This window comes from Streptomyces wedmorensis (genome assembly GCF_000716445.1).
In the GTDB taxonomy this organism is placed as follows: domain Bacteria; phylum Actinomycetota; class Actinomycetes; order Streptomycetales; family Streptomycetaceae; genus Streptomyces; species Streptomyces wedmorensis.
The window spans coordinates 113,726-171,396 of sequence record NZ_JNWK01000023.1 but is presented as its reverse complement, the minus strand read 5'-3'; the positions used below and the strand labels follow the sequence as shown (position 1 = coordinate 171,396).

The following is a 57,671-nucleotide window of genomic DNA, read 5'->3' as shown; positions in this document are numbered from 1 at the left end:
TTCGCACTGCCGTGCCCCCAGCGGTCACTTTATCCATTGACGGCGGCAGTTCCAACTGCAAAGGAAGGTCCGGATACTTGGCCGTGAGCCTGCTCATCGGACCCCCCTCCTGCGGCGGCTGTCGCGGATCACGACGGCCGTTCCGGCGACCACGGCCACCAGGACGGCGCCGATCCCCAACGCGTAGGTGGCGAGTCGTTCGGAGCGTTCCTGGGGCGTCTCCGTCAGCGCCAGACGGGCCGCCTCGGGCGCCGGCGGCCTGGGCGGGCCCGGGTCGGGCGTGGGCGAGGCGGGCGGCGTACCGGGGCCGATGTCGGCGAGTGCCCGTACGGGGTCGACGACGCCCCAACCGACGTGGGCGTCCCGGCCGTTGACCGAGCGGACGGCGGTCTGCTCGATGCGGGCGACGATCTGGGCCGCGCTCCACTCCGGGTACTTGGCGCGGAGCAGCACGGCGACACCGGCGACGTACGGGGCGGAGAAGCTGGTGCCGTTGTCGACGCACTGGCCGCCGCCGGGGACGGTGGAGACGATGTCGACGCCGGGGGCGGCGACGCCCACGAAGTCGCCGGACTGGGAGAAGGCGGCCCGTTCGTTGTTCCGGTCGGAGGAGGCGACGGCGAGGACCCCGGGGAAGGCGGCGGGGTAGGTGTTCTTCTTGGTGCCGTCCATGCCGTCGTTGCCGGCGGAGGCGACGACGACGACGTCCTTCGCGATCGCCCGGGCGACCGCCTTGGCCATCGGCGAGTCGGGGCCGAGCGGCTGGGTGGTGTCCTGCGAGATGTTGATGACCTGCGCGCCCTTGAGGACGGCGTGGTCGATCGCGAGGGCCATCGTGTCGGACTTGCCGCTGTTCTTCTCGTCGTTCTGCCGGATCGGGATGACGGTCGACTCGGGGGCCAGGCCCACGAAGCCGGTGCCCTTGCGGGAGCGGGCGGCGATGATGCCGGCGACCTTGGTGCCGTGGCCGACGTCGTCGACGGTGCCGTCGGTCTTGCCGCGCTTCTCGTCGCCGAAGCCGGGGTTCTCCTTGTCGGGCTTGAGGTAGTCCTTGCCCGCCTTGGCGTCGACGGCTTCGCGCAGCTGCGGGTTGACGTCGTCGACGCCGGTGTCGATGACCGCGACGCGGACGCCCTTGCCCTTGGTGTCCTGCCACAGCTCGTCGAGGAGGACCCGCTGGAGCGGCCAGGGAATGCCCTCGATCTGCTTCTTCATGGGGAAGGTGCACTCGCCGCTGCCGTCGAGGGCGGGGCCGTCGGGCCGCGGCGCGGCGGCCGCGGCGGGGGCCGCGAGCAGGGCGGTGAGGGTGCCCGCGGCGAGCAGGGCGGCCGTGCGGTACGTCGTCGTCACCGGTGCCACCCCCTCAGGAACCCTGCGGCTGACGCGCGCTGTTGGTGTCGAGTCGCGGACCCTTCGACAGGAACTCCGACCATTCGATCGGGACGAGGGCCGGCTTGACCTTCTCGTAGCCGAGACGCTTCTGGGCGTCGCTGGGTTCCGGGCGTCTGTCGGTCTGATTCTGTTCGCCGGCGCCGATCTCGGAGCGGTCGGAGTCGCTGTCGCCGTTGGCCTGGACGGCGTACCGCAGGCCGGTGTCGGTGACGAGGAAGAGCGAACCGTAGGGCGTCTTCTGCTTGCCCTGGAACTGGGTGTAGAGCAGGCCGCTGCCCGGGGTGACGTACGTGCTGGTGCCGCCGGCGGTGATGTCGGCGGGGTACTGGGGGCCGGCCCAGGTGGTGAGGGTGGTGTTGCCCGCGTCGTCGACGCCGGTGAGGACGCTGCAGACGGTGTCGCGGGCACCGGCGCCGCCGGTGACGTCGTTGGCCTGCTTGGACTGCTTCCGCGGCCAGTGCGCGCGCGGCTGGAAGACGGTGGAGTCCGGTTCGAAGTCGGAGGCGTTGACGCTGGTCGCCTTGCCGTCCATGTCGAGCGGGCCGGTCTGCGGGGAGTTGATGAGCAGCCAGGCGGTGAAGTCGCTGACGGGCTGGACCTTGCCGGGCAGCACGACGTACTGCTGGGGGCCCGAGCCGGTCTGGGCGAGGAGGACCATGCCGACGCGGTTCTCGGTGGCGGTCAGACCCCCGCCGGGGACCCCGGCGGGGGAACCGGCCTCGCCCTCGATGCGCGGGAAGTCGATCTCGTCGCCGGTCTTCAGGGTGGCGAGCCAGTCGTCGGTGACGGGCTGCGGCTCCTTGTTGAGGCCGACGAGCGCGGTGAGGAGTCCGGTGGAGTCGGCCTTCACCGGGTACTTGGTGCCGGTGTGGTCGACGAGGAACCGGGCCTTGCCGGTCTGGCCCTGGACGTAGAGGACGTCGCCGTCCTTCAGCTGCCCGCTTCCCTCGGTGCGCTTCAGGTCCCGCTGGGCGAAGAGGAAGGTCGCCTTCTGGACGCTGGCTCCCTTGCCGCCGCCGGGTTGTTCGCAGACGGCCCAGCGCTTGGGCGTGCCCGCGTCGCCCGCGGCGGGCAGCCGGTCGGGGGCGTACGGGATGCCGAGGATGGGGCCGCGCGGAGGCTTGCCGAGGTCGAGCGTCTTGTCGTCGACCTGGACGACCTGGAACTGGTCGGGGTTGAGCAGGAGTCGGGCCGAGGCCAGGTTGAGGACGGGGTGGAGCAGGGTCTTGGCGTCCTTGCCCTTGCCGGTCTGCAGGACGACGTACCGGGTCGTCGACTGCTTGCCGACGATCACCCGGGTCCCGGGGGTGTCCCAGCCCTTGGGCGCGACGGGGCTGAACATGCCCCACGCGCCGAACCCGGCGACGACGAGGGCGGCGACGATCAGACCGGGGACGATCGCGCGCAGCGGCTTCGGCGCCCCCTCCTCCGTGCCGGAGGGCGAGGGTTGGAGGAATGCCGCCACCGTGCGCTTCTTCGCAAAGGTGTACGCGTTGAGCTCGTCCCGGCGCGATGCCATGAGTCCCCATTCTCGTCAGGCGCAGTCTTCGCGCGGGGATCGGGGAGGTGGCACCCGGGCCCCGGCTGTCGGACCGGACCCCTACTATGCCTGCTGTCCCGTGGGGTTCGTGGGGCGGGTAGGGTGATCCGGCCGCCAAAGCCCTGGCGGGCCAGCGTGATCGGGACGAATTGAGGGGGATTCTCCATCATGGCTTCCGCGACGCGGACGCGGCCCGCCGCGGCCACCGCCTCCGCGCCCCCGTCCGCCGGACCCGGCGCCTCGGTCTCCCCGAGGCTCCAGGCGCGTCCCGGACACTTCGGTTCGTTCCGATTGCAACAGCTCGTCCTGATCGAGGTCGCGGCCGCGCTGCTCGCCGTCGCCTGGGTCGTGGAGCCGATGCTGCTCGTGCCCGCGGGCGTGGTGGCGGTGGTGCTCGTCCTCCTCGCCGTGGTGCGCCGGCACCGGCGTTCCCTGCCGGAGTGGCTGGGCACCTTCCTGGCGCTGCGCGCCCGGTCGCGCCGGGCGTCCTCCTTCACGGTGCCGTCCGGCACCGAGCCGGGGCTCGCGCCGGTCGTGGAGTGCGATCCGGCGCTGCGGACCTACGCGTACAGCGACCGCGACCGCCGGCCGGTCGGGATGATCGGCGACGGCACCTTCCTCACCGCCGTCCTGCGGGTCGAGTCGGAGGGCACCGCGCTGCGGCCGGACCGCGCGGCGCGGCCGCTGCCCGTCGGGCTCGTCCGGGACGTCCTCACGGTGGACGGCATCCGGCTGGAGTCGGCACAGATCGTGCAGCACACGCAGCCGGCGCCCGCGCCGCACCTGCCCCCGCAGTCGATGGCCGCGCGCAACTACGGGCCGCTCCAGGCGCAGACGGGTTCGCCCGCGGTGCGGATCACCTGGATCGCCCTCAAGCTCGACCCCGAACTCTGCCCGGAGGCGGTCGCCGCGCGCGGCGGCGGCATGACGGGCGCGCAGAAGTGCGTGGTGCGGGCGGCCGACCAGCTGGCGAGCCGGCTCGCGGGCGCAGGCTTCCGGGCGGACGTGCTGACCGAGCAGGAGCTCACGTCGGCCCTCGCCACCTCGACCTGCGCGAGCCCGATGGCGATCGCGCAGGCGGGCCGGGGCCAGGCCCAGACGCGGCGGACGCAGGAGACGGCGCGGACCTGGCGGGTGGACGACCGGCGGCACACGACGTACTGGGTGGGGCGCTGGCCCCAGCTCGGCGGCCGGAGCGGTGGCGCGGGAGCGTCGATGCCGCAGCTGGTGGCCCTGCTGACCTCGCTGCCCGCGCTCGCGACGACGTTCAGCCTGACGCTGAGCGGCGGGGACCGGCAGGAGGTGACGGTGACCGGCCACGTACGGATCACCGGGCGCAGCGACGAGGAGCTCGTGGCGGCGCGGCACGAACTGGAGCGCGCGGCGCGCGGGGTGAGGACGGGTCTGGTGCGTCTCGACCGGGAACAGGTGCCGGGCATGCTCGCGACGCTGCCGCTGGGGGGTGCGCGCTGATGTCCACCGCCTCTTTCGGTACGCAGTCGGGCTCCGGTTCCTTCGGTACGCAGCCGGGTTCCGGTTCCACCGGGTCCCTCACCGCGCAGTCCGGGTCCGCCGGCTCCCCTTCCCCGCGTGCGGGCCGGGGGACGCGGCCCCGGTTCGGTTTCGGGCTCGTCGGGCCGCGCCGCGACCGGCACTCCGTACCCCTGGAGCAGCTGGACGCGCTGGCCCTGCCGGTCGGCGACGACGGCATGGTGATCGGGGTGGACGCCGAGAACCGGCCCGCGGTGCTCGGCATCAACCGGCCCGTGCCGTACGACGTCACCCTCATCGGCGGTCTGTGGACCGCTCAGGTGCTCGCGCTGCGGGCGGCCGCCACGGGTGCCCGGGTGGCCGTCGAGACCGGCCGCGCGCAGGCGTGGACGGCCCTCGCGCAGGCCGCCGGCGGCGGGCAGCCGTGCATCGCTCTGCACGACGTGGGGCGGGTGCCGCCACAGGGCGCGTCGGCGGGCAGTCCGGTGGTCGTGGTCCGGGACTGCGGCATGCGGCCGCCGCGCGGCCGTGTGGTGTCGGCGCCCTGGCAGTCGGTGGTGACGCTGCTCCCCTATCTGAGCCCCGTCGCGCCCCGGCTCCTGGAGAAGTCCTCCCTGGTCGGCGTCCAGCGGGTGTCCCCCGACGAGGCGGCGCAGATCGGCCGGATCATGAGTCTCCCGCGTCACGAGTACGAGGCGCTGTCCACGCTCGCGGACGGGGTGACCCTCTGGTGCACGCCGAACGACCGCCAGTTCGTGATGACGCAGGCGACGGACGCCGAGACCGGATTGTTGGGCGGCGCGCGGCGCATGGACTGAAGGCGACGGAAGCGCACGAAGTCGCTCAAGTACGTCCGTTTTCGCATCGTTTTGACATTGTTTTGAACGGTCGGGGTTCTCACTCTGCGGCGCTGCCGGGTCACTTGGGGGCGTGGCCGGACCGCCGGGACCTGCGGGGAGGGCCCGCCGGGCCTGCCCGGCGGTTGCCCGCGCCGATTAGGCTGGAAGAGCCCCGCCCACCACGGCACAAGGGTGCTCGACCACACCAGGAGGCAAAGTGAACGGCGATCGCGACGAGGTCCACGGGGGTTGGAATCCGCCCGCCGACGATCAGTCCGACGCGGATCCCGCCGAGATGACGGGTGAGTTCACCATCGACTACACCCCGCCGGCCTGGTACACGCAGAACGCGTCGGGCGGTGCGGGGATGGGCGGTGCCACTCCCCCGCCGCCGAGCGGCGCCCCGGTCCCGGTGCCCGGCCTTCCCGTCCCCGGCCTTCCGGCGGGCAGTGGTTTCGAGCCCGGATGGAACCAGGCCCCGCCCACCCCGCCGGTCGCCGCGCCGCCGGTCGCCCCCGCGGCCCCGGTGCCGCCCGTCGCTCCCGCCGCTTCGATGCCTCCCGCCGCTCCGACCGCGTCGGCCGCTCCCCTCACTCCCACCGCTCCCGTCGCCCCGGCGGCTCCCTATGTCCCGGCCGCTCCCGTCGCCCCGGCCGCGCCCTTCGCCGCTCAGCCCGGTGACGCGCCCGCCGCGCCGTTCGGCGGCGGCGACGTCGAGAGCGGCGCGACCATGCGCTTCTCCCCCGCCGCCCTGAAGCGCGAGATGGCCGAGCGCGCGGCGGAGGCCTCCGCCGGCGACACCGACGGCGCGGGTGTGCCCGCGGGCACGGGCCCCGTCCCGCTCACCGGAGCGCCGGGCGCCGCCGAACCCGTGGTGGTCGCCGCCGAGGTCGCGTCGCCGTCCGGAGCCGACACCGAGGACGCCGATGTCACGTCGGCGCGGACCGGCTCGGGCGAGGCTGCCACCGGACCGTCCGGCGAGGACACCGTCGCGGAGTCCGTGACGGAGGCCGTGGCGGACGGCGCAGCGGAGGCGGACCAGGACGCCGCCGACCCGGCCGCGGCGACGGACGCGCCGGGCGACGGCGGCGACGTGGCCGAGGTGCCCGAGGGCTCCGTCGTCGACGCCGACCCGGAGCCCGGGATCGGCTCCGACGCGGAGGGCTCCGCGGCCCCCGGTCCTCTCGCGGACGCGCCCGGCACGGAGGACGTGCCGACGCCGGAGGCGGGAGCCGACGCGTCGGCCCCCCAGCCGCTCCCTGCGGCCGAACCGGCCGACGGCGTCCCGGCCGCGCCCGGCGCGTACCCGGTCGCCGCACCGCAGGCCGGCGACGCCGGTACGGCCCCGGCCGCCGCACCCCACGACACACCCCCTCCGCAGGGCTTCGGCCCCGGTGCCGGTCCCGCGCCCTACCCGGCGGCCGCGTCCGCCGACGCCCCGTACCCGGGCGGTGCGGCGCCGCGGGGATTCGGTCCCGAGGCGGGCTCCTCGCCGTACCCGGCAGCCGGCGCGCAGCCGGGGCAGCCCGGTGGTCCCGGGGCGATGCCGGGGCCGTTCCCGGCGCCCGGGTACCCGGCCACGCCGCCCGCCGACGGCGGGATGCCCGGGGCGTTCCCGGGTTCCGGTCCGCAGGGCGGGGCGGGGCTTCCGCCGCTGCCGCCGTCGTTCCAGCCCGCGGCTCCCGGGCCCGCGCAGCAGTGGCCGGCGCAGCCGGCTCCGGGCGGGCAGCCCGTCGCGGGCGATCAGCCGGCTCCGGGCGGGCAGCCGGTGCCGCCGACCGCCGGATGGCCGGCACCCGCGGGGCCCGGCGTTCCGGCTGCGCCTGCGGCCGTACCGCCGCAGGCGCAGCCCCAGCCGGAGGCGCAGGGGGGTTACGGCTATCCGCAGGCGCAGCAGGGCGGTTACGGCTTCCCGCACCCGGGGACTCCCCCGCAGCAGGGCGGTTACGGCTTCCCGCACCCGGGGACCCCGCCGCAGCAGGGCGGTTACGGCTATCCGCAGCAGGCCGGGACTCCGGGAGGTGTGCCTCCGCAGGCGCAGGCGCAGGCGCCGGGCGGGTACGGGTACCCGCAGCCCGGTGCCGTACCGCCGGGGGCACCGCAGGCGCCGCTGCCGCCGCAGGACGGTCAGCCGGCCGTCGATCCGCGGACGGGTGCCGCCTGGCCCTCGCCGGTGACGCACGACCAGCGCGAGCGGTCCGTGCCGGGTGCGCCCCTCGGGTACAACGCGGCCGTCGAGCTGTCGTCGGACCGTCTGCTCCGGAACAACAAGCAGAAGCCGAAGTCGAGCCGGAACCCGGGCGGCTCGGCCCGTTTCAAGCTCGGCGGCAAGAAGGAGGAGGCGGAGCGGCAGCGGAAGCTGGACCTGATCCGGACGCCGGTCCTCTCCTGCTACCGGATCGCGGTCATCTCGCTGAAGGGCGGTGTCGGCAAGACCACGACGACGACCGCGCTCGGCGCGACCCTGGCGACCGAGCGGCAGGACAAGATCCTGGCGATCGACGCCAACCCGGACGCCGGCACGCTCGGCCGCCGGGTGCGGCGCGAGACCGGGGCGACCATCCGCGACCTGGTGCAGGCGATCCCGTACCTGAACTCGTACATGGACATCCGCCGGTTCACCTCGCAGGCGCCGTCCGGTCTCGAGATCCTCGCCAACGACGTGGACCCGGCCGTCTCGACGACCTTCAACGACGAGGACTACCGGCGGGCGATCGACGTCCTGGGCAAGCAGTACCCGATCATCCTCACCGACTCGGGTACGGGTCTGCTGTACAGCGCCATGCGCGGGGTGCTCGACCTGGCCGACCAGCTGATCATCATCTCGACGCCGTCCGTGGACGGCGCGTCGAGCGCCTCGACGACGCTGGACTGGCTCTCCGCGCACGGCTACGCGGACCTGGTGCAGCGGTCCATCACGGTCATCTCCGGTGTCCGCGAGACCGGCAAGATGATCAAGGTCGAGGACATCGTGCAGCACTTCCAGACCCGCTGCCGCGGTGTCGTGGTCGTGCCGTTCGACGAGCACCTGTCCGCGGGTGCCGAGGTGGACCTCGACATGATGCGGCCGAAGACCCGGGAGGCGTACTTCCACCTCTCGGCGATGGTGGCCGAGGACTTCGTACGGGCGCAGCAGGCGCAGGGCCTGTGGACCGGTGACGGCCAGGGGGCGGTGCCCCCGCACATGGCCCCGCCGATGCCCGGGCAGCCGATGCCCGGGCAGTACGCGCCCGGGCAGTACGCGCCTGCCGGGCAGCCCGTTCCCGGTCAGCCGTACGCGCCCCAGGCCCCGCAGCCCGGGCAGCCGTACCCGCCGCAGCCGGGTCAGCCCTATCCGCCGCAGGCGTACCCCCAGCCGGGTCAGCCGATGCCGGGTCAGGTGATGCCCGGTCAGCCGATGCCGGGTCAGGTGATGCCCGGTCAGCCGATGCCGGGTCAGTACGCACCCGGCCAGCCCGCTCCGGGGCAGCCCTATCCGGCTCAGGCGCCCCAGCCCTACCCGCAGCAGCCGGGTCAGCCGGGTGTGCCGCAGGCCTGGCAGCAGCACCCGCCGGCACCGCCGCAGCCGGGGCAGCCGCTGCCCCCGCAGACGGACGGCGAGGCGCCCCCGCAGGCGCCGCCAGCCCCTCAGCAGTAAGGCGTCACAGGCTTAGACCAATGAGGCTCCGTATCGGCTCTCCGATACGGAGCCTCATTGCGTTCCCGCAGCCCACACGGGGTTTGAGGGATCGTTGACGACGGCAGACCACCGCTGATACACCTTCGCTTCACCCATCGTCAGCCCAAGATCCACGACAGTAACTCCGACGCGAGGTCACGTCCCATGGTCATGGTCACGAAGGTTCCACCCCGTCCCGCCCCCGCCCGCAGAGCCCTCCGACTGCTGCTCGCCACCGGTGTCGCCGCCGGCTCCCTCGCCGCCGTCCCCGGCACCGCGCAGGCGGAGGACGAGAAGTCCGGCGGCACCACGCTCACGGTGGCCGTCTCGCAGAGCATCGACTCGCTGAGCCCGTTCCTCGCCCAGAAGCTCACCTCGACCAGCATCCACCGGCTGGCCTATGAGTACCTCACCAACTACGACCCGAAGGACGCGCGTACGGTCCCGGGTCTGGCGACCGCCTGGACGCCGTCGGCGGACAAGCTGACGTGGACGTACACCATCCGCAAGGACTCGACCTGGTCCGACGGGAAGCCGGTCACCGCCGAGGACGCGGCCTGGACGTTCCGGAAGATGATGACCGACCCGAACGCCGCCACGGCGAACGGCAGCTTCACGGCCAACTTCGCGGAGGTCACCGCGAGCGACCCGCAGACACTGGTGATCCGCCTGAAGAAGCCGCAGGCCACGATGACGGCACTCGACGTGCCGATCGTGCCCAAGCACGTCTGGGAGAAGGTCGGCGACTTCTCGAAGTTCAACAACGACAAGCAGTTCCCCATCGTGGGCAACGGTCCGTTCGTCATCACCGACTTCAAGGTCGACCAGTACATCAAGCTCAAGCCGAACAAGAAGTTCTGGCGGGGCGCACCCAAGTTCGACGAACTGGTCTTCAAGTACTACAAGGACGGTGACGCGGCCGTCGCCGCCCTGCAGAAGGGCGAGGTGTCCTTCGTCCCGAACCTGACGCCCGCCCAGGCCGACGCCCTGAAGACCCAGAAGGACATCAAGGTCAACGACGCCCCCGGCCGCCGCTTCTACGCCCTGGCCACCAACCCGGGCGCGAAGGCCAGGGACGGCAAGACCTTCGGCAACGGCCACCCGGCGCTCCTCGACCCCGCCGTGCGCAAGGCGCTCTTCCTCGCGGTCGACCGCACCACCATCGTCGACAAGGTCTTCCAGGGCCACGCCGTCGAGGGCCAGGGCTACATCCCGCCGCGCTTCGGCTCGTACTTCTGGGAGCCGCCGGCCGCGCAGAAGCGGACGTACGACCCGGCCACGGCCGAGAAGGTCCTCGACGCCGCCGGCTACCGGAAGAACGCGGACGGCAAGCGCGTCGGCAAGGACGGCAGGCCGCTCGACTTCCGGATCCTCTGTCACGCCACCGACCCCAACGACAAGGCGGTCGGCAAGTACCTCCAGGAGTGGTGGGGCAAGCTCGGCATCGGCCTGAAGGTCGAATGCCTGGACAGCGTCTCCGACCCGTGGGCCAAGGGCGACTACGACCTCGCCTTCGACGGCTGGTCCGTCAACCCCGACCCGGACTACGTCCTGTCGATCCACACCTGCGGCACGCTCCCGGCGACGCCGAAGGACACCGGCGCCACCGACAACTTCATCTGCGACCCGCAGTTCGACGGGCTGTACGCGCAGCAGGCGGTGGAGTACGACGCCGCCAAGCGGGCGGATCTGGTGAAGCGGATGCAGTCCCGGCTGTACGACACGGGGTACATGAACGTCATGGCCTACCCGAACGCCCTGGAGGCGTACCGCACCGACCAGATCCGGTCCATCACGACCATGCCGGAGGCCGCCGGCAACCTGTGGGGGCAGGACGGCTACTGGAGCTGGTGGTCGGCCGTGCCCACCGCCCAGGCCGAGGACGACCAGGGCGGCTCGTCCACCGGGGTGATCGTCGGCATCGCCGCGGCCGTGGTGGTCGTGGTCGGCGCCGGTCTCTTCCTCGGGCTGCGCCGCCGCTCCACCGCCGACGACCGCGAGTAGTACGTGACGACGGCAAGCACCCCCGCCGACGTGGCGCGGGCCCCGGAGGCCCGCGCCGCGGACGGCGCACCCCGCACCGGTTCCTCCGCCGGCTACCTCCGCCACGCGGCGGGGAAGCTGGGCGGCGCGCTCGTCTCGCTCTTCGCCGTACTGGTCACCAGCTTCTTCCTCTTCCGGATCATCCCAGGCGACCCGGTCAAGGCGATGACCCACGGCGTGCCCACCTCTGCCGAACAACTCGCCACACTGAGGCGCCAGTTCGGCCTCGACCTGCCGCTGTGGCAGCAGTTCACCGACTACTGCGCCCACGCGCTGAGCGGTGATCTCGGCATCTCGTTCCAGTTCCGCGCCCCGGTCGGCGACCTGATCGCCGAGAAGCTGCCCGCGACGCTGCTGCTGACCGGCGTCGCCGTGGTGATCTACTCGGCGCTCGGGCTGTGGCTCGGCACCCGCTCGGCCTGGCGCCACGGCGGTCTCGGCGACAAGCTGAACACCGGGATCGCGCTGACCCTGTGGTCGGTGCCCTCCTTCTGGCTCGGTCTGCTGCTCATCATCGTCTTCTCGGTCGGCATGGGGCCGATCCCGGGACTGTTCCCGACCGGCGGCATGGAGTCCGGGACCGGCGAGACCGGCTTCGGCTACGTCCTCGACGTCGCCCACCACCTGGTCCTGCCGGTGGTCACCCTGGTGGCCGTCGGCTACGCGCAGACACTGCTCGTGATGCGCTCCTCGCTGCTCGACGAGATGGGCGGCGACTACCTGACGACGGCACGGGCGAAGGGGCTGCGCGACGACGTGGTGCGCCGGCGGCACGCGGTGCCGAACGCGCTGCTCCCGACCGTCACGATGATCTTCATCAACCTGGGCCATGTGGCGGCCGGTTCGATCCTGGTGGAGACGGTGTTCTCCTGGCCCGGGCTCGGCGGGCTGTTCTACCAGGCGCTGAGCGTGCCCGACCTGCCGCTCGTGCAGGGCCTGTTCGTGGTCTTCGCCGCGGCGATGATCCTGATGAACCTGATCGCCGACCTGCTCTATCCGCTGCTCGATCCCCGGGTGGGCCGATGACCTCGAAGGAAACGACGACGCCGACGGAGAGCGGGACGACGGCCGGGCAGGCGACGGCCCCGGCGGCCCCGGCCGCCCCGAAGGGGGCGACGCCGCCCACGAAGGCCTCCCTCACGTGGGCGCGCCGCCGCCGTACGGTCGCCCGCTTCTGGCAGCGGTACCGCACCCACCGCGCCGGGCTGTTCGGCCTCGCCGGGCTCACGCTGATCGCGCTGATCGCCCTCGCCGCCCCGCTGCTCGTCGGCGCGGACGTGCAGTCGGTGACGGAGGCGCCGGGCGAAGCCCTTGAACCACCGAGCGCCGAATTCCCCCTCGGCACGGATCAGTTCGGCCGTTCGCTGCTCGGGCTGCTGATCTGGGGGGCGCGGATCTCGCTGCTCGTGGGCCTGCTCGCGGCGGCCCTCTCGGTCGCCATCGGCACGCTGGTCGGGATCATCGCCGGGCACTACGGCGGCTGGTTCTCGACCGTCGTCATGCGGATCACCGACTGGTTCCTGGTGATGCCGACGCTGGTCCTGGCGATCGTGCTCGCGACCGTCATGTCCCGGTCGATGTGGACGGTGGTCCTGGCCATCGGGGTGACCTCCTGGCCGACCACCGCCCGCCTGGTGCGGGCCCAGACGATCGCCGTGGAGTCCCGCCCGTACATCGAGCGGGCGACCGCGCTCGGCGGGGGCCACGGCCACATCATGAGCCGGCACGTGCTGCCGAACGTGATGCCGCTGGTGCTCGCGCAGACCACGCTCGGCATCTCGACCGCCATCCTCACGGAGGCGACGCTCGCGTTCCTCGGACTCGGCGATCCGACGGTGGTCTCCTGGGGCGGGATGCTCCAGGACGCCCGCGAGGCGGGCGCGGTCTCCTCCGGGCACTGGTGGTACCTGGCCCCGCCGGGGATCGCGATCGCCCTGGTCGCCCTCGCGTTCACGCTGTGCGGCCGGGCCGTCGAGTCCGTGCTCAACCCGAAGCTGGGGGTGGGGCGTTGAGCCTGCTCGAAGTACGGAATCTGAAGGTGACGTACGGCTCGGGCGCGGACGCCGTGCCCGCCGTGCGCGGGGTCGACCTGTCCCTGGAGGCGGGGCGCAAGCTGGGCGTGGCGGGCGAGTCCGGCTGCGGCAAGTCCACTCTCGCGCTGGCGCTGCTGCGCCTGCTGCCGGCCTCGGCGCGGATCGAGGGCCAGGTCCTGCTCGACGGCGAGGACGTCCTCGCCATGAAGTGGGGCCGGCTCCGGGCCGTGCGCTGGGCGGGCGCGTCGATCGTCTTCCAGGGCGCGATGCACTCGCTGAACGCCGTGCAGCGGATCGGGGACCAGATCGCCGAGCCGCTGCTCGTGCACGGCAGGGCGACGCCGGCGGCGGCCCGCGCGCGGGTCGGCGAGCTGCTCGAACAGGTCGGCCTGCCCGCCGCGCGGGCCGCCGCGTATCCGCACGAACTCTCCGGCGGTCAGCGGCAGCGCGTGATGATCGCGATGGCGCTGGCCTGCGACCCCCTGCTGATCGTGGCCGACGAGCCGACGACGGCGCTGGACGTGATGATCCAGGCGCAGATCCTGCGGCTGATCGAGGGGCTCGTCGCCGAGCAGTCCATCAGCCTCCTGATGATCAGCCACGACCTGGCCGTCCTCGCCGACACCTGCGACCGGCTCGCCGTGATGTACGCGGGCCGGGTCGTCGAGGAGGGGCCGGCGCGGGCCGTGTACGAGGCCGCCGAGCACCCGTACGGGCGGGCACTGTCCTCGGCGTTCCCCCGCATCGGGGACCTCGCGTCCCGGCGGGCGCCGCGCGGCCTGCCGGGCGACCCGCCCGACCCGGCCGACCTGCCAGGCGGTTGCTCCTTCCGGCCGCGCTGCCCGATGGCCGTGGAGGCCTGCGCCGAGGAGGACCAGGAACTGCGGGAGGCGGGCGCTGGACGCCGGGCCGCCTGCGTACACGTGGGGAGTGCGACATGAGCGACACCGCGAGCGACGCCGTGGGCGCTGCCCTGGGCCTCGGCGACGCCGGCGCCGGGCGTACGGGGTCCGGGGCGGGTCCGCTGCTCTCGGCGCGCGGACTGCACGTCACCTTTCCCGGCCGGCGCGGCGCGGCGCCCGCCCGCGCGGTGGACGGGGTGGACCTGGACATCGGCCCGGGCGAGATCGTGGCCCTCGTCGGGGAGTCGGGCTGCGGCAAGACGACGCTGGCCCGCTCCCTCCTCGGCCTGGTGCGCCCCACGTCGGGCGCGGTCGCCTTCGAGGGCGAGCCGCTCTCGTACTCCGCCGGTGCCCTCAAGGCCTACCGTAAGCGGGCACAGCTGGTCCTCCAGGACCCGAGCGGATCGCTGAACCCCCGGCACACCGTGTACGACGCGGTCGCCGAGGGGCTGCGGATCCACGGCTACGCGGGGGACGAGCGGGCCGCGGTCGCCGGGGCCCTCGCGCGGGCGGGGCTGCGGCCCCCGGAACGCTTCTTCCTCCGCTACCCGCACGAGCTGTCCGGCGGGCAGCGCCAGCGGGTCGTCATCGCGGGCGCGCTGGTCCTGGAGCCCGAACTGATCGTCGCCGACGAGCCCGTGGCCTCCCTGGACGCGTCCGTACGCGGCGAGATCCTGGCGCTGCTGCTGCGCCTGCGCGACGAACTCGGGCTCTCCGCCCTGGTCGTGACGCACGACCTCGGACTGGCGTGGAACATCGCCGACCGGGTGGCGGTGATGTACCTCGGCCGGGTCGTGGAGACCGGCACCGTGGAGTCCGTCCTCACCCGCCCCCAGCACCCCTACACCCAGGCCCTGTTGTCGGTCCTGCCGGAGTCCGGCGACACCCCGGTCGTCCTGACCGGCGAGCCTCCGGACCCCTCCCGCATCCCCTCCGGCTGCCGCTTCCACGCCCGCTGCCAGATCCTCGCCTCGGGCGAGGCCGCACCCGTCGCACACCGCTGCCGCGACGAACTCCTGCCGATCCTGAGCGGCGGCGGGGAACAGGCGGTGGCCTGCCATTGGGCGACACGGGAGGGGGTACGGGGCTGAGGGCCCCGGCTGGGGCCCGGACGAGGGCCCCGGCCCCAGGTGCTCAGCCCCGCCGGCTCACGGCGCGGCGGGCCTGTTCCCGGGCGCCGCGGGCCTCCCGCCTCGTCGGCCGCGGCCGGCTGCGGTGATCGCCACGGAGGACGTCGAGGTCGGCGGGGTGGTCATCCGTGCGGGTGAGGCGGTGTACGCCTCCTACCTCGCCGCGAACCGGGACCCGGAGGTCTTCGCCGACCCGCACGCCCTCGACTTCGACCGGGAGGGCACCGGGCACGTGTCCTTCGGGCACGGGCCGCACCACTGCATGGGCGCGATGCCGACCCGGACGGAGTCCGAGGTGATGCTCTCCACGCTGCTGCGCCGCTGTCCGGACCTGCGGCTCGCGGGCGGCCCCGAGGACGTCGTGTGCCAGTCGAAGGGGCTGATCCGCCGGACAGGCCCTAAGGGGCGGGGTGCTCCCGGTCGTAGGTCTCCGTCAGCTCGCGGCAGCGCTTCACGTCGCCGGCCATCGCCTGGAGCAGGTCGTCCAGGGTGTCGAACTTGAGCATGCCGCGCACGTACGCCAGGAAGTCCACGGCCACGTGCAGGCCGTACAGGTCGAGCCCCTCGCGGTCGATCGCGTACGCCTCGACCGTCCGCTCCGTGCCGTCGAACTGCGGGTTCGTGCCGACCGAGATGGCCGCCGGCATCCGCTCTCCCGCCGCCGTGAGCCAGCCGGCGTAGACGCCGTCCGCGGGGATCGCGGTGTGCGGGAGCGTCTCGACGTTGGCCGTCGGGAAGCCGAGTTCGCGGCCGCGCTGCGCACCGCGCACCACGATGCCCTCGACCCGGTGCGGGCGTCCGAGGATCTCGGCCGCTCCTGCCATGTCGCCCTCGGCGACGAGGCTCCGGGTGAGGGTGGACGAGAAGGGCCGGCCGCCGCCCGCCGCCCCGCTGACGTACAGGTCGATGACCTCGACCTCGTAGTCGTACGTCTCGCCGAGCTCGGCGAGGAACGCGACGTCGCCGGCGGCCCGGTGCCCGAAGCGGAAGTTGGGGCCCTCGATGACGGCCTTGGCGTGCAGCTTGTCGACCAGCACCTTGACGATGAAGTCCGCCGGGGACAGCTGGGAGAACTCGGCGGTGAACGGCAGCACCAGCACCGCGTCGACGCCGAGTTCCCCGATCAGCTCGGCACGCCGGTGGTGCGGGGCGAGCAGCGGCGGGTGGCTGCCGGGCCGCACGACCTCGGAGGGGTGCGGGTCGAACGTCACGACGACGGTGGGGACGCCGAGCTCCCGGGCGCGCTCGACGGCCCGCCCGATGATCAGCTGGTGTCCGCGGTGCACCCCGTCGTAGGAGCCGATGGTGACGACGCTGCGCCCCCAGTCCTGGGGAATGTCCTCCAAGCCACGCCAGCGCTGCACTGTGACCGCTCCTCGTCCGCCTGTTCGCCGATTACGCCGGTCTAAGACTGCCATGCCCACGGCCATCGGTTGGCATCGGCATGGAGGTGCCGCGGCTCCGCAGCGTCCGGAGGATCTCCGGGCCGAGCAGCGGTGCCCAGTCGCCGGGGGCGGCGTCCGTCCAGCCGGCGAGCAGCGCGGCGACCGCGGGCAGCTCGCGACAGTGGCGGGCGAGGGCCTGGTCGAAGCGCCGGGCGCCTTCGGGCGTACGGGCGCACAGGAGGCCGACCCGGTGCGTGAGGTCCCGGGTACGGGGCTCGCTGCGGCCGCCCGCACCCTCGGCTGCGGCGGCCAGGAGGGCCTCCAGGACGGTGAACTCCCCCGCCTCGGCCTCGTACCGCTCGTGTTCCAGGAGTACGTCGAGCAGCTCGGCCCGCAGATGCCGGGAGGCGCCGCTGCCGGGTGCCGCGAGCACCGGCGCCAGGGCACGGCGTACGGGCGCGGGGCGGCCCCTGATCAGACCGGCGACCAGTGGGTGCAGGACGGCCCTGGCCGCCGGGCCGTCCTCGAACCGGCGGTCGACGAAGGCGGCCACGTGCCCGGCGCCCTCGGGGTGGCGGCCCGCGTAGTCGCGCACGAGGGCCGCGATCCTGCGGGCGAGTGCGGGGGTGTCGATCTCCGCGAGCGCCCGCAGCGCGGCGGCCGGTTCCTCGCCGGCTCCCCGCAGCCGGGTGCGGAACACGCCGAGGACCTGCTCGGGGTGGCTGCCCAGCGCCTCGGCGAGGGCGGTCGCCGGCACCTGGGGTTCGGCGAGGGCCCGCGGCAGATGACGGGCCCTGGTGTGCGGGTCGCGGATCAGCAGGCCCAGGGCGGCGCCGTGGAGGGCCCGGTCGCCGGGGCGGGCCAGCAGGGCGAGCGCCGCGTAGCGGAGCAGTTCCCGGTCGGCCGAGGTGTCGGCGCGTCCCGCGACGATCTGCCCGTACGCGGCGGCCGCGACCCTCCGCTCCGGTCGCCCGTCGTCGTGGGCCCAGCGGTCCACCGCCCGGCAGACCGCCGACGGCTCGTCCTCGGCGAGCGCCGCCAGCAGCCCGTCGGCCAGCGGATGCGCCGTGGCCACCAGCGCCTCGCACAGATCGTCGACGGCCGACCCCCTGCGGGTGTGCAGCAGTGCCTGCGCCGCCGTCGCCACGGTCGCCCCCGGCGGGCCCGGCAGCGGCCGCTCGTCCCCGAACCACCGGCACAGCAGCGGCTGCACCCCGCGCGGGTCGGCCACGAGCATCCCGGCCACCACCTCAAGGGCCCGCTCCTCGCCGCGCGTCGTGCCGGCCGGCGGGTCCGCGGCGGTGCGCTCGCGCGTCGGGGCGGCGTCGACACGGTCCCGCGGCGCGTCGGCACGGTCCCGCGGCGCGTCGGCCGGGACGAGGCGTCGCAGCAGGTCGATGCGCTCGTCGTCGCCGAGCGGCAGGCCCTGCCAGAACCCCGGGCCGAAGGGGGCGAAGGCCGCCCGCCGTCCCGGCCCGGCTCCGATCCGGTCGGCGAGCAGCCGCAGGACGGGCAGGTACGGCCGGAGGTCCGGCAGCCGCCGCACGCTCTCCCCGAGCAGCCGGGCGGCCCACCAGGGCCCGTCCCCGCCGGGGTCCTCGTCCGGTCCCGCGTCGGCGAACCGCGCCAGCGACTCGACGAGCGCGGCCAGCCTGGGAGCGAGCCCGGCCGGTCCACGCTCCCGGTGGAGCAGCAGCAGGGCCTGGAGGACCGGTCCGATGCGGTGCGGCGGGACGGGCGGGCACCCGGCCGCCCCCGCCGGTGGCACGCCGTCCCGCTGCCGGGGCACGACGGCGGGCGGGGGCGGAGGCCCGGCGGGCGCGGACGTGCCGGGCTGGGGCGGGGGTCCGGCGAGGGCGGCGGACGCGGTGGGCGGGGCCTGCGCGGCCGGCCGGGTGCGCGCGGCGGAGGTGGCCGGCACGACGGGCGGGCCCGGAGTGGTCGCCGGGCCCGGCGCGGCCGACGCGCCCGCCGCCGTGAAGGCCGGCGCGGCCCGTCGGCCGGGGTGGGCGGCCGCGGGGCCGGGTGGTGCGTCGTGGTGGCGGTGGACGAGGGAGTGGAGGGCGGCGTCGAGGTCGAGGTGGGCGGCCTGGACCCAGTCGGCGAGTTCCTCGTGGGCGAAGCGGTAGCCGGAGCCGGCGGGGACGAGGAGGCCTTCGGTGAGGACGGCGGAGGCCCAGCCCTCCCGCCAGGGGAAGAGCTCCTCGAAGGAGGCGCGGTCGAGGAGCCCGTGTCCGGGGCCGAGGCAGCGGCGGGCCGCCTCGTGGACCTGGCCGGTGACGCGCGCGGCGAGCCGGCGTACGGCCGTGCCGCGCAGGAGGGGCGAGCCCGCGGCGATCCGGACGGCCACGCGGAGGCACTGCAGGTCCAGGTAGGCGGTGAAGATCTCCTCGCGTCCGGGCCGCCCGGGTGCCCCGCCGGGCAGGGCCGCACGGACCTCGGCGAGCAGCCGGAGGGCCAGCGGGTGCCGGGCGTCCGCCTCGGCGAGGTCCGTCTCGTCGAGTCCGTACCCCCGGCGTACGGCCCTGGCCTCCGTCTCGGAGTACGCGCCGAGGGCGACGGCGGCGGGCAGTCCGTCGCCCGGGTCTCCCGACGGCCGGTGGAGGGCGTCGGGGCCGTAGAGGGCTCCTGCCTGTTCCCAGTGCTCCGGGCGGCAGGCGGTGACGAGCCGGGTGCGGTGGGCGCGGAGCCACTGCTCGGTGGCCGCGGTCCAGTCGGCGAGGCGGTGGGCGAGGCGCGGGGGCATCTCCTCGGGGCCGTCGAGGACGACGAGGAGGGGGCGGCCGGCGTCCCGGGCGAGGGCGGCGGCCCGCTCGGGGGTCGCGGTCGTGGTGTCGCCGAGGGCCCCGGAGGCGGCGACGATGCGGCCCGCCTGGTGGAGGGCGCGGCCGACGGCGTCGGCGAGGGAGTGGTCGTCGGCGCGGAGGTCGGCGCCGCGCAGCCGGACGGTGGGGGCGGGCGCCTCGCCGCGGGCCCGGTGGGCGCAGAGCGAGGCGAGGGCAGTGGTGCGGCCGGTGCCGGGGCCGCCGACCAGGGCGAGCACGGGTGCGCCACCGGCCGTGAAGCGGGCGAACTCGCGGGCGCAGTCGGGGCGTTCGACGGGTTCGGGCCAGGGCCCGGTCTCGCCGACGGGGCCGGTGGAAGTGGCGGTGAGTTCGAGGATGCCGGCGAGGTTGAGGTCGGGCCCGTAGGCGGGGACGGTGGCGGCGTTGCGGCGCAGCAGTGCGGTGAGGGGGCCCTCGGACCGGAGCGGCACGGCGTAACCGGCGGCCTGGCGGTCGCCGTGCAGGGCGGTGCCGAGGACGGCGAGGACGGTGCCGGTGACGGTGTCGAGGACGGGGCCGCCGGCGGCCTGGCCGCCGATCCTCAGCGCCTCCGCGCCCTCGGTGCCGATGGCGAGTTCGAGGGCGTCGTCGAGGGCGTGGAATCGGTCGGTGGCGGTGTACGTGACGGTGGCCGGGCCGAGGACGCGTGCCTCGCGCCAGCCGTGGGCGGCGATCCGCACGTACGTCCCGGGTTCGATCTCGGCGCGGGTCGCGAGCGGCAGGGGGCGCCCGCCGAGCCCTTCGGTGCGGACGAGGGCGAGGCCGCTCTCGGGCAGCGGGGTGACGGCCTCGGCCTCGGCCAGCCAGGTGCGGTCGCCCGGGGCGTGCAGGACGACACGGCTGAGCCCGTCGACGGCTTCGTGACTGGTGACGACCGTTCCGTGGTGGTCGGCGAGGAATCCGGTGCCGCGCGGCCGGCCCGCCAGATCGCAGATCCGCACCAGCGTCGCCAGGTCCCCGCGTCCCATGGTGACGACGGTAGGTCGCCGGTGATCACCGCACGGCGCTCGGCGGGAAACGCGCCCCCTGACACTCCCCCCTTCGCTCCGAGCGCCTCCCCGATGGGGTGAATTTCCCGCGCTCCGGCGGACAGAGTCCTCCCGGGGGAAGCCGGGGGGAACGACGTGGGGCGGGCACGCGCGCGTGCCCGCCCCACCAGGCGTCCGGGAAGTCCCGTGCGCCGAGGTCCTCAGCCGAAGACGGCCAGGCTCTTCGCCTTGCCCCGCTGGTCCTCGACCAGCGCGAGCAGCCCGCCGTCGGGCCCGTAGACCGCGACGGGCCCCTTCGGGTACTCCGGCATCTCCAGGCGGACGCCGTTGAGCAGCAGCTTGGCCCGCTTCTCGTCGACGTCCCAGCGGGGGAACGCCGCCGCGGCCGCGTCGGCGACCGGCATGACCGTGAGCTCCTCCTGGAGCTGGTCCAGGGTCCTGGCCGAGTCGAGCTTGTACGGCCCGACCCGGGTGCGGCGCAGCGCGGTCAGGTGGCCGCCCACGCCGAGTCCGGCACCGAGGTCCCGGGCGAGCGCCCGGATGTACGTGCCGGAGGAGCAGACGACCGAGACGACGAGGTCGACGACGGGCGTGCCGTCCTCGGCCACGGCCTCCCGCACGTCGTACACCCGGAAGGAGGAGACGGTGACCGGGCGGGCCGGGATCTCGAACTCCTCGCCGCCGCGCACGCGCGCGTACGACCGCTTGCCGTCGATCTTGATCGCGGAGACCTTCGACGGCACCTGCATGATGGCGCCGGTCAGCTCGGCGACGCCCGCGTCGATGCCCTCGCGGGTCACCTTGGAGGCGTCCACGGAGGCGGTGATCTCGCCCTCGGCGTCGTCGGTGATCGTCGTCTGGCCCAGGCGGATGGTGCCCAGGTACTCCTTCTCGGTCAGCGCGAGGTGACCGAGGAGCTTGGTCGCCCGCTCCACGCCGAGGACGAGGACGCCGGTGGCCATGGGGTCGAGCGTGCCGGCGTGGCCGACGCGGCGGGTCTTGGCGATCCCGCGCATCTTGGCCACGACGTCGTGCGAAGTGAAGCCCGACGGCTTGTCGACGATGACAAGGCCGTCGGGCGTCTTGGCTGCGGTGCTCATTCGGCGGCTTCGTCCTCGCCCGGCTTCTTGTAGGGGTCGGCTTCGCCCGCGAAGGCGGCGCCCGAGGACGCCTCCCGCACCTGGGCGTCCGAGGCCCGCGCCTTGTCGAGGAGGTCCTCGATCGTCTTGGCGTTCTCCGGGAGGGCGTCGGCCACGAAGGTCAGGGTCGGCGTGAACTTGGTCCCCGCCGCCCGGCCCACGGCCGAACGGAGGACGCCCTTGGCGCTCTCCAGACCGGCCGCGGCGCTCGCCCGCTCCTCGTCGTCGCCGTAGACCGTGTAGAAGACCGTGGCCTCCCGCAGGTCACCGGTGACGCGGGTGTCCGTGATGGTCACGTGCGTACCCAGGCGGGGGTCCTTGACGCCACGCTGCAGCTTCTCGGCGACCACCTCCCGGATGAGGTCTGCCAGCTTCTTCGCCCGCGCGTTGTCGGCCACTGGTCCTTCTCCTTCTTTGCCTTGCTCAATCAGTCTTCATCAGTGTGGAGCCTTCGGCGCACCGAAAGCAGCTCCACCTCGGGACGCGCGGCGACGAGCCGCTCGCAGCGGTCGAGCACGTCCGATACGAATCCGTGGTCCCCGGACACCAGCGCGACGCCCAGCCGGGCCCTGCGGTGGAGGTCCTGGTCGCCCACCTCGGCCGCGCTCACGGAGAACTTGCGCTGGAGCTCGGCGACGATGGGCCGGACGACGGAGCGTTTCTCCTTCAACGAATGAACGTCGCCGAGGAGCAGATCGAAGGACAGAGTCCCCACGTACATGTGGTGCCGGATGTCCCGCCGGTTCGGGTTCGGTGACCTGCCGGGCCGTCGCTCGGCAGGGACACCAGAACCGTACACGCAACGGCCGGGGCCGATCGACGGAATAACTTCCGCCGACCGGCCCCGACTCACTGCTGCGATCGGACGCGATCAGGCGCGCGGCTTCTCGCGCATCTCGTACGTCGCGATGACGTCGTCGATCTTGATGTCGTTGAAGTTTCCGAGGTTGATACCGCCCTCGAAGCCTTCGCGGATCTCGGTGACGTCGTCCTTGAAGCGGCGCAGACCGTGGATCGTGAGGTCCTCGGCGATGACCTTGCCGTCGCGGACGAGGCGCGCCTTGGTGTTGCGCTTGACCTCGCCGGAGCGGATGAGGACACCGGCGATGTTGCCCAGCTTGGACGAGCGGAAGACCTCGCGGATCTCCGCCGTACCGAGCTCGACCTCTTCGTACTCCGGCTTGAGGAGACCCTTCAGGGCCGCCTCGATCTCCTCGATGGCCTGGTAGATCACCGAGTAGTACCGGACGTCGACGCCCTCGCGCTCCGCCATCTGCGCGGCACGGCCGGCCGCACGGACGTTGTAGCCGATGACGATGGCGTCGGAGCCCATCGCCAGGTCGATGTCGGACTCGGTGACCGCACCCACACCGCGGTGCAGGACGCGGATGTCGACCTCTTCGCCGACGTCGAGCTGGAGCAGCGAGGCTTCGAGGGCCTCGACCGCACCGGACGCGTCGCCCTTGATGATGAGGTTGAGTTCCTGGACCAGACCGGCCTTGAGCACCTTGTCGAGGTCCTCGAGGGACACCCGGCGGACGCGCTTGGCGAAGGCGGCGTTGCGCTCACGCGCAGCGCGCTTCTCGGCGATCTGACGCGCCGTACGGTCCTCGTCGACCACCAGGAGGTTGTCGCCGGCACCCGGAACGTTGGTGAGACCGAGCACCAGGACGGGAGTCGACGGGGTCGCCTCCTCGACGTTGTTGCCCTTGTCGTCGAGCATCGCCCGGACGCGGCCGTACGCGTCGCCGACCACCACGGTGTCGCCGATGCGCAGCGTTCCGCGCTGGACCAGGACGGTCGAGACGGCACCGCGACCGCGGTCGAGGTGGGACTCGATCGCAATACCCTGCGCGTCCTGGTTCGGGTTGGCCCGAAGGTCGAGCGAGGCGTCGGCGGTGAGGATCACGGCCTCCAGCAGGGAGTCGATGTGCAGACCCTGCTTGGCGGAGATGTCGACGAACATCGTGTCGCCGCCGTACTCCTCGGCCACCAGACCGAACTCGGTCAGCTGACCGCGGACCTTGGTCGGGTCCGCACCCTCGACGTCGATCTTGTTGACCGCGACGACGATCGGGACGCCGGCGGCCTTGGCGTGGTTGAGCGCCTCGATCGTCTGCGGCATGACGCCGTCGTTGGCCGCGACCACGAGGATCGCGATGTCGGTCGACTTCGCACCACGGGCACGCATGGCGGTGAACGCCTCGTGACCCGGGGTGTCGATGAAGGTGATGCGACGCTCTTCGCCGTTGACCTCGGTACCCACCTGGTAGGCACCGATGTGCTGGGTGATGCCACCGGCCTCGCCCGCGACGACGTTCGTCTTGCGGATCGCGTCGAGCAGTCGGGTCTTACCGTGGTCGACGTGACCCATGACGGTGACGACCGGCGGACGGGAGACCAGAGCCTCTTCGCCACCCTCGTCCTCGCCGAACTCGATGTCGAAGGACTCGAGGAGCTCGCGGTCCTCCTCCTCCGGGGAGACGATCTGAACCTGGTAGTTCATCTCGTCGCCGAGCATCTGCAGCGTGTCGTCGGAGACGGACTGCGTCGCCGTGACCATCTCGCCGAGGTTCATCATCACCGCGACGAGCGACGCCGGGTTGGCGCCGATCTTCTCGGCGAAGTCGGTGAGGGAGGCACCGCGGGACAGGCGAATGACCTCGCCGCCACCGCGGGGAAGCATCACGCCGCCCACGGACGGGGCCTGCATGGCCTCGTACTCCTGGCGCCTCTGACGCTTCGACTTGCGACCACGACGCGCGGGACCGCCGGGGCGACCGAAGGCGCCCTGCGTGCCACCACGGCCACCCGGACCGCCGGGACGGCCACCGAAGCCACCGGGACGACCGCCGAAGCCGCCGCCACCGCCGCCGGGACCACCCGGACGACCGCCGCCGCCACCACCGGGACCACCGGGACGGCCGGCGAAGCCGCCGCCGCCACCGCCGGGACCGGCCGGACGACCGGCGAAGCCGGGACGACCGCCGCCGCCACCACCGGGACCGCCCGGACGACCGCCGGGGCCACCGGGACCACGGCCGCCAGGACCGGGGCGCGGGCCGGCAGCGGGACGCTGCGGCATCATGCCCGGGTTCGGACGGTTACCGCCGGGCGCGCCGCCCGGACGGGGAGCCTGCGGACGCGGCATGCCACCGGGGGTGGGACGCGCGCCGCCCTGGCCCTGCGGACGCGGGGCGCCACCGGGGCCACCCTGCGGACGCGGAGCGCCCGGAACGGCGCCGGGGCCCTGCGGACGCGGGGCGCCGCCACCGGGGCGGGGCGACTGCGGTCGCGCCATGCCGGTGGAGCCACCCGAGGTGAACGGGTTGTTGCCGGGACGCGGGCCGGCCGGACGGGCACCGCCCGGACGGGGGGCCTGCTGGCCGCCGGGACGCGGAGCACCCTGGCCCTGGCCCTGGCCCTGCGGACGCGGGGCGCCCTGGCCGGGACGGGCGGGGCGGTCGCCGGTGGGACGGGGTCCCTGGGCGGCGCCACCGGGGCGCGGACCGGCGGCGGGGGCCGACGGAGGCGCGGTGAACTCGGGCGCGGCCGGAGCCGGCGTGACCGGCTTGGGCGCGGGCTTCGGGCCCGGGCGGGGGCCCGAGGCGGCCGGAGCCGGAGAGGGGGTGCTGCTCGCGGGCGCGGCCGGGGTGACCGGAGCCGGCGCCGCGGGCGCGGCGGGGGCCGGCTTGGGGGCCGGGGCGCCGGGCTTGGGGGCAGCGGGACGTGCCGCGGTGGCCGGAGCCGGTGCGGCGGGGGAAGGCGTCGCCTTGCGGGGCGCGCCAGGCTTCGCTGCGGTCTTGCCGGCGTTGCCGCCGGGACCCTGCAGCGCGTCAGTCAACTTGCGCACGACCGGCGCCTCGATCGTCGAGGACGCAGATCGGACGAATTCACCGAGTTCTTGGAGCTTGGCCATGACGACCTTGCTCTCCACACCGAACTCCTTGGCGAGTTCGTATACCCGGACCTTAGCCACTTCGCTCCTTTTAGGTCCGGTTACCGCCGGACCGTCGCTACTTCATGGGCGTACTCATCGCGTACTCATCGAGTGCTCATCGCAATCTCGACCTACTTCCAACTCGCGAGGTACCTGACCGCACGGTGATCCGTGCCGTACTTCTTCACTGCGGTGCCGACCGCTCGACGTGGTGACGCAGTTCCGCCGTGTCGAGCGGGCCCTGAACCTTGAAGGCCCTCGGGAACGCCCGGCGGCGGACCGCAAGGTCGAGACAGACCACGGCGGGGTGCACGTACGCACCCCGGCCGGGCAGCGTACCGCGATCATCCGGAACACACTCGTCCTTGATCACCACGATCCGCAGCAGATCGCTCTTGGCCGCTCGCTCCCGACATCCCACACAGGTTCGTTCAGGGCATACGCGGGCTTGCGTCCGGCCAGACACGATTAAGTCTACCTCCCCGTACCGACCCCGCCCGTTTGGGGCAAGAATCGAACAGTTGTTGGCTAAAAACGATCTCAGTCCTGCGGGCCGGTCGGCTCCGTGTCCGGACGGATGTCGATCCGCCAGCCGGTGAGACGGGCGGCGAGGCGGGCGTTCTGGCCCTCCTTGCCGATCGCGAGCGACAGCTGGTAGTCCGGCACCGTCACGCGGGCCGACCGGGCGGCCAGGTCGACGACCTCGACCTTGGAGACCCGCGCCGGGGAGAGCGCGTTCGCCACCATCTCGGCCGGGTCGTCCGACCAGTCGACGATGTCGATCTTCTCGCCGAGCAGCTCCGCCATCACGTTGCGGACGCGGCTGCCCATCGGGCCGATGCAGGCGCCCTTGGGGTTCAGGCCCGAACGGGTGGAACGGACGGCGATCTTGGTGCGGTGACCGGCCTCGCGGGCGATGGCCGCGATCTCGACCGAACCGTCGGCGATCTCCGGCACCTCCAGGGCGAAGAGCTTCTTCACCAGATTGGGGTGCGTACGCGAAAGGGTGACGGACGGACCGCGGACGCCCCTGGCCACCCGGACGACGTACGTCCGCAGGCGCAGACCGTGCGTGTAGGCCTCGCCCGGCACCTGCTCCTGGACCGGAAGGATGGCCTCCAGCTTGTCGTCCAGACGGACCAGGACGTTCTTCGGGTCCTTGCCCTGCTGCACCACACCGGCGACGACGTCGCCCTCGCGGCGGGCGTACTCGCCGAAGGTCACGTCGTTCTCGGCGTCACGCAGCCGCTGCTGGATGACCTGGCGCGCGGTGCTCGCCGCGATCCGGCCGAAGTCCGACGGCGTGTCGTCGAAGTCCTTGGGCTCCTGGCCCTCCTCCAGCTCGGAGGGGTCCTCCTTCGCCCACACCGTCACGTGGCCGGTGGCCCGGTTCAGCTCCACGCGCGCGTGGCGGCGGGCGTCGGGGGTGCGGTGGTACGCGATGAGGAGGGCCGACTCGATCGCCTCGACCAGCAGGTCGAAGGAAATCTCCTTCTCATGCGCCAAGCCCTTGAGCAGCTTCACGTCGATGTCCACGGCTACGCCTCCTCTTCCTTCTTGTCCTTGCGGTTGAACTCGATCTCGACACGCGCCTTGGCGATGTCGGCGAACGCGACCCGGCGGGCGGTGGGCTTGCGCCCCTTCACGCCCGGCACTTCGAGGTCGAGGCCGTCCTCGTCCACGGCGAGGATCCGGGCGACGAGATCGCCCTCCTCGGCCAGCTGGAGCTTGACGAGGCGGCCGGTGGCCCGCACGTAGTGGCGGTGCTCGGTCAGGGGGCGGTCGGCGCCGGGGGAGCTGACTTCGAGGACGTACTCGCCCTCGCCCATCGCGTCGGTCTCGTCGAGCTTCTCGGAGATCGCGCGGCTCAGCTCGGCGCAGGCGTCCAGCTCCACGCCCTCGTCCGAGTCGACGACGATCCGCAGCAGTCCGCGGCGGCCGGCCCGGGACACCTCGATCTCTTCCAGATCCAGGTCCTTCGCGGCGACGAGCGGCTCCACGATTCCGCGCAGCCTGTCGCTCTGGGTGGTGCTCATCCGGGTGACTCCTCGGCCGCGTGTGCTGTTGTGGGTTCGTCGCGTGTCAGACCAAAGGGTATCCGGTCCCGGAGGGTGTTGCCGTCCACCGCCCCGGGGCCCGCGGGTACGCTCGCCTGCGGTGATCTCGACGATCTTCGACGACGGACGACAGCCGAGGGAGAAGGCGTGACGACGACGGGCAGGCGCGCGCTCCTGGTGGCGGGCGCGACGGCGGGCGCGGCGGCCCTCGTGGGCTGCGACTCGTCCTCGGACGGCGGTACGCGGCAGCCGACCGCCGCCGAACGGGAGGCCGAACGGGTGGCGCGCGCCGAGGCGGCGCTGCGGCTGCGCGCCGTGACCTCCGCGCGGGGCCTGCTGGAACGTTACGACGCCGTCCTCGCCGCGCACCCCGCCCTCGCGCCCCGCCTGACACCGCTGCGGCGCTCGGTGGCGGCCCACGCGAAGGCGCTCGGCGAGGGCGGGACGACCGTGATCCCCGCGACGGCCACCGCCTCCCCGTCCGCACCGCCCTCCGCCGGCGCGTCCCCCACGCCGGCCGCCACGACGCGGGCGACCGCCGCCCCCGCGCCGGTTCCGGCCGACCCCCGGGCAGCGCTGAAGGAGCTCGCCGCCGCCGCGCGGGCGGCCTCCGACCGGCACACCGCCGCGCTGCTCACGGCCCCGCCCGAGTACGCCCGGCTGCTCGCCTCGGTGGCGGCGGCCGGCGCCGCGCACGCCTACCTGCTGACCGAAGGAGCCCGGGCATGACCGCCCTCGACGCGGCCCAGGCCGCCCTGGCCGCCGAGCACGCGGCGGTGTACGGCTACGGGGTCGTCGGCGGCCGGATCGGCGCCGAACGGCGCCCGGAGGCCAGGGCGGCGTACGAGGCGCACCGGGCGCGACGCGACGCGCTGCGCCGCACCGTCCGCGACCTCGGCGGCACGCCGGTGGCCGCGGAGGCCGCGTACGCGCTGCCGTTCCCGGTCGCGGACCCGGCCGGCGCCGTACGCCTGGCCGCGGTCCTGGAGGACCGGGTCGCCGGGGTGTACTCCGACCTCGTACGGGCCGCCGAGGGCCCGATGCGCCGCGAGGCGGCCGCCGCGGTACGGGAGGCCGCGGTACGGGCCGTCCGCTGGCGCGGCAGCGACGTAACCTTTCCTGGGCTCGCCGAGCGGGTGTGAGTCCGGCCCCGACCGAAGGAACAACGTACGCATGGGTTTCGAACCGCCGCAGCGACTCGTCAGGACGCTCGGCGAGACGTACGGGGACGCAGCGGCGGCCGAGTGGCTCGGGAAGCTGCCCGAGCTCGCCGACGAGGCACTCGACCGTGCCTCCCTCGACGCCGAACGAGTGATGGCCCCCGGCGGACGGAGCAGCCTCGTGGCACTCGTCCGGCGGCCTGACGGCTCCCCCGCCGCACTCAAGATCGCGCCCCCGTTCACCCGGCCGGACCTGGAGCGGGACGCGCTGGCGCACTGGAACGGCTGGGGCGCGGTCCAGCTCCTCGACGAGGCCGGGACGGGTGCGCTCGTCCTCGAACGGCTGCATCCCGAGGTATCGCTGCGCTCCCTCCCCGAGGCGAAGGCGCTCCTGGAAGCGGCCGGGACCGTCCGCAAGCTGTGGGTCGAGCCCCCGGCGGAACGCGGCTTCCAGACGGTGACCGAACGGACGGCCCACCAGGCGGAGGCCATGCGCCCCTACCTGTCCGACGCCCCGACCGCCGCCCTGACGGCGGCCGCACTCACCGCCCGCGAGGAGCTGGTGGCCGCCTCCCCCGAGTCGCTGCTGCTGCACGGGAACTTCCGCCAGGGCAAGGTGCTCGCCGGCGACCGGGCACCCTGGCTCGCCGTCGGACCCGAACCGCTGGTCGGCGAGCGGGCCTACGACCTCGCCCGGCTCGTACGGGACCGGGTCGAGGACCTGGTCGCCGCCTCCTCCGGCGCCTCGGCGGCCCGGCGGCGGGTCAACAAGCTGGCCGACTCCCTGGACCTCGACCGGGAGCGACTGCGGGGCTGGACCCTGTTCCGCGCGGTCGAGTCGGGGACGCGGGCGCTGACCGCGGGGCGGCGGCAGGACGCCGAACTGCTCCTCGAGTTCGCGAGCTGGCTGTAGGGGAATACCCTTTTTGTACTGTTCGGCTCGATTCAGGGGGCCGTGATGATCGAAGAGCTGCTGGTGGCGGCGGCCGGAGCGTGTGCGGCGGCCGCGGTGTACGCGGGTGCGGCCGCGCGGGTGGTCAAGCAGTACGAGCGGGGGGTCGTCTTCCGCTTCGGTCGGCTGCGCGACGACATCCGCTCCCCCGGCTTCACCATGATCGTCCCGGTCGTCGACCGCCTGCACAAAGTGAACATGCAGATCGTCACCATGCCCGTGCCGGCGCAGGAGGGCATCACCCGCGACAACGTGACCGTACGGGTCGACGCGGTCGTCTACTTCAAGGTCGTCGACCCCGCCGACGCGCTCGTCCGCGTCGAGGACTACAAGTTCGCCGTCTCCCAGATGGCGCAGACCTCGCTCCGCTCCATCATCGGCAAGAGCGACCTCGACGACCTCCTCTCCAACCGGGAGAAGCTCAACCAGGGACTGGAGCTCATGCTCGACAGCCCGGCCATGGGCTGGGGCGTCGCCATCGACCGCGTCGAGATCAAGGACGTCTCCCTGCCTGAGACCATGAAGCGCTCCATGGCCCGGCAAGCCGAAGCGGACCGCGAGCGGCGGGCCCGCGTCATCAACGCGGACGCGGAGCTCCAGGCGTCCAAGAAGCTCGCCGAGGCGGCGGGCGTCATGTCCGACCAGCCCGCGGCGCTCCAGCTCCGCCTGCTCCAGACCGTCATGGCGGTCTCCGCCGAGAAGAACTCCACGCTCGTCCTCCCCATCCCCGTCGAACTGCTCCGCTTCCTGGAGCGGGCGACGCCGGCGGGGGCGGACGCGGAGCACCTGCCGACACCGGTCGGGCCGCCGCCGGTGCCGCCGCTGCCGCCCGGCGAGGCCTACCTCAAGGGCCGTGCGGCCGCCGAAGAAGCCATCGAGGACCTCACCGGCTCCTCCGTCGAACCCGCCGCCAACCCCACCGACACCTAGGCCCGTCCGGCCCTGATCCGCCGGACGGGCCCTGGCCGCCCGGGCTGCGGCCCGCACCGCTTGCCGCCCCCGCCGCGCCCTTGGCAGGACCTCGTCGTGGGCAACTGTTCCGCAAGAGCGGAACGGGTGGGCACAACCCACGACGGCGCCGCACCCGTGGTCCGGGTCCAGGCACGGAAAGCCTGGGCCCGGCAGGGGGCGCCGTCCCGTGTGCCCACCCGTCCCGCCCATCGGGACGATGGCCCACACGGAGGTGGCGCGGGCACCACCCCGGGGGCGCGGCCCGCGCGGCGGGTGTCAGGCGCCGGTCCGGGGGGCGGGGCGCCCGGAGTGTGGGTCAGGCGGTGAGGCGGGTGAGGGCTTCGGCGAGGGTGAGTTCTTCGCGGGCACCCGTGCGGCGGTCCTTGAGTTCGAGGACGCCCTCGGCGGAGCGGCGGCCGGCGACGAGGATGTGGGGCACGCCCATGAGCTCCGCGTCGGTGAACTTGACGCCCGGGGAGACGCCGGGACGGTCGTCGACGAGGACGCGGAGCCCGGCGGCGGACAGCTTGTCGGAGGCCTCGAGCGCGAGCTCGGTCTGGAGGGCCTTGCCGGCGGCGACGACGTGGACGTCGGCGGGGGCGACCTCCGCGGGCCAGCAGAGGCCCTTCTCGTCGGCGGTCTGCTCGGCGAGGGCGGCGACGGCGCGGGAGACGCCGATGCCGTAGGAGCCCATGGTGACGCGGACGGGCTTGCCGTTCTGGCCGAGGACGTCGAGCTTGAGGGCGTCGGCGTACTTGCGGCCCAGCTGGAAGATGTGGCCGATCTCGATGGCGCGGTCCAGCTTGAGGCCGGTGCCGCACTTGGGGCAGGGGTCGCCTTCCTGGACGACGACGACGTCGACGTACTCGGTGACCTCGAAGTCGCGGCCCGCGACGACGTTCTTCGCGTGCATCCCGTCCTTGTTGGCGCCCGTGATCCACGCGGTGCCCGGCGCGACGCGGGGGTCGGCGATGTAGGTGACCTTCTCCAGGCCCTGGGGGCCGACGTAGCCGCGGACCAGGTCGGAGCGGACGGCGAAGTCGGCCTCGGTGACGAGCTCGACGGCGGCCGGGGCGAAGTGCGCCTCGACCTTGTCCATGTCGACCTCGCGGTCGCCGGGGACGCCGACGGCGACGATCTCGCCGTCGACCTTCACCAGGAGGTTCTTCAGGGTGGCGGAGGCCGGCACGCCCAGCGAGGCGGCGAGCGTCTCGATCGTGGGGGTGTCGGGGGTGGGGATCTCCTCGGCGGCGGGGACCGAGGCGGCGTCGACCGTCTTGACCGCCTGGTAGACGGCCTCGGTGTTCGCCGCGAAGTCGCAGTTCGGGCAGTCGGCGAAGGTGTCCTCGCCGGCCTCGGCGGGGGCGAGGAACTCCTCGGACTTCGAGCCGCCCATCGCGCCCGCGGTGGCGGCGCAGATGCGGTAGTCGAGGCCGAGGCGCTCGAAGACGCGCTGGTAGGCCTGGCGGTGCAGGGCGTAGGACTGGGCGAGGCCCTCGTCCTCCGTGTCGAAGGAGTACGAGTCCTTCATCAGGAACTCGCGGCCGCGCAGGATGCCGGCGCGGGGGCGGGCCTCGTCCCGGAACTTCGTCTGGATCTGGTAGAGGATGACCGGCAGGTCCTTGTAGGACGAGCACTGGTCCTTGACCAGGAGGGTGAAGATCTCCTCGTGGGTCGGGCCGAGGAGGTAGTCGCCGCCCTTGCGGTCCTGGAGGCGGAACAGCTCGGCGCCGTACTCGTTCCAGCGGCCGGTCGCCTCGTAGGGCTCGCGGGGCAGGAGGGCGGGGAGGGAGACCTCCTGGGCGCCGATGGCGTCCATCTCCTCGCGGACGATGCGCTCGACGTTGGCGAGGACCTTCTTGCCGAGGGGCAGCCAGCTCCAGATGCCGGCGGCGGTGCGGCGGACGTAGCCCGCGCGGACGAGGAGCTTGTGGCTGAGGACCTCGGCGTCCGCCGGGTCGTCGCGCAGCGTCTTCGCCATCAACTGGGACATGCGCTGGACCGGTGCGTTGGCCATGGTTCTCGTACTCCTGCCGGGACTGACGTTGATGGCTAGGAGGTTAGCCGGGCAGCACCGGCGACGAGAAATCAGTTCCGGCGGAGCAGTGGCAGCGGCGCGCCCATGACCGCGTACGGGCGGGCGGCGCTCGGGAAGTGCACCTGGCGGGCGAGGTCCCGGTAGCCGAGGGTCCGGTAGAGGCCGCGGGCCGGGGATTCGATGTCGATGGCGGAGAGGATCGAGCGCGGTTGCGCGGCCCCGTCGGTGATGGTCGTGATCAGTTCGCGGCCCACGCCCCGGCCCTGGAAGTCCGGGTGGACGTGCAGTTCGGTGATGGCGAAGGAGTCGTCGAGCCAGTCGGCGGTGCCGGTGGCGCGCAGGTACGACTCGACGACGGTGGACCACCAGTGGGTGCGGTCGTTGGGCATGCCGTACACGAATCCGACGAGCCGTCCGTCGGGGGTGGTGGCACCGAAGGCGCGGGCGCCCGGGCTGAGCAGGTGGCGCAGCACGATGTGGCGGCGTACGGCGACCTCGCCGGCGTCCAGGCCGAAGGCGATCGCCTGCACGGCGAGGGCCTCGTCGACCCGGGCGGCGAGATTGACCGGTCCGATCACGATCTCTGCGTCATCCATGCGGCGCACCCTACAAGCGGCCGGGGCCTCAGAACAGCACGCTCATGAAGGCACCCGTCTCACGGAAGCCGACTCGGCGGTACGCGGCCCTGGCAGGGGTGTTGTAGTCGTTGACGTACAGGCTCACCACGGGGGCGACGTCCGCCAGGGCGTAGCGGAGCACGGCGGCCATCCCCGTCTCGGACAGGCCCTTGCCGCGGTGCTCGGGGGCGACCCAGACGCCCTGGATCTGGCAGGCGTGGCGGGTCGCGGCGCCGATCTCGGCCTTGAAGACGACCTTGCCGTCCTCGAAGCGGGCGAAGGAGCGGCCCGCTCCGACGAGCTCGGCGACCCGGGCCTGGTAGAGCAGTCCCCCGTCGTTGGCGAGCGGGGAGACGCCGACCTCCTCGGTGAACATGGCCACGCAGGCGGGCATGATCGCCTCCATCTCGTCCTTGCGGACCTGGCGCACCAGCGGGTCGGGCGTGACGGTGACGGAGGGCTCCTCGGTGACCATCAGCGGCTGGCGGGCCCTGACGTCCCGCGCGGGGCCCCAGCTGGGTTCGAGGAGCCGCCACAGTTCGGCGGTGGGCTCGACCGGGCCGACGATCGACGAGCAGCGGCGGCCGATCCGGCGCGCCCTGTCGGCGAACGCGCGGACGGCCTCGGGGGTCGCGCAGATGGGCACCAGGTTGGCGCCCGAGTAGCAGAGCGAGCGCAGTCTGCCCTCGGTGTACCAGCCCCACATCTCGCCGCCGAGCCGCCAGGGGTCGAGCCCGGCGACCTGGACGCGCGCGGCCACGAAGGCGTTCTCGACGGGGGCGCTCTCCAGGACGGCGAGCGCGGCGCCGAGGTCGGCGGGTTCGAGGACCCGGGTGGTGGTCTGTGTCAACACGAGGGGGCCTCACGGTGCGATCTGCTGGTCTCCGCACTGTACCCCCGTGCCCTGGGGGAGGGGCCTTCATGCACGTGCGAAGCCCCTCCGCCCGGTGGGGCGGAGGGGCTTCGCACGACGGGATCCGGCCGCCGGGGCGGCCCGTGGCGTCAGACGCCGATGGCGACCGTGGGCTCGCCGCTGGCGATGCCGTCCTTCTCCATCTGCTCGGCGATCTTGAGCGCCTCTTCGATGAGGGTCTCGACGATCTTCGACTCGGGGACGGTCTTGATGACCTCGCCCTTCACGAAGATCTGGCCCTTGCCGTTGCCGGAGGCGACGCCGAGGTCGGCCTCGCGGGCCTCGCCGGGGCCGTTGACGACGCAGCCCATGACGGCGACGCGGAGCGGGACGGTCATGCCGTCGAGGCCGGCGGTGACCTCCTCGGCGAGCTTGTAGACGTCGACCTGGGCGCGGCCGCAGGACGGGCAGGAGACGATCTCCAGGCGGCGCTGGCGCAGGTTCAGCGACTCCAGGATCTGGATGCCGACCTTGATCTCCTCTGCCGGCGGCGCGGAGAGCGAGACGCGGATGGTGTCGCCGATGCCCTGCGAGAGGAGGGCGCCGAAGGCGACGGCCGACTTGATGGTGCCCTGGAAGGCGGGGCCGGCCTCGGTGACGCCGAGGTGCAGCGGGTAGTCGCACTGCTCGGCGAGCTGGCGGTAGGCCTCGACCATGACGACCGGGTCGTTGTGCTTGACCGAGATCTTGATGTCGCGGAAGCCGTGCTCCTCGAAGAGGCCCGCCTCCCAGAGCGCCGACTCGACGAGCGCCTCGGGGGTGGCCCGGCCGTACTTCTTGAGGAGCCGCGCGTCGAGCGAGCCCGCGTTGACGCCGATGCGGATCGGGGTGCCGGCGTCGGAGGCCGCCTTGGCGATCTCCTTGACCTTGTCGTCGAACTGCTTGATGTTGCCCGGGTTGACCCGGACGGCCGCGCAGCCGGCGTCGATCGCGGCGAAGACGTACTTCGGCTGGAAGTGGATGTCGGCGATGACGGGGATCGACGACTTCCGGGCGATCGTGGCCAGGGCGTCGGCGTCGTCCTGGGTCGGGCACGCGACCCGCACGATCTGGCAGCCGGAGGCGGTGAGCTCGGCGATCTGCTGGAGCGTGGCGCCGATGTCGGACGTGCGGGTCGTGGTCATCGACTGCACGGAGACGGGGGCGTCACCGCCGACTGCCACGCTGCCGACCTGGATCTGACGGCTCTTGCGCCGCTCGGCGAGCCGGGTCGGGACGGTCGGGATACCGAGAGAAATCGCGGTCATCTTTTGTGCAACCTCAAGGTCGTGCGTCGGCGGGCTCAGGTGTCCGAGGTTACCGCCCCGGGAGCGGGGGGCCGGACACCAGCGGGTCCGGCCCCCCTGGGAGCTACGTGATCTTCACCGGGTTGACGATGTCGGCGGCGAGCACGAGCAGGGTGAAGCAGACGAAGACGCCGGCCACCACGTAGGCGGCGGGCATCAGCTTGGCCACGTCGAACGGGCCCGGATCGGGGCGCCGGAAGAGCCGGGCCGTGTGACGGCGTACGGACTCCCACAGGGCGCCCGCGATGTGGCCGCCGTCGAGCGGCAGCAGCGGGAGCATGTTGAACAGGAACAGCGAGACGTTGAACATGACCAGCAGGTTCATGAACATCACGAGGATCGTCGTCGGCGGCGCCTCGACGGTCATCAGCTCGCCGGTGATCCTGGCGGCACCGACGACGCCCACGGGGGAGTCCTCGGCGCGCTCGCCGTCACCGAAGGTCGCGTCCCACAGGCCGGGGATCTTGCCCGGGAGGGCGATCACCGAGTGGACGCCGTTCTCCATGAGGTCGGTCATCCGCTCGGTGGTCTCGCCGAAGCTGAGCGGCGCCACCTCGGACTTCGGCTGGAAGCCGAGGTAACCGGCCTTGACGTACTCGACGGGCCGGACGACGTTGCCGTCGGCGTCCTTCTTCTCGACCTCGTTGGAGACGAGGGTGGGGTGCAGGTCGATCCGCTGCCCGTTCCGCTCGACGGTGAGCGTGGCGGGGCCGATGGCGGCGTTGCGGATGCTGTCGGAGAGGGCGTCCCAGTCCTTCACCGTCTGCCCGTTCAGGGCGAGGATCTTGTCGCCGTCCTTGAGTCCGGCCGCGAACGCCGGGGACACCGGGTCGCCCGCGCGGCACTCCTTGCGCTCGTCGCTCAGCTTGAGGACGCACTTCTGGACGCCCGCGACCTGGGTCGTCGGGCCCGCGATCCCCAGGGTCATCATCGAGCCGAAGAACAGCGCCGCCGCCAGGACCAGGTTCATGAACGGTCCGGCGAACATCACGATGACGCGCTTCCAGGGCTTGCGCGTGTAGAAGAGCCGGGTCTCGTCGCCGGGCTGGAGCTCCTCGTACGAGGCCTCGCGGGCGTCCTCGATCATGGAGCGCCAGGGCGAGGTGGAGCGGGCCTCGATCCTGCCGTCGTCGCCGGGCGGGAACATGCCGATCATGCGGATGTAGCCGCCGGCCGGGATGGCCTTGATGCCGTACTCGGTCTCGCCGCGCTTCTTCGACCAGATGGTGGGGCCGAAGCCGACCATGTACTGCGGCACGCGGATGCCGAAGAGCTTGGCCGTGGAGAGGTGGCCGAGCTCGTGCCACGCGATGGAGACGAGGAGGCCGAGGGCGAACAGCACGATGCCCAGGGCGTACAGGAGCATTTCGGTCATGCGCGGGCCTCCGCTGTTGCCTTCGCTGCGAGCTCTCGGGCCCGGGCCCGGGCCCGGGTCTCCGCTTCGAGGACGTCCGACACGGTCAGCGAGGTTCCCCGGGCGGGGGTGCCGTGCTCCGAGACGACCGCAGTGACGGTATCCATGATTCCGTTGAACGGCAGCCGTCCGGCGAGAAACGCCTCGACGCACTCCTCGTTCGCCGCGTTGAAGACGGCGGGGGCGGTGCCGCCCAGGGTGCCGACGTGCCTGGCCAGGCCGACGGACGGGAAAGCCTCGGTGTCGAGCGGGAAGAACTCCCAGGTGGAGGCCTTGGTCCAGTCGAAGGCGGGGGCCGCGTCGGGGACCCGCTCCGGCCAGCCGATGCCGATGGCGATGGGGCCGCGCATGTCCGGCGGGGTGGCCTGGGCGAGCGTGGAGCCGTCCGAGAACTCGACCATCGAGTGGACGTACGACTGGGGGTGGACGACGACCTCGATGCGGTCGAAGGGGATGTCGTAGAGCAGGTGGGCCTCGATGACCTCGAGGCCCTTGTTCACCAGGGTGGCGCTGTTGACGGTGATCACCGGACCCATCGCCCAGGTGGGGTGGGCCAGCGCGTCCTCGCGGGTGACGCCGGCCAGCTGCTCCCTGGTCCGACCGCGGAAGGGGCCGCCGGAGGCCGTGACGACCAGCTTGCGGACGTCGGCGCGGGTGCCGGCGGCGAGGGCCTGGAAGAGGGCCGCGTGCTCGGAGTCGACCGGGATGATCTGGCCGGGCTTGGCGAGCGCCTTCACCAGCGGGCCGCCGACGATCAGCGACTCCTTGTTGGCGAGCGCGAGGGTGCGGCCGGCTTCGAGGGCGGCGAGCGTCGGCGCGAGGCCGATGGAGCCGGTGATGCCGTTGAGCACCGTGTGGCACGGGGAGGCGGCCAGCTGCGTGGCGGCGTCCGGCCCCGCCAGCAGCTCGGGCAGCGGCTCGGAGCCGTACAGCGCCTTCAGCGCCTCGCGCAGCTCCGGCAGCGCCTCCTCGCGGGCGACGGCGACCGCGGCGACCCTCAGCCGGTGGGCCTGCTCGGCGAGCAGTGCGACCCGGCCGCCGGAGGCGGCCAGGGCCGTGACCCGGAAGCGGTCGGGGTTGCGCAGCACCAGGTCGATGGCCTGGGTGCCGATGGACCCGGTCGAGCCGAGGACGACGATGTCCCGGCGTCCTTCGGATACGTCGAAGGCGATGTGCGGGTCGGCGAGAGGAGAGGGGCGGTCGCTCATGCCCCCCATTCTTGCCGCAAACACTGTGCGGTCTTCACGCGGTGTGGGCGTACCTGTGGAAAACCCGGTGGAAGTCGGGGAACGTCTTCTTCACGCAGCCGGGGTCGTCGAAGGTGATCCCGGGCGTGCGGAGCGCGGTGACCGCGAACGACATGACGATCCGGTGATCGCCGTGGGTGGCGATCTCCACGGGTCCGGTCGGCGTCCCGGGGTGGATCTCGATCCAGTCCGGCCCGGTCTCCACGGTGATGCCGAGCCGGCGGAGGTTCTCGGCGCAGGCGTCGAGCCGGTCGCACTCCTTGACCCGGGTGTTCGCGACGTCCTCGATGCGGACCGGCCCGTCGGCGAACGGCGCGATCGCGGCGAGCGTCGGCATGGTGTCCGAGATGTCCCGCATGTTGACGGTGAGGCCGCGCAGGGTGCCGGTGGAGCGGACCGTCGTACCCGCCTCCGTGATCTCGACGTCGGCGCCCATGCGGCGCAGCACGTCGACGAAGCCCAGGTCGCCCTGGAGCGCGCCGGTGCCGAGGCCGGGGACGGTGACGGAACGGCCCGGTTCGAGGGCCGCCGCGGCGAAGAAGTAGCTCGAGGTGGAGGCGTCGGGCTCGATGGCGTACGTCCGCGCCCGGTATCCGGTCGGCGCGACCCGGTACGTACGCCCCTCCCGGCCGTCCTCCCGGGTGATCTCCGCGCCGAAGCCGCGCATCATCGCCAGCGTGATCTCGACGTACGGCTCCGACACCAGGTCCGTGACCGTGATGTCGAGGCCCTCGGCGGTCAGCGGGCCCAGCATGAGCAGGGCCGTCAGGTACTGGGAGGACTGCCCGGCGTCGAGGGTGAGCGCGCCGCCCTTCACACCGCGGGCGTGGACGTCGAGCGGGTGGTGCCCGTCCTTCCCGCCGTGCCGCAGGTCGACGCCGAGGGTCCGCAGGGCGGTGCTCAGGGGGCCGAGCGGGCGTCGCCTCATCTGCGCGGAGGCGTCGAAGCGGTAGGTGCCGTGGCCCGCGGCGGCCAGGGTGGGAAGGAAGCGGGCGGTGGTGGCACCGTCCCGGCAGTAGACGTCGGCGGCGTCCGCGCCGGGGCCGGCGGGACGGCCCTCGATGTGCCAGGCGTCGGTCTCGCGCCGGACGGCGTAGCCGAGGGCGGTGAGGCCTTCGGCGAAGCCCTCGGTGTCGTCGGAGACGAGGGGTCGCTGGAGGGTGGTGGTGCCCTCGGCCGCGGCCGCGAGGAACAGCGCGCGGGCGGTGACGGACTTGGAGCCGGGGATGTCGATGACGGTCACGGGTCCATGGTGCCGGGCTTCGCCGTCCGGGCGGCCGGCGTTCCGCATGGCGGAACGCCCGCGCCGGGCCGGCGCCGTCGGCCCTGCCCCGGCCCACACGACCCTCCGCACCGCGCCGCCCCGCCTTCCCCCGCCGCGACCCGTCGGCCTGTTCGACGACGAGGATCGTGCCGTCCGGGGCCGGGCAGGGCTTCACGGGCCGTGGCGGGCCCGGCGGGCTGGGCGTGGCACGTTCCAGGAGGAGGCCCGGCGGGCTGGGCATGGCACGTTCCAGGAGGAAGCCCGGCGGGCTGGGCATGGCACGTTCTAGGAGGTGGTCCTGCCCTGGACGGGGTCGCCCAGCCGGACCTCGGCCCATAGGGCGGGGGCTCCTTCCTGGGCCTCCACGCACAGGTAGAGGCGGCAGGTCACGGCGTCGTCGCTGAGGACGGCGAGCTGCCCGAGCCGCCCCTCACCGGGCAGCTGTGCCGTGCTGTCCGGGACGTCGGCGAGGAGCGGTGTGAGCTCGATCTGGGCGGCCTTCCCCGAACTGAAGACTCCGCCCACCTCCGTGTCGGACTGGGCGCGGAGACCGGCCTCGCTCTTGCTCGACGCGATGACTCCGGGGCCGTCCTTGCTCTCCCCGACGACACCCGCTCCCGTCGCCTTCGCCACGCCGTGCACGCCTTCGCTGAAGAGCGTCTCGCCCCGCACGCCGGTCTCACCGCGGCCGAGCACCCCGAACCGGGACCCGCTGCCGATCACGCCGGTCTCACCGAAGCCGGACACTCCGGGGGAGTGCGCGGACGCGTCGCCGACACCGAGGACTCCCGCGCGCGCCTCCCGCTCCTTGGCCACGTCCCGGGGTGCCGGCCGGGCGTACCCGGCGACTCCGGTCACCCCCAGCCCGACCACGCCGCTGCTGTCCTCGGGCGCTGCTTCGGCCTTCGCCTCGGTGTCCGTCATCGTGGGTCTCTTTCCTGGTGTCCGGGTTCCCGTGGAAGTGCCCCACCCACGCTAGGAACGGCCCCGGACCCGGACCACCGGGGCTGCTCCAAGCGGCCGCGCCGCGGACGGTCAGGGGACGCGGCGGTGGACGTTCTCCTCGGTCGAGGGGCCGGGGGTCGCGTCCGCGATCCAGGGCCCGTCGTCGCCCGGGTCGACGATGCCGGCCTCCAGCCAGGTGTGGCGGCCGGCGAGGACGGCGTCGACGACGCGGCGGTCGAGGTCGTCGGTGTTGGACCAGAGGCGGGTGAAGAGGTCGTCGACGCGGAGGCGGGCCTGGCGGCAGAAGGCGTCGGCGAGTTGGTGGGCCTCGGTTCCGTGGTCGGTGGTGGTGCGGAGGAGCTCGGCGCGTACGCAGGCGGCGCTCATGGCGAAGAGTTCGGCGCCGATGTCGACGATGCGGCCGAGGAAGGCCTGCTTGAGCTCCATGCGGCCCTGCCAGCGGGACATGGCGTAGAAGGTGGAGCGGGCGAGTTTGCGGGAGGTCCGCTCGACGTACCGGACGTGGGTGGCGAGGTCGCCGAACTCGGCGTACGCGCCGGGGAGTCGTCCGGGGCCGGTGACGAGTCCCGGCAGCCAGCGGGCGTAGAAGCCGCCGGCGCGGGCGCCGGCCCTGGCCTTGTCGGCGAGTGAGGTGTCGGGGTCGATGAGGTCGCCGGCGACGGAGAGGTGGGCGTCGACGGCCTCGCGGGCGATCAGCAGGTGCATGATCTCGGTCGAGCCTTCGAAGATCCGGTTGATCCGCAGGTCGCGCAGGACCTGCTCGGCGGGGACGGCCCGTTCGCCGCGGGCGGCGAGGGAGTCGGCGGTCTCGTAGCCGCGGCCGCCGCGGATCTGGACGAGTTCGTCGGCGATCTGCCAGGCCTTCTCGGAGCCGTACAGCTTGGCGAGGGCGGCCTCGATCCGGATGTCGTTGCGGTCCTCGTCGGCGAGTTGGGAGGCGAGGTCGACGACGGCCTCCAGGGCGAAGGCGGTGGCCGCGATGAAGGAGATCTTGGTGCCGACGGCCTCGTGGCGGGCGACGGGCTTGCCCCACTGCTCGCGGACGGCGGACCATTCGCGGGCGATCTTCAGGCACCACTTGGCGGCGGCCGCGCAGGTGGCGGGCAGGGAGAGCCGACCGGTGTTGAGGGTGGTGAGGGCGATCTTGAGGCCGGCGCCCTCGGGGCCGATACGGTGGCCCGCCGGGACCCGGACGCGGTGGAAGCGCGTGACGCCGTTCTCCAGGCCGCGCAGCCCCATGAAGGCGTTGCGGTGCTCGACGGTGATGCCGGGGGCGTCCGCCTCGACGACGAAGGCGGTGATGCCGCCGGGGTGGCCCTCGGACGCCGGCACGCGGGCCATGACGACGAGGAGGTCGGCGACGACGCCGTTGGTGGTCCAGAGCTTGACGCCGTCGAGGACGTAGTCGTCGCCCTCCGGTACGGCGGTGGTGGCGAGCCGGGCCGGGTCGGAGCCGACGTCGGGCTCGGTGAGCAGGAACGCGGAGAGGTCGGTGCGGGCGAGCCGGGGCAGGAAGGCGTCCTTCTGCTCCTGGGTGCCGAAGATCTTGAGCGGTTGCGGTACGCCGATCGACTGGTGCGCGGAGAGCAGCGCGCCGACGGCGGGGCTCGCGGAGCCGACGAGCGCGAGGGCGCGGTTGTAGTACAGCTGGGTGAGGCCGAGGCCGCCGTACGCCGGATCGATCTTCATCCCGAGCGCGCCGAGTTCCTTGAGGCCGGTGATCGTCTCGTCGGGGATGCGGGCCTCGCGCTCGATGCGGGCGCCGTCGATCCGGGTCTCGCAGAAGTCGCGGAGGACCGCGAGGAAGGCCTCCCCGCGCCGGACGTCCTCGTCGGCGGGGAGCGGGTGGGGGTGGATGAGGTCCAGCCGGAACCGGCCGAGGAAGAGCTCCTTGGCGAAGCTCGGTTTGTGCCAGTCCCGCTCGCGCGCCGCCTCGGCCGTCTGCCGGGCCTCGCGTTCGCTGACCTTTGGGCGCTGGGTGGGTGCGGTCATGGACGCCTCCTGGGGCTTCCTGTCCGTCGTACCCGATAACCACCGGTTCGGAAAGGCGGCGGACCCGGCCCCGCCCGCCCGGTGGGACGCCGAGGCCGCCCGTGCGAGCCCCCGACGGCGGCGGGCCCGGCCGCCCCGGTCGGCTCCGGGCGCCCCGGCCGGCTCCGGGCGTCCGGCTGGTGAAACGCCCGGCCACCCGTACGGGGGCGCCGTCCAGGGTTCCGGCATGTCGCAGCCGATCAAGCTCATCATCCACATCACCGCCCTGCCCGGCCGGGGCGCGGAGCAGGTGGCCGCCTTCGAGGCGCTCGCGCCGCTCGTGCGCGCCGAGGAGGGGTGCCTGCGGTACGACCTGCACCGGGTGGCGGACGACCCCGACCGGTTCGTGCTGATCGAGCGCTGGGCCTCGGCCGAGGCCCTCGCCGCGCACGACGTGGCGCCGCACATGACGGCCGCCGACGCGGCGAACAAGGCCTTCCGCGCGGGGCCCGCCGAGGTCGTCCGGCTCGTCGACGCCCCCGTGGCATGACGAAAAGGCGGTCCGAGCCCCCGCACAGTGGGCTCGGACCGCCTGGTCCGGTGGGGCGTACGCCGGGTCAGGTGCGGCGTACGTCGTGTCCGGGAGGGCGTACGCCTTAGAGGGCGAGGCCCGTCAGGACGAGCACGCGCTCGTAGGTGTAGTCGTCCATCGCGTACTTGACGCCCTCGCGGCCGACGCCGGAGCGCTTGGCGCCGCCGTACGGCATCTGGTCGGCGCGGTACGAGGGGACGTCGCCGACGATCACGCCGCCGACCTCGAGGGCGCGGTGGGCGCGGAACGCCGTCTGCAGGTCGTGGGTGAAGACACCGGCCTGGAGGCCGAAGTCGGAGTCGTTGACCGCGGCGAACGCCTCGGCCTCGCCGTCGACCTTGGCGATGGTCAGGACCGGGCCGAAGACCTCGGCACGGGCCAGGGTGACGTCGGCCGGGAGGTCGGTGAGGACGGTCGGGGCGTAGGTCGCGCCCTCGCGCTTGCCACCGGCGAGGAGCTTGGCGCCGGCCGCGACGGCCTCGTCGACCCAGGACTCGACGCGCTGGGCGGCGGCCTCGTCGACCAGCGGGCCGACGTCGGTGGCGGCGTCGGACGGGTCACCGGTGACCTGGGCCTCGACGGCGGCGACGATCTTCGGCACCAGGCGGTCGTAGACCGAGGCGTCGGCGATCACGCGCTGCACGGAGATGCAGGACTGGCCGCCCTGGTAGTTGGAGAAGGTGGCGATCCGGCTCGCGGCCCAGTCCAGGTCGGCCTCGGAGGACCAGTCGGGCAGGACGACGGCCGCGGCGTTGCCGCCGAGCTCCAGGGTGCAGTGCTTGTGCGGCACGGACTGCTGGATGGCGTAGCCGACCTTGTCGGAGCCGGTGAAGGAGATGACCGGGAGGCGCTCGTCCTGGACGAGGGCCGGCATGCGGTCGTTCGGCACGGTCAGGATGGACCAGGAGCCGGCCGGCAGGTCGGTCTCGGCCAGGATCTCGCCCAGGATCAGGGAGGAGATCGGCGTCGAGGGCGCCGGCTTGAGGATGATCGGGGCGCCGACGGCGATGGCCGGGGCGACCTTGTGGGCGCTGAGGTTCAGCGGGAAGTTGAACGGCGCGATGCCGAGGACGACGCCCTTGGGGATGCGACGGGTGAGGGCGAGGCGGCCCGCGCCGCCGGCCTCGGTGTCCAGGCGCTGGGCCTCGCCGGCGTTCCAGCGGCGGGCCTCCTCGGCGGCGAAACGGAAGACGGAGACGGCACGGCCGACCTCGCCGCGGGCCCACTTGACGGGCTTGCCGTTCTCGGCGGAGATGAGGAGGGCGATCTCCTCGGTGCGCTCGGCGAGGCGCTTCGACACGTGGTCGAGGGCGGCGGCGCGGACGTGCGCCGGGGTCGCGGCGAACTCGTCGACGACGGCGTGCGCGGCGGCGACGGCCTCTTCGACCTGGGCCTCGGTGGGCACGCTGACCTTGCCGACCAGACGTCCGTCGTACGAGTTCGTGACGTCGAAGGTGGTGTCGCCGGTGGCCTCGCGGCCGGCGAGCCAGAAGGCGTGGGTGGTCGTCATTGCGTCCCCGGCCCTTTCCGTTTCGGATGGTGCGAGCGATTGCTCTCGTGACACGTTAGGGCCGGGGCGGCGGGCGTGGGCTTGTCCGGTGTGGAGTGATGGGGCCGGACCTCTGTCCGAATTGGCCGAAGGGGACCGACGGCGCCCGTCCGCCGCCGCCCCCTCGGCCGCGGGTCAGCCGCGGCGTTCGGTCGAGACGATCAGGCAGACCCCGCCGACGACGACCGCGCCGCCGAGCAGGAGCGGCCAGGTCAGGGCCTCGTTCAGGACGAGGGCGCCGAGGAGCACGGCGACGACCGGGTTCACGTACGCGTAGGTGGCGACCAGGGAGAGCGGTGCGGCCTGGAGGAGCCAGGCGTACGACGTGAACGCGAGGAGCGAGCCGAAGAGGATCAGGTACGCGAGTGCCGCCCACGAGCGGCCCGATATCGCGGTCAGGTCGAGGCCGTGCTGCTCGCCCCGGACGACGCCGATCAGAAGCCCGGCGAGGCCGCCGGCGACCATCTCGTACGCGCTGGCCGTGAACGGGTTCGAGGGCATCGGCAGCCGGGAGGAGGAGAACGACCCGACCGACCACAGCAGGGTCGCCACGACCACCAGGACCACGCCGCCGATCTTCACCTCGCCGCTGAGACCGGGGAGCGTGAGGACGGCGAGGCCGACCAGTCCGAGCAGGACTCCCCCGACGGCACCGAGGCCGGGCCGCTCGCCCGTGGCGGCGCGCAGGATGACGACCCAGGCGGGGACGACGGCGATGAGGAGCGCGGCCAGACCGGAGGGGATGGAGGTCTCGGCGAGGACCACGAGGCCGTTGCCGCCGGGGATGAGGAGCAGACCGATCAGGACCGCCGAACCGAGCTGCCGGCGCGTGACCTTGAGGGCGGCGGGGCCCTGGCGCCAGGCGATGATCCCGGCGAGCAGCAGGCCCGCGGTGACGAAGCGGGCGCCGGAGGACAGGAAGGGCGGCATCGTCTCGACGGCGATCCGGATGCCGAGGTAGGTCGATCCCCACACGACGTACACGACGCCGAGCGCGGCCCATACGGTGCCGGTGATGCGGCGGGCGGGTGCCGCGGTCGTGTCGCTACGGGATGCGGGGGCGGCCTTGTGCGCCTCGGGTGCCGGATCGACGGCAGGACTTGTCATGCCCAGGAGACTAGGGAGTCACCGCCCGCAAGACCAAGAAAACTGCCCGGATCCGGGCAGCGAGACCGGAAAACGGACGCCGATGCGGCACGTGACGTCCGTTCCGGCTGGTGACAGGATGATCGGGACCGTAGGACCACAAGGGGGAAGATCATGATCCTTTTCGTGCTGATCGGCGTGCTCGCGCTCGTCGCCGCCGGCTGCGTCTGCGTGGTGTGGGCCTCCCGCGGCGGCCCCCGCTGGGTCCGCGCCGTGGCCGCCGTGACCCTCCTCGGCGGTGAGGTGGCCCGCGACGGCCGACGTCGGCGCGGTGCGGGGCGGGGCGACGACACGAGCAGCATGGGCGCGGGCAGCGACGGCTGAGGGCCGGACGTGTGAGCGGCGGGGCCAGTGGGGCGCTCCGCGCCCCCGCCCGCATCCCCTCGGCCGACGCGGGCCCGGCGACCGCCGCGCGCCCCCGCCCGACGCGGGCCCGCGGTCACTCCGTGCCCCCGCCCGCACCCCCTCGGCCGACGCGGCCCGGCGGTTACTCCGCGCCCTCGCCCGTCGCCTTCAGGGCCAGCCACAGTTCCATGCGGACGTCCGGGTCGTCGAGGGAGCGGCCGAGGATCTCCTCGACGCGGCGCATCCGGTAGCGCAGGGTGTGCCGGTGGACGCCCAGGTCCGCCGCCGCGGCGTCCCACTGGCCGTGCCGGGAGAGCCAGGCGTGCAGCGAGGCGACCAGGTCGCCGCGGCCCGTCGCGTCGTGGTCCCGCAGGGCCCGCAGCATCCCGTCGGCGAAGGCGCGGACGGCGTCGTCGGCGAGGAGCGGCAGGACCGAACCGGCCGCCAGGTCCTCGTGTTCGACGAGCGCCCTGCCCCGTCGCCGGGCCACCGAGAGTGCCTGCTCGGCCTGCTTGTACGCCGTCGCCGCCGCGATCGGGCCGGCCGGCGCGGAGAGTCCCACGACGACGCCGGCGTCCTCCGCCTCGCGCTCCGCGTACCCTTCGCAGGCCGCGACGACCGCGCCGCCGTCCCCGGCGAGGACGACGAGTCGCCGCTCGCCCTCGGGGACGGCGAGGACCGCCTCGCCCGCCCGGGCGGCGGCCGCCTCCAGGGCCTCGGCGAGCACCGACAGCGGCGGCTCGGCGGCCGCCGCCTCTCCCCCGGCGGGCTCCGCGACGAGCACCCGGAACGGGGCGTCGAGCAGCCCGCCGTACACGTCCCCGGCCACCGCGCGCGCGTGCTCCGCCTGACCGGCGAGCATCATCTGCAGGATCGCCGAGCCGAGCCGCTGCTCCGCCGCCTGGAGCGAGCGGGAACGTTCCGTCGTGAGGGTGAGCAGGGCGATCGCCGAGTGCACCGCGTACCGCTCGGCAGTGCCGAGGGGCGCGCCCGTGCCGACCGCGAGGGCGCCGCGCACCCGGCGTCCGGTGCCGAGCGACTGGAGTTCGACGCGGTCGTCGGTACCGCCGACGACGGCGCTCGCGGGCGCGGGCCGGTCGCGGAGGCGCTCCACGTCGGGGGTGAGCCGCGCGGCCCTGCGGGCCGCCCACTCGGGTGAGACGGCCACGACCGTGCCGGAGGTGTCGTACAGCGCGGCCCAGCCGTCCACGTGCGCGGCGAGCCGGGCGACGACGGCCTCCGGGCCTTCGGAGAGCGCCGCCCTGGTCAGCTCGCGCTGGGCCTCGAAGCCCGCGGTCACGGCCCGGTACTGGTCGGCGGAGATGGCCGCCGACACCGCCTTGCTGATGGCGAGGAACGGGGTCCTGCGGGGTACTTCGAGGAGCGGCAGGTGCTCCTCGCGGGCCGCGTCGAGCAGGGCCGCCGGGATCTCCTCGTAGTTCACGCCGACGGCGAACCCGAGCCCGACGACCCCCGCCCCCAGCAGCCGCCGCACGTAGCGGCGCATCGCCTCCAGGTCCTCCGCGTCGAGCGTCAGCGCGGTGGTGAGGAGCAGCTCGCCCCCCTCCATGTACGGCACGGGGTCGGCGAGCTCGCTCACGTGGGCCCAGCGGACGGGGGTGTCGAGGCGGTCCTCACCGGCGCGGACGACGAGCTTGAGGGCGGAGTGCTGCACGAGCGAGGCGAGGGTGGGCGGCATCGGGTGACCGTCGGACCTTTGAGCGAGGGGGCACCGCCCAGCCGAGCGGCGCCCCCGATTGTGCCAGGGCCGATGGGTGCCCGCTCAGCTACGCGGAGCGACTGGTCTCAGCCACGCGGAGCGACTGGCCTCGGCCACACGGGCGGGCGTCACTCGCCCACGCCGACCGGGCGCCGCTGGGCGAGCGGGGCGGGCGCGGCTCGGCCGCGCGGGGCGGCGCCACTCGGCCGGGCGCCACTCCGGCGGACGCCACTCGCCCACGCCGGGCGGGCGCCACTCGGCCCCCGCCCCTCTCGGCCGCCCCCGCCCCGCCGACGCCGCGGTCGCGGTCGCGGTCAGCCGCGCAGGTCGACCAGGACGGGGGGTGTGTGGGCGCCCCGGACGGTGGTCAGGGAGACGACGGCGTGGTCGGGCGGGACGGAGTGGGCGAGTTCGGAGGCGGACCAGCGCTCGCGCTCGACCTTCCGGGTCGTGACGGCGTCGGTGGTCACGGCCTTGCCCGTGACCTTCTTGCGCAGGGCGTGGATGAACCGGGTCATCGGCTGGTCGGCGAAGACCGTGTGGTGGGCCACCTCGGTGGTCTCCACCCACTCCTTGCCCCAGGTCTCGGCGAAGCCCCGGCCGTCCCAGGTGGTGATGCCGGAGAGCGCCACCCGGCAGCCGACGGCCCCGAACAGCGGGCCGTGCAGCGCCTCGGGCACCTCGCCGAGGGTGCGCAGGCCCAGGACGACGCCGGCGTTCTGCGGGCGCAGCCGCTGGAGGGAGCGGACGGTGCCCGTGGTGAGCGTTCCGGTGGCGTCGTCGAGCACCAGGCAGACGAAGTGGGTACGGCTGCCGGTGTTCCTGGCCGCCGCGAGGAACTGGGCGAGGAGCAGCCGGGCGAGGAGCTTCGAGGCCTCCTCGTGGCCGCGCTCGGGCAGTCGGACGCGGACCCGCAGGGGGTGGTGGACGACGGACTTCAGGGAGAAGGGGCTCACGCCTCCGGTGTCGGCGCCGAAGAACTCGGCGAACACCGGCCGGTCGAGGAGCGCGAGGCGGTCCGCGAGGAGCGGCCCGGCGTCGGCCGCCGTGCCGGCCTGCCGGATGCGCGCCTCCAGCTCGCGGCGCATCGTCGCGGAGCCGTCGGCCGGCAGCCGGTCGAGCAGCGCGGCCAGCGTCCCGGGGCCCGCTTCGAGCAGTTCGCGGAGCACGGGCACGGAGGGGAAGCGGCCGTGCACGGCCCGGTAGGGGCCGATGAGCTGGGCGAGGACGGTGGCGGCGCGGCGGACGTCGAGGTTCTCGACGTCGCCCACCAGGCCCTCCGCGAGCAGGGCCGCCGCTTCGTCCGGATCGGTGAGTCCGGCGTACAGGTCGAGGTCGTACGGGGAGGCCGGGTCGCCCGGTCGGACCACGACGTCGTAGGCGTCGTCCGGCCCGAGCTGCGCGTCCGCGGCGCCGACGGCGACGACGGCGCACCCGCCGGTCAGCGCCTGGAGGGTGAGCGACTCGACGACGGGACGGATCACGCGGGCGGTCTTCCCCGCTCCGGAGGGACCCACGACGAGCAGCGAGGTGCCGAGTACGGCCGGGTCGAGGGCCAGGCCCGCTCCCCGGTACGCGGCAGGGTTCCGTTCCTCGGCGACGCACCGGCCGATGCGGACCTGCCCCACGAGCAGGTCGTGGGTGGCGACGCGGGCCGGCAGGTCACGGTCGCCCGAGGGGTGGGCCCAGGCCGCCGCGCCGTGGCGCAGCACCGTTTCGGCTGCGGAGGCGGGGCCGCCGGCGGCCCCGCGTCCCCGCTCGTCCAGGTGTCGGCGCACGCGCGCGCAGTCCACGTCGTTCATGCGCCCGGCGTGCGCCTCGGCGGCGAGCAGGTCCGCGGCCGCCCGCTCCCCCGCGGCCCGCAGCTCGGGCCACTGGGAGGCCGGGACGGGCACGCTCGCGTCGAGCGGCGCCGCGGGAGCGCCGGAAGCGGCGGAGCGGTTCCGGCGGGCCCGGAGCCGGTCGCGGCCCAGGGCCCGCCATTCGCCGAGACGGGCGAACGGCCACAGCACGGCCGCGGTGATCACCGTGTACACGGTGTAGACGACGAACGGCGAGGCGAGGACGTCGTATCCGCCGCCGAGCAGCACCACGAGGGAGAGCACGGGGCCGACGACCGGCAGTGGCTCCCAGCCGACGCCGGGGAAGGCGTCCGGCCAGACGAACGTCAGGGCGATGAGCGCCGCACCGGCCGCGAGCGCGGCGCGCGCCGGCGGCCGTCGGTCGGCGAGCAGGTGGCGGGCGAGTTCGGCCCAGGCGCCGAGGCGGGCGATGGCGTACAGGAGTCCGGCGAAGAACACCCCGTCGTAGACGACGTGCGCCTCCGCGCCGTGCCAGTCGCGGGGCGAGGTGCCGCCCGCGTACCACCAGTCGCCGGGGGTGAACGTGGCGAGCGGGATCCACTGGTACGGGACCACGCCGCGGCGCCAGGCCGACCACAGCAGCAGCCCCACCACCAGCGGGATCAGCAGGCCCACGACGGTGACGGGCGCGAGCCGCCGCGCCTCCGCTGTCGCCCGCGGAGCCACGTACCGGTACCGCCAGACCCCCGGCGCCGTCCGGGGCCGCGGCGCGTCGAGCCACGCGACGACGGGCGCGGGCGGCACCGGTGCCCCCGGGGCGCCGGGCGTCCCCGACGGATCGGCGACCGCCCGGGGCCCGGGGGTCCCCGGCGCCGCCGGGATGCCCGGCGTGCCGGGGAGGTCCCCGCCCTGAGCGGCCGGAGCCGCCGCCGGGCGGGGCGGGACGCGTGGCGGAGCCGGGTGCGCGGTCGCCTGCGGGAGGCCGGCCGGCGGGGCGGGGTGCGCGGTCGCTCGCGGCGCACCGGTGGGCGGGGCGGGGTCCCCGGTGGTCCGCCGGGGGCCGGCCGGCGGGGCGGGGGCGGTGTGCCGGGTCGGTGGGTGGGCCCCGGACGGGCCGTCGGTCGGCGGACCCGCTGGGCGCGGGACCGCGCCGCCCCTGGTGTCGCGTGACTCGTACGTGCCGTCGGTCTCCATGAACCCCTGCCCCCTGACCAGCCAGGTCGCCGCCTCTGTGCCACCGTCAATCTAGTGGGCGGGGAGCGCCCGGGAGGGGTTTCGACCACCCGTACGGCCGATGAGCGGCGTGGCGCCCGCGGGGAGCGGATACGGAGGGACCATGTCCATGAAGGACAACGACACACCCCCACCACTCCCGATCGGCGCATGCCTCACCCCCTCTCCCCGGCCTAGCCTGCGGAGGAAACCCGCAAGTGCGTCCAGAACACCCCCAGGAGCCCCGCATGAACGCTGTCCCGCAGGAGCGGCGCGTCGTCACCGCCATCCCCGGCCCGAAGTCGCAGGAGCTTCAGGCCCGCCGCCTCGACACGGTCGCCGGTGGCGTCGGCTCCACGCTGCCGGTCTTCACCGCGCGGGCCGGCGGGGGCATCATCGAGGACGTCGACGGCAACCGCCTGATCGACTTCGGCTCCGGCATCGCCGTGACCTCGGTCGGCGCGTCCGCCGAGGCCGTCGTGCGCCGCGCCTCCGCGCAGCTCCAGGACTTCACCCACACCTGTTTCATGGTGACGCCGTACGAGGGTTACGTGGAGGTCTGCGAGGCGCTGGCCGAGCTGACCCCGGGCGACCACGCCAAGAAGTCCGCGCTGTTCAACTCGGGCGCCGAGGCCGTCGAGAACGCGGTCAAGATCGCCCGCTCGTACACCAAGCGCCAGGCCGTCGTCGTCTTCGACCACGGCTACCACGGCCGTACGAACCTCACCATGGGCATGACGGCGAAGAACATGCCGTACAAGCAGGGCTTCGGTCCGTTCGCCCCCGAGGTCTACCGCGTGCCGGTCGCCTACGGCTACCGCTGGCCCACCGGTGCCGAGAACTGCGGCCCCGAGGCCGCCGCCCAGGCGATCGACAACATCACCAAGCAGATCGGCGCCGAGAACGTCGCCGCGATCGTCATCGAGCCGGTCCTCGGCGAGGGCGGCTTCATCGAGCCGGCCAAGGGCTTCCTGCCGGCGATCGTGAAGTTCGCCAACGACAACGGCATCGTCTTCGTCGCGGACGAGATCCAGTCCGGCTTCTGCCGCACCGGCCAGTGGTTCGCGTGTGAGGACGAGGGCATCGTCCCGGACCTCATCACCACCGCCAAGGGCATCGCGGGCGGTCTGCCGCTCGCCGCCGTCACCGGCCGCGCCGAGATCATGGACTCCGTCCACGGCGGCGGTCTGGGCGGCACCTACGGCGGCAACCCGGTGGCCTGCGCCGCCGCGCTGGGCTCCATCGAGACGATGAAGGAGCTCGACCTCAACGGCAAGGCGCAGCGCATCGAGGAGGTCATGAAGGCCCGTCTGACCGCGATGGCCGAGAAGTTCGACGCCATCGGCGACATCCGCGGCCGTGGCGCCATGATCGCCATCGAGCTGGTCAAGGACCGCGCGACGAAGGAGCCGAACCCGGAGGCCGCGGGCGCGCTCGCGAAGGCCTGCCACGCCGAGGGCGTGCTGGTCCTGACCTGTGGCACCTACGGGAACGTGCTGCGCTTCCTTCCGCCGCTGGTCATGGGCGAGGACCTGCTGAACGAGGGCCTGGACGTCATCGAGAACGCGTTCGCCCAGATCTGAGCCGTCCGGGTCCTCCGGGCCCGGGACTCACACACGGTGTGAAGACTCTGTGGGGGGCCGATGGCGGGATGTCTTTCCCGCTGTCGGCCCCCTCTTCTCTGGCGTACGGTTTCTGCAGATGAGAGAAACACCCCGGGCGGAGCCTCCCCAGCCCCGCCCACACCGTGCCTTCGCGCACACCGCCGGCGCCTCGTGCTCCGGGACTCCTCACCGATCGGATGGCCGCACGCCCCATACCCCCCGGGGCGCGCGGCAGCCCGATCCCCTCGGCCGCCCTGGAACCACCCCCCCTGTTCCAGGGCGGCCGGCTCTCTTCTCGGCGCTCGTCGCCCTCGCCGTCGTGACCTGGCAGGTGCTCGTCCACGGCCCCTTGGCCAGGCTCGACGAGCGGGTGTCCCGGTCCTTGGTGGACACGGTTCCCCGCCGTCTGAGCGAACTCGCCTCCGACCTCGGCAACATGACGGTCGCCCTCCCGGTCCTCGCCTGCGCCATGGCGTACGCGGTGTGGCGCGGGCGCCGCGCCGCCGCCCTGTACGCGGGGCTGGCCATGGCCGCCGTACCCCTCCTGGTGATTCCGCTGAAGGAGTGGACCGCTCGTCCCGGCCCGCTGGAGCCCTGGGCCCACGGCTACTACCCGTCGGGCCACACGGCCACCGCGATGGTGGCCTACTTCGGCGCCGCCCTCCTCGTCTCGAACCGACTGGTCCCCGTCGCCGCCGTGCTGACGGCGGTGACGGGGACCGGGCTCGTGCTGCGGGGCTTTCACTGGCCGCTGGACGTGCTGGCCAGCCTCTGTCTGGGGCTGCTGATCCTGGCCGTCAGCTCCAGTTGTACGAATCGAAGTTCTTCGAGAAGGCCCACTGGTTGTAGCGGTCCCAGTTGATCGACCAGGTCATCAGGCCGCGCAGGGCGGGCCAGGTGCCGTGGGTCTGGTAGGTGCCGCAGTCGGTCTTCTTCGTCAGGCAGTCCAGGGCCTTGTTCACCTCGGCGGGGGCGGTGTGGCCGTTGCCGGCCTGGGTGGAGGCGGGGAGGCCGATGGCGACCTGGTCGGCGCGGAGGGCCGGGAAGAAGCGGTCGGTGTTGCCGGCGACGGGGAAGCCGGTGAGGAGCATGTCGGTCATGGCGATGTGGAAGTCGGCGCCGCCCATGGAGTGGTACTGGTTGTCGAGGCCCATGATGGAGCCCGAGTTGTAGTCCTGGACGTGCAGCAGGGTGAGGTCGTCGCGCAGGGCGTGGATGACGGGCAGGTAGGCGCCGGCGCGCGGGTCCTGGCCGCCCCAGGGGCCGGAGCCGTAGTACTGGTAGCCGAGCTGGACGAAGAAGGTCTCCGGGGCCATCGTCAGGACGAACTTCGCGCCGTACTTGGCCTTGAGGGTCTTGACCGCCTGGATCAGGTTCACGATGACCGGGCTCGTCGGGTTGCGGAAGTCGGTGTCGCCGGTCTGGAGCGAGAGCGAGTGGCCCTCGAAGTCGATGTCGAGGCCGTCGAGGCCGTACTCGTCGATGATCTTCGAGACGGAGGAGACGAAGGTGTCGCGGGCGGCGGTGGTGGCGAGCTGGACCTGCCCGTTCTGGCCGCCGATGGAGATGAGGACCTTCTTGCCGGCGGCCTGCTTGGCCTTGATGGCGGCCTTGAACTCGGCCGGCGACTCGACGCCCGGGCACTCGGCGACGGGGCAGAGGCTGAAGCGGATGTCGCCGGAGGTCACCGAGGTCGGTTCGCCGAAGGCGAGGTTGACGACGTCCCAGGAGTCGGGGACGTCGGCCATGCGGGTGTAGCCGGAGCCGTTGGCGAAGCTGGCGTGGAGGTATCCGACGAGGGCGTGCGCGGGCAGGCCGCCACCCCCGCCTCCGCCGCCCGAGGTGGTCGTCGCGGTCACGGCGGCCGACTTCGGGGATTCGCCCGCGCTGTTCACGGCGGTGACCTGGAAGGTGTACGGGGTGGAGGCCGTGAGTCCGGTCGCGGTGGCCGAGGTGCCGGAGACGGTCTGGACCTTGGTGGCGCCCTGGTAGACGTTGTACGAGGTGGCGCCGGAGACCGCGGCCCAGGTGAGCGGCACGGAGCTGGAGGTCGGGGAGCCGGCCGCGAGACCGGTGGGGGCGGCCGGGAGCTGGACCGGGTCGCCGCCGGGGCCGTACAGCGAGAGGTCGTCGGCCTGGTAGGCGGGGGTGCCGTACCAGCCGTGCGTGTAGATCGTCACCGAGGTGGTGGAGGCGCCGGTGGTGAAGGTGGTCGCGAGGCGCTGCCAGTCGGGGGCGGATCCCGTCCAGGTGGAGACGTCGGTGGTGCCGGTGCCGGTGGCGCCGAGGTAGACGTAGCTGCCGCGGACCCAACCGCTGAGCGCGTACGAGGAGTTGGGCTTGACGGTGACGGTCTGGGAGCAGCGGGCGTTGTCGCTGCCGGCCGGGGTGGCCTGGAGCGCCTTCGTCCCGCCGCGCACGGGCGAGGAGACGACGGCTCCGCTGCCCGCCGTGCAGGTCCAGCCGTCGAGGCCCGCTTCGAAGCCGCCGTTGCGGGCGAGTTCGGTGTCGGCGGCCTGGGCCGCGGGGGTGAGCGCCAGGAGTCCGCCGGCGGCGAGGACGCCCGCGAGGAGCAGGGTGAGGGGTCTGGTGCGGTCCACAACTGCCTCCGGGGGTGGGGGAATCGAGGTGGGAGCGCGCCACAGCATGGTCCAGACCAATCAAGTGGTCAAGACCTCTACCCGTTCTCCGCCCGCGCCCGGACCCCCTTCGACCCGCCCTTCACTCCCGGCCGGTCACCCCGCCGACTCCCCTTCCCTCCCGGCCAGTCGCCCCGCCGCCTCGTGCATCGCCAGCTCCAGGAGCGAGGCGTCGTTGAGGGTGCCCGCCCCGTCCGGAGCCACCAGCCAGCGCACTCCGCCGGTCGACCGTCCGGGGTACGGGACCACGATCCAGGTACCGGCGCCGGCGCTGCGCACCCCGGTGCCGATCCAGCGGGCGGCGGTGCCCGGCGGGACGAAGAAGCCGATGCGGGCGTCGCCGAAGTCGGCCAGGACGGGGCCCGGCCGGTCCACGAGACGGTTCAGCACGTCGAGCGCGGGATGGCCGAGCTCGCCCGGCAGGATCAGCACGTCCCAGCGCCTGCCGGCGGGCAGCAGCGCGACCCCGTGCGGGTTGCGCTCCCACTCCCACCGGCAGGCGTCGGGATCGGGTGCGACCGAGGTCAGCCACTCCACCGCACTCTTGACGCCGGAAGCCCCCGTACCAGTCATCACAACCGTCTCCTCTCCGTGTGGACGCGGTGTCCACCCGGAGAGAGCGGGTACGGGGGCTTCTCTTACGCGGGTTCCGCTACCCGCCGGTTGTGACCTGCGTCACAGGCTGGTTCAGCTGTCGAAGCCGAGGCCCAGCCGGTCCATCGTCTTCAGCCACAGGTTGCGCCGGCCGCCGTTCTCGTCGGCGCGGGCGAGCGCCCACTTGGTGATGCCGATACCGGCCCAGGCGACCGGTTCGGGCGGGAACGGCAGCGGCTTGGAGCGGACCATGCTCAGCTCGGTGCGCTCCGTGCGCTCCCCCGCGAGCAGGTCGAGCATCACGTCCCCGCCGAAGCGGGTCGCGCCGACGCCGAGGCCGGTGAAGCCGGCCGCGTACGCCACCTTCCCCTGGTACGCCGTGCCGAAGAAGGCGGAGAAGCGCGAGCAGGTGTCGATGGCGCCGCCCCAGGCGTGGCTGAAGCGGAGCCCCTCCAGCTGCGGGAAGCAGCGGAAGAAGTGCTCGGCGAGCTTCAGGTACGTCTCCGGACGGTGGTCCATCTCGGCGTTCAGCTTGCCGCCGAAGGGATAGACCGCGTCGTAGCCGCCCCACAGGATGCGATGGTCGGCGGTGATCCGGAAGTAGTGGAACTGGTTGGCGGAGTCGCCGAGACCCTGCCGGTTCTTCCAGCCCACGGACGCGAGCTGCGCGGGGCTGAGCGGCTCGGTCATCAGCGCGTAGTCGTAGACCGGGACCGTGTAGGGCCGGACGCGCTTGACCAGGGACGGGAAGACGTTCGTGCCGAGCGCGACCCGGCGGGCGAGCACCTTGCCGTACGGGGTGTGGACGCCGACGCCGGCGCCGACCGAGACCAGCCGCAGACCGGGCGTGTTCTCGAAGATCCGTACGCCCAGGTCGAGACAGGCGCGCTTCAGGCCCCAGGCCAGCTTGGCCGGGTGGAGCATGGCGACCCCGCGCCGGTCCCACATGCCGCCGAGGAAGGTCGGCGAGTCGACCTCGGCCCGTACGGCGTCCCGGTCCAGGAACTCCAGGCCGTCGGCGAGACCGAGCCGGTCGGCCTCCTCGTACCACTCGTGGAGCTCCTCCACCTGGTACGGCTCGGTGGCCACGTCGATCTCGCCGGTGCGCTCGAACTCGCAGTCCAGGGAGTAGCGGGCGACCGTCTCCTCGATGGCGTCGAGGTTGCGCTCGCCGAGCTTCTCCAGCTTCGGCAGCTCGCCCGGCCAGCGGGCGAGCCCGTTGCCGAAGCCGTGGGTCAGGGAGGCGGCGCAGAAGCCTCCGTTGCGGCCCGAGGCGGCCCAGCCCACCTCGCGGCCTTCGATCAGTACGACGTCCCGGGCGGGGTCGCGCTCCTTGGCGAGGAGCGCGGTCCACAGTCCGCTGTATCCGCCGCCGACCACGAGGAGATCGCACTTCTCGGTACCGGTGAGGGCGGGCAGGGCGCCGGGCTTGCCGGGATCTTCCAGCCAGAAGGGGACGGGCTGGGCGTCGGAGAGAGATTGTGCAGCGAGACGCATGGCGACTGGGGCCATGGTTTCCAACTCCTTCGGTGCCTGAGACGACCTTCGCTCAGGCTGTTGCTGTTTTCTTGCGCCGGTTCGTAATGATTTGCCCGGCCACGACCACCAGTACCGCGAGGACGAACATCGCGGTGCCGATGACGTTGATCTGAACGGGGGTTCCGCGCTGCGCCGAGCCCCAGACGAACATGGGGAAGGTGACGGTGGATCCCGCGTTGAAGTTGGTGATGATGAAGTCGTCGAACGAGAGCGCGAAGGCGAGCAGCGCACCGGCGGCGATGCCCGGCGCGGCGATCGGCAGGGTCACGCGGAGGAAGGTCTGCGTCGGCCCGGCGTAGAGGTCGCGCGCGGCCTCCTCCAGGCGCGGGTCCATGGACATGACGCGGGCCTTGACCGCCGTCACGACGAACGACAGGCAGAACATGATGTGGGCGATCAGGACCGTCCAGAAGCCCAGCTCGATCCCCATGTTGAGGAAGAGGGTGAGCAGCGAGGCGGCCATGACGACCTCGGGCATCGCCATCGGCAGGAAGATCAGCGAGTTGATCGCGCCGCGCGCCCGGAAGCGGTAGCGGACCAGCGCGAAGGCGATCATCGTGCCGAGGACGACCGCGCCGACCGTCGCCCAGGCGGCGAGCTGGAGGGAGAGCGAGAGGGACTCGCACATGTCGGCGACGCCGCAGGGGTCCTTCCAGGCGTCGAGCGAGAACTCCTGCCAGGAGTAGTTGAAGCGTCCCTTCGGCTTGTTGAAGGAGAACGCCATCACGACGAGGTTCGGCAGGATCATGTACGCGAGCGTCAGCAGGCCCGCGATGACGACCAGGTT

45 protein-coding genes (1 of these 45 cut by a window edge) are annotated in these 57,671 nt (G+C 73.4%); 17 read left to right on the top strand and 28 right to left on the bottom strand.

Features of this window, described 5'->3' with window-relative positions; all coding sequences use genetic code 11:
* Positions 1 to 93: 93 nt before the first annotated feature.
* Together mycP and eccB are read right to left on the bottom strand one after the other, a co-directional pair.
* Positions 94 to 1,350: a type VII secretion-associated serine protease mycosin gene (gene mycP, locus OO54_RS20005; RefSeq protein ID WP_033204878.1), complete on the bottom strand. Its 1,257-nt coding sequence runs from the start codon at positions 1,348 to 1,350 to the stop codon at positions 94 to 96.
* 13 nt (positions 1,351 to 1,363) lie between these two features.
* A complete protein-coding gene (eccB, locus tag OO54_RS20000; protein ID WP_033204877.1) occupies positions 1,364 to 2,911 on the bottom strand; it encodes a type VII secretion protein EccB in 1,548 nt (515 codons plus the stop codon).
* 189 nt (positions 2,912 to 3,100) lie between these two features.
* Here eccB and eccE point away from each other — a divergent pair, with 189 nt between their 5' ends.
* From eccE to OO54_RS43700, 9 genes are all read left to right on the top strand, one after another.
* Positions 3,101 to 4,405 (top strand): type VII secretion protein EccE, encoded by a 1,305-nt coding sequence (gene eccE, locus OO54_RS19995; protein WP_033204876.1) that lies wholly within the window; start codon positions 3,101 to 3,103, stop codon positions 4,403 to 4,405.
* On the top strand, positions 4,405 to 5,241 hold the full coding sequence (locus OO54_RS19990; RefSeq protein ID WP_033204875.1) for a hypothetical protein: 837 nt from the start codon (positions 4,405 to 4,407) through the stop codon (positions 5,239 to 5,241). Before eccE ends, OO54_RS19990 begins: the two co-directional genes overlap by 1 nt.
* A gap of 238 nt (positions 5,242 to 5,479) precedes the next feature.
* Complete coding sequence (locus OO54_RS19985) at positions 5,480 to 8,899, top strand: SCO5717 family growth-regulating ATPase (RefSeq protein WP_033204874.1); 3,420 nt, start codon at positions 5,480 to 5,482, stop codon at positions 8,897 to 8,899.
* Positions 8,900 to 9,091: 192 nt separating this feature from the next.
* Positions 9,092 to 10,924, top strand: coding sequence for an ABC transporter substrate-binding protein (locus tag OO54_RS19980; RefSeq protein WP_033204915.1), 1,833 nt, complete (start codon positions 9,092 to 9,094; stop codon positions 10,922 to 10,924).
* Between the two features lie 3 nt (positions 10,925 to 10,927).
* A complete protein-coding gene (locus OO54_RS19975) occupies positions 10,928 to 11,989 on the top strand; it encodes an ABC transporter permease (RefSeq protein ID WP_033204873.1) in 1,062 nt (353 codons plus the stop codon).
* Complete coding sequence (locus OO54_RS19970; protein WP_033204871.1) at positions 11,986 to 12,975, top strand: ABC transporter permease; 990 nt, start codon at positions 11,986 to 11,988, stop codon at positions 12,973 to 12,975. The genes OO54_RS19975 and OO54_RS19970 overlap by 4 nt, the downstream gene beginning before the upstream one ends.
* Positions 12,972 to 13,937, top strand: a complete 966-nt coding sequence (locus OO54_RS19965) for an ABC transporter ATP-binding protein (protein WP_033204869.1) — start codon at positions 12,972 to 12,974, stop codon at positions 13,935 to 13,937. The genes OO54_RS19970 and OO54_RS19965 overlap by 4 nt, the downstream gene beginning before the upstream one ends.
* The gene (locus OO54_RS19960; RefSeq protein WP_234439331.1) at positions 13,934 to 14,989 is read left to right on the top strand and encodes an ABC transporter ATP-binding protein; all 1,056 of its coding nucleotides are present in this window, start codon (positions 13,934 to 13,936) and stop codon (positions 14,987 to 14,989) included. Before OO54_RS19965 ends, OO54_RS19960 begins: the two co-directional genes overlap by 4 nt.
* Positions 14,990 to 15,113: 124 nt before the next feature.
* Positions 15,114 to 15,530 (top strand): cytochrome P450, encoded by a 417-nt coding sequence (locus OO54_RS43700; protein ID WP_399522831.1) that lies wholly within the window; start codon positions 15,114 to 15,116, stop codon positions 15,528 to 15,530.
* On the opposite strand, the gene OO54_RS19950 is transcribed toward OO54_RS43700, so the two are convergent.
* From OO54_RS19950 to rimP, 9 genes are all read right to left on the bottom strand, one after another.
* Positions 15,427 to 16,392, bottom strand: a complete 966-nt coding sequence (locus OO54_RS19950) for a bifunctional riboflavin kinase/FAD synthetase (protein WP_017235862.1) — start codon at positions 16,390 to 16,392, stop codon at positions 15,427 to 15,429. The two genes, OO54_RS43700 and OO54_RS19950, sit on opposite strands and share 104 nt — an antisense overlap.
* Positions 16,393 to 16,423: 31 nt before the next feature.
* A complete protein-coding gene (locus OO54_RS19945; protein ID WP_033204866.1) occupies positions 16,424 to 20,206 on the bottom strand; it encodes a S1 family peptidase in 3,783 nt (1,260 codons plus the stop codon).
* 221 nt (positions 20,207 to 20,427) lie between these two features.
* The gene (truB, locus tag OO54_RS19940) at positions 20,428 to 21,327 is read right to left on the bottom strand and encodes a tRNA pseudouridine(55) synthase TruB (RefSeq protein ID WP_033204864.1); all 900 of its coding nucleotides are present in this window, start codon (positions 21,325 to 21,327) and stop codon (positions 20,428 to 20,430) included.
* Entirely contained in the window at positions 21,324 to 21,764 is a 441-nt protein-coding gene (gene rbfA / locus OO54_RS19935) for a 30S ribosome-binding factor RbfA (RefSeq protein ID WP_033204862.1), read from the bottom strand. The genes truB and rbfA overlap by 4 nt, the downstream gene beginning before the upstream one ends.
* Positions 21,765 to 21,793: 29 nt before the next feature.
* Entirely contained in the window at positions 21,794 to 22,087 is a 294-nt protein-coding gene (locus OO54_RS19930) for a DUF503 domain-containing protein (protein ID WP_017235865.1), read from the bottom strand.
* Positions 22,088 to 22,237: 150 nt separating this feature from the next.
* Complete coding sequence (infB, locus tag OO54_RS43695) at positions 22,238 to 25,345, bottom strand: translation initiation factor IF-2 (protein WP_078905269.1); 3,108 nt, start codon at positions 25,343 to 25,345, stop codon at positions 22,238 to 22,240.
* A gap of 145 nt (positions 25,346 to 25,490) precedes the next feature.
* Positions 25,491 to 25,772 (bottom strand): YlxR family protein, encoded by a 282-nt coding sequence (locus OO54_RS19915; protein WP_078905268.1) that lies wholly within the window; start codon positions 25,770 to 25,772, stop codon positions 25,491 to 25,493.
* A gap of 74 nt (positions 25,773 to 25,846) precedes the next feature.
* Positions 25,847 to 26,842: a transcription termination factor NusA gene (nusA, locus tag OO54_RS19910; RefSeq protein WP_033204858.1), complete on the bottom strand. Its 996-nt coding sequence runs from the start codon at positions 26,840 to 26,842 to the stop codon at positions 25,847 to 25,849.
* 2 nt (positions 26,843 to 26,844) lie between these two features.
* The gene (gene rimP / locus OO54_RS19905) at positions 26,845 to 27,342 is read right to left on the bottom strand and encodes a ribosome maturation factor RimP (protein ID WP_017235869.1); all 498 of its coding nucleotides are present in this window, start codon (positions 27,340 to 27,342) and stop codon (positions 26,845 to 26,847) included.
* Positions 27,343 to 27,510: 168 nt separating this feature from the next.
* Between rimP and OO54_RS19900 the strand changes: the two genes are divergently transcribed.
* From OO54_RS19900 to OO54_RS19885, 4 genes are read left to right on the top strand one after another with little or no spacing between them, the layout of a single operon-like run.
* Positions 27,511 to 28,092 carry a hypothetical protein gene (locus OO54_RS19900; protein WP_033204856.1) on the top strand — a complete coding sequence of 194 codons (582 nt, stop codon included), beginning with the start codon at positions 27,511 to 27,513 and terminating at the stop codon, positions 28,090 to 28,092.
* Entirely contained in the window at positions 28,089 to 28,505 is a 417-nt protein-coding gene (locus OO54_RS19895; RefSeq protein WP_033204854.1) for a ferritin-like domain-containing protein, read from the top strand. Before OO54_RS19900 ends, OO54_RS19895 begins: the two co-directional genes overlap by 4 nt.
* Positions 28,506 to 28,536: 31 nt before the next feature.
* A complete protein-coding gene (locus tag OO54_RS19890; RefSeq protein WP_033204852.1) occupies positions 28,537 to 29,436 on the top strand; it encodes an aminoglycoside phosphotransferase family protein in 900 nt (299 codons plus the stop codon).
* A 45-nt stretch (positions 29,437 to 29,481) separates the two neighbouring features.
* Positions 29,482 to 30,405, top strand: coding sequence for a slipin family protein (locus tag OO54_RS19885; protein WP_033204910.1), 924 nt, complete (start codon positions 29,482 to 29,484; stop codon positions 30,403 to 30,405).
* 337 nt (positions 30,406 to 30,742) lie between these two features.
* Here OO54_RS19885 and OO54_RS19880 read toward each other — a convergent pair whose 3' ends face one another.
* From OO54_RS19880 to OO54_RS19840, 9 genes are all read right to left on the bottom strand, one after another.
* The gene (locus tag OO54_RS19880) at positions 30,743 to 32,443 is read right to left on the bottom strand and encodes a proline--tRNA ligase (RefSeq protein WP_033204851.1); all 1,701 of its coding nucleotides are present in this window, start codon (positions 32,441 to 32,443) and stop codon (positions 30,743 to 30,745) included.
* Positions 32,444 to 32,514: 71 nt separating this feature from the next.
* Positions 32,515 to 33,060, bottom strand: a complete 546-nt coding sequence (locus OO54_RS19875) for a GNAT family N-acetyltransferase (RefSeq protein ID WP_033204849.1) — start codon at positions 33,058 to 33,060, stop codon at positions 32,515 to 32,517.
* 28 nt (positions 33,061 to 33,088) lie between these two features.
* A complete protein-coding gene (locus OO54_RS19870) occupies positions 33,089 to 33,934 on the bottom strand; it encodes a GNAT family N-acetyltransferase (RefSeq protein ID WP_033204847.1) in 846 nt (281 codons plus the stop codon).
* A 149-nt stretch (positions 33,935 to 34,083) separates the two neighbouring features.
* The gene (gene ispG, locus OO54_RS19865; RefSeq protein WP_017235877.1) at positions 34,084 to 35,241 is read right to left on the bottom strand and encodes a flavodoxin-dependent (E)-4-hydroxy-3-methylbut-2-enyl-diphosphate synthase; all 1,158 of its coding nucleotides are present in this window, start codon (positions 35,239 to 35,241) and stop codon (positions 34,084 to 34,086) included.
* Positions 35,242 to 35,344: 103 nt separating this feature from the next.
* A complete protein-coding gene (locus OO54_RS19860; RefSeq protein WP_033204845.1) occupies positions 35,345 to 36,655 on the bottom strand; it encodes a M50 family metallopeptidase in 1,311 nt (436 codons plus the stop codon).
* Positions 36,652 to 37,902, bottom strand: coding sequence for a 1-deoxy-D-xylulose-5-phosphate reductoisomerase (gene dxr / locus OO54_RS19855; protein WP_033204843.1), 1,251 nt, complete (start codon positions 37,900 to 37,902; stop codon positions 36,652 to 36,654). Before dxr ends, OO54_RS19860 begins: the two co-directional genes overlap by 4 nt.
* A 34-nt stretch (positions 37,903 to 37,936) precedes the next feature.
* Complete coding sequence (gene aroA / locus OO54_RS19850; RefSeq protein ID WP_033204841.1) at positions 37,937 to 39,184, bottom strand: 3-phosphoshikimate 1-carboxyvinyltransferase; 1,248 nt, start codon at positions 39,182 to 39,184, stop codon at positions 37,937 to 37,939.
* A 306-nt stretch (positions 39,185 to 39,490) separates the two neighbouring features.
* A complete protein-coding gene (locus OO54_RS19845) occupies positions 39,491 to 40,129 on the bottom strand; it encodes a hypothetical protein (protein ID WP_033204839.1) in 639 nt (212 codons plus the stop codon).
* 111 nt (positions 40,130 to 40,240) lie between these two features.
* Complete coding sequence (locus OO54_RS19840) at positions 40,241 to 42,163, bottom strand: acyl-CoA dehydrogenase family protein (RefSeq protein ID WP_033204837.1); 1,923 nt, start codon at positions 42,161 to 42,163, stop codon at positions 40,241 to 40,243.
* Positions 42,164 to 42,389: 226 nt separating this feature from the next.
* On the opposite strand from OO54_RS19840, the gene OO54_RS19835 reads away from it, so the two are divergent.
* Positions 42,390 to 42,692 (top strand): putative quinol monooxygenase, encoded by a 303-nt coding sequence (locus tag OO54_RS19835; RefSeq protein WP_033204909.1) that lies wholly within the window; start codon positions 42,390 to 42,392, stop codon positions 42,690 to 42,692.
* A gap of 106 nt (positions 42,693 to 42,798) precedes the next feature.
* Here the strand turns inward: OO54_RS19835 and OO54_RS19830 are convergent, their stop codons facing one another.
* Complete coding sequence (locus OO54_RS19830; protein WP_017235884.1) at positions 42,799 to 44,244, bottom strand: aldehyde dehydrogenase family protein; 1,446 nt, start codon at positions 44,242 to 44,244, stop codon at positions 42,799 to 42,801.
* 174 nt (positions 44,245 to 44,418) lie between these two features.
* Complete coding sequence (locus OO54_RS19825) at positions 44,419 to 45,390, bottom strand: EamA family transporter (RefSeq protein WP_033204835.1); 972 nt, start codon at positions 45,388 to 45,390, stop codon at positions 44,419 to 44,421.
* Positions 45,391 to 45,543: 153 nt separating this feature from the next.
* Between OO54_RS19825 and OO54_RS19820 the strand changes: the two genes are divergently transcribed.
* On the top strand, positions 45,544 to 45,753 hold the full coding sequence (locus tag OO54_RS19820) for a hypothetical protein (RefSeq protein ID WP_033204833.1): 210 nt from the start codon (positions 45,544 to 45,546) through the stop codon (positions 45,751 to 45,753).
* Between the two features lie 163 nt (positions 45,754 to 45,916).
* Here the strand turns inward: OO54_RS19820 and OO54_RS19815 are convergent, their stop codons facing one another.
* On the bottom strand, positions 45,917 to 47,473 hold the full coding sequence (locus OO54_RS19815; protein WP_033204831.1) for a PucR family transcriptional regulator: 1,557 nt from the start codon (positions 47,471 to 47,473) through the stop codon (positions 45,917 to 45,919).
* 335 nt (positions 47,474 to 47,808) lie between these two features.
* Positions 47,809 to 50,490 (bottom strand): ATP/GTP-binding protein, encoded by a 2,682-nt coding sequence (locus OO54_RS19810; RefSeq protein WP_106970055.1) that lies wholly within the window; start codon positions 50,488 to 50,490, stop codon positions 47,809 to 47,811.
* 266 nt (positions 50,491 to 50,756) lie between these two features.
* Between OO54_RS19810 and gabT the strand changes: the two genes are divergently transcribed.
* Both gabT and OO54_RS43690 read left to right on the top strand, forming a co-directional pair.
* Positions 50,757 to 52,091, top strand: coding sequence for a 4-aminobutyrate--2-oxoglutarate transaminase (gene gabT / locus OO54_RS19805; protein ID WP_033204830.1), 1,335 nt, complete (start codon positions 50,757 to 50,759; stop codon positions 52,089 to 52,091).
* 118 nt (positions 52,092 to 52,209) lie between these two features.
* Positions 52,210 to 52,974, top strand: a complete 765-nt coding sequence (locus OO54_RS43690) for a phosphatase PAP2 family protein (protein ID WP_078905266.1) — start codon at positions 52,210 to 52,212, stop codon at positions 52,972 to 52,974.
* On the opposite strand, the gene OO54_RS19800 is transcribed toward OO54_RS43690, so the two are convergent.
* The 4 genes from OO54_RS19800 to OO54_RS19785 form a co-directional block, all read right to left on the bottom strand.
* Positions 52,910 to 54,712, bottom strand: a complete 1,803-nt coding sequence (locus OO54_RS19800; protein ID WP_033204828.1) for a chitinase — start codon at positions 54,710 to 54,712, stop codon at positions 52,910 to 52,912. The two genes, OO54_RS43690 and OO54_RS19800, sit on opposite strands and share 65 nt — an antisense overlap.
* Before the next feature lie 135 nt (positions 54,713 to 54,847).
* Entirely contained in the window at positions 54,848 to 55,324 is a 477-nt protein-coding gene (locus tag OO54_RS19795; protein WP_033204826.1) for a bifunctional DNA primase/polymerase, read from the bottom strand.
* Positions 55,325 to 55,438: 114 nt separating this feature from the next.
* Entirely contained in the window at positions 55,439 to 56,857 is a 1,419-nt protein-coding gene (locus OO54_RS19790) for an NAD(P)/FAD-dependent oxidoreductase (protein WP_033204824.1), read from the bottom strand.
* A gap of 37 nt (positions 56,858 to 56,894) precedes the next feature.
* On the bottom strand, positions 56,895 to 57,671 hold the 3' portion of the coding sequence (locus OO54_RS19785) for an ABC transporter permease (RefSeq protein ID WP_017235893.1). It continues 18 nt past the right edge of the window; 777 of the gene's 795 nt are visible here — the last part of the coding sequence; its start codon lies beyond the right edge, outside the window; it ends in the stop codon at positions 56,895 to 56,897.

What these genes read in the sequence shown, in the direction of transcription:
- eccB (WP_033204877.1), bottom strand. Translation starts at nt 2,911, where the DNA reads ATGGCATCGCGCCGGGACGAGCTCAACGCGTACACCTTTGCGAAGAAG.
- eccE (WP_033204876.1), top strand. Translation starts at nt 3,101, where the DNA reads ATGGCTTCCGCGACGCGGACGCGGCCCGCCGCGGCCACCGCCTCCGCG.
- OO54_RS19990 (WP_033204875.1), top strand. Translation starts at nt 4,405, where the DNA reads ATGTCCACCGCCTCTTTCGGTACGCAGTCGGGCTCCGGTTCCTTCGGT.
- OO54_RS19980 (WP_033204915.1), top strand. Translation starts at nt 9,092, where the DNA reads ATGGTCACGAAGGTTCCACCCCGTCCCGCCCCCGCCCGCAGAGCCCTC.
- OO54_RS19970 (WP_033204871.1), top strand. Translation starts at nt 11,986, where the DNA reads ATGACCTCGAAGGAAACGACGACGCCGACGGAGAGCGGGACGACGGCC.
- OO54_RS19960 (WP_234439331.1), top strand. Translation starts at nt 13,934, where the DNA reads ATGAGCGACACCGCGAGCGACGCCGTGGGCGCTGCCCTGGGCCTCGGC.
- OO54_RS19945 (WP_033204866.1), bottom strand. Translation starts at nt 20,206, where the DNA reads ATGGGACGCGGGGACCTGGCGACGCTGGTGCGGATCTGCGATCTGGCG.
- truB (WP_033204864.1), bottom strand. Translation starts at nt 21,327, where the DNA reads ATGAGCACCGCAGCCAAGACGCCCGACGGCCTTGTCATCGTCGACAAG.
- OO54_RS19930 (WP_017235865.1), bottom strand. Translation starts at nt 22,087, where the DNA reads ATGTACGTGGGGACTCTGTCCTTCGATCTGCTCCTCGGCGACGTTCAT.
- rimP (WP_017235869.1), bottom strand. Translation starts at nt 27,342, where the DNA reads ATGAGCACCACCCAGAGCGACAGGCTGCGCGGAATCGTGGAGCCGCTC.
- OO54_RS19895 (WP_033204854.1), top strand. Translation starts at nt 28,089, where the DNA reads ATGACCGCCCTCGACGCGGCCCAGGCCGCCCTGGCCGCCGAGCACGCG.
- OO54_RS19890 (WP_033204852.1), top strand. Translation starts at nt 28,537, where the DNA reads ATGGGTTTCGAACCGCCGCAGCGACTCGTCAGGACGCTCGGCGAGACG.
- OO54_RS19885 (WP_033204910.1), top strand. Translation starts at nt 29,482, where the DNA reads ATGATCGAAGAGCTGCTGGTGGCGGCGGCCGGAGCGTGTGCGGCGGCC.
- OO54_RS19880 (WP_033204851.1), bottom strand. Translation starts at nt 32,443, where the DNA reads ATGGCCAACGCACCGGTCCAGCGCATGTCCCAGTTGATGGCGAAGACG.
- OO54_RS19875 (WP_033204849.1), bottom strand. Translation starts at nt 33,060, where the DNA reads ATGGATGACGCAGAGATCGTGATCGGACCGGTCAATCTCGCCGCCCGG.
- ispG (WP_017235877.1), bottom strand. Translation starts at nt 35,241, where the DNA reads ATGACCGCGATTTCTCTCGGTATCCCGACCGTCCCGACCCGGCTCGCC.
- OO54_RS19860 (WP_033204845.1), bottom strand. Translation starts at nt 36,655, where the DNA reads ATGACCGAAATGCTCCTGTACGCCCTGGGCATCGTGCTGTTCGCCCTC.
- dxr (WP_033204843.1), bottom strand. Translation starts at nt 37,902, where the DNA reads ATGAGCGACCGCCCCTCTCCTCTCGCCGACCCGCACATCGCCTTCGAC.
- OO54_RS19845 (WP_033204839.1), bottom strand. Translation starts at nt 40,129, where the DNA reads ATGACGGACACCGAGGCGAAGGCCGAAGCAGCGCCCGAGGACAGCAGC.
- OO54_RS19840 (WP_033204837.1), bottom strand. Translation starts at nt 42,163, where the DNA reads ATGACCGCACCCACCCAGCGCCCAAAGGTCAGCGAACGCGAGGCCCGG.
- OO54_RS19835 (WP_033204909.1), top strand. Translation starts at nt 42,390, where the DNA reads ATGTCGCAGCCGATCAAGCTCATCATCCACATCACCGCCCTGCCCGGC.
- OO54_RS19830 (WP_017235884.1), bottom strand. Translation starts at nt 44,244, where the DNA reads ATGACGACCACCCACGCCTTCTGGCTCGCCGGCCGCGAGGCCACCGGC.
- OO54_RS19825 (WP_033204835.1), bottom strand. Translation starts at nt 45,390, where the DNA reads ATGACAAGTCCTGCCGTCGATCCGGCACCCGAGGCGCACAAGGCCGCC.
- OO54_RS19820 (WP_033204833.1), top strand. Translation starts at nt 45,544, where the DNA reads ATGATCCTTTTCGTGCTGATCGGCGTGCTCGCGCTCGTCGCCGCCGGC.
- OO54_RS19815 (WP_033204831.1), bottom strand. Translation starts at nt 47,473, where the DNA reads ATGCCGCCCACCCTCGCCTCGCTCGTGCAGCACTCCGCCCTCAAGCTC.
- OO54_RS19810 (WP_106970055.1), bottom strand. Translation starts at nt 50,490, where the DNA reads ATGGAGACCGACGGCACGTACGAGTCACGCGACACCAGGGGCGGCGCG.
- gabT (WP_033204830.1), top strand. Translation starts at nt 50,757, where the DNA reads ATGAACGCTGTCCCGCAGGAGCGGCGCGTCGTCACCGCCATCCCCGGC.
- OO54_RS43690 (WP_078905266.1), top strand. Translation starts at nt 52,210, where the DNA reads ATGAGAGAAACACCCCGGGCGGAGCCTCCCCAGCCCCGCCCACACCGT.
- OO54_RS19795 (WP_033204826.1), bottom strand. Translation starts at nt 55,324, where the DNA reads ATGACTGGTACGGGGGCTTCCGGCGTCAAGAGTGCGGTGGAGTGGCTG.
- OO54_RS19790 (WP_033204824.1), bottom strand. Translation starts at nt 56,857, where the DNA reads ATGGCCCCAGTCGCCATGCGTCTCGCTGCACAATCTCTCTCCGACGCC.